Source organism: Coriobacteriia bacterium (assembly GCA_031292615.1).
In the GTDB taxonomy this organism is placed as follows: Bacteria; Actinomycetota; Coriobacteriia; order Anaerosomatales; family JAAXUF01; genus JARLGT01.
The window spans coordinates 1-43,446 of record JARLGT010000029.1; the positions used below are offsets into that span (position 1 = coordinate 1).

Here is a 43,446-nt window from a genome sequence, read left to right on the forward strand (position 1 = left end):
AGAGCCACACGTGGCGCCAGGCGAGCAGCCAGAAGCCATCGTAGTTCCGGTATTCGATCGCAATCGAAGTGCAGTTCAGCCCGCCAAAGAACCCAACGCCGAGCAGCAACGCCACAGCGGCGAACGCCGCGCCTACGCTCGCGCGGTGCGAGCCCGCCGCGCGCGCGCCCTGGAACCATGCGATGCCCACTCCGGCGAGCACGAGCCAGGCGCCCGCTCCCACCGAGACGCGCGCCGCCGTGTCGCCCGATGGTGTGAGACGAACCGCTGCGGCGCCGGACGCAAAGAGCAGCGCGCCGAACGCCGCGATCGCTGCGACCAGCACGGCGAGGCCGCGCCAGCGCTGTGGAGCGAACGCAGCTGCGAGCGTGAGGAGTAACGTCGCGAGAAGTGCGCCGCCCCAGGCCCAGCCGGCCGAGGCGAACAGCGAAAGGCTCTGGCCGTTGACGATACGGTTAGCGCTGAACTCGACGAACGGCAGCAACGAACAGCCCACCAAGGCGATGACCGAGCCGCTGAGAGCGACTCGGTCAACCGCCTCGGCGGGCGATTCGGTAGAGCTGTGGGGGCCGGCGGCTATAGCCCGCGCTCCGTCACTACTTCACGAACCCGTTGGACTTGAGCCAGTCCGCCGCGACCGTCTTGGGGTCCTGGCCGTCAACGGCAACGGTCTTGTTCAGGCCCTGCAGCGTCGCCAAATCCAGCTTGGCGAAGACCGGGTCCAGCAGGCTCGGAATCTCGGGGTACTTGGTGATGACGCTTGTGAGGAAGATCGGAGCCGGCTGGTAGATCGGCTGGGCGCCCTTCGGGTCGGTCAGCACGACGAGGTTCAGCGCGCTGATCGTGCCGTCGGTGCCGTACGCCATCGCGCCGTTGACGCCACTCGTGCCTTGGGCTGCGGTCTTCTCGGGAAGCGCGGTGTCGCCCGTACCCACCTGAACCTTGTCGGCAGGCTTGACGGTGAAGCCGTAGGCCTTCTCGAACGCCGGAAACGCCACTGCGCTCGTGAAGAACTCCTGCGACCCAGCGATCTTGAACTTGCCGCCTCCGTTGATGTACTTCGCCAGGTCCTCGAGGCTGACAAGTTTGTTCGCATCGGCGAACGCCTTGGGAACCGCAACGGCCCACGTATTGTTTGCCGGTGCGGCGGCGAGCCATGTGATCGGAGTCGGCGACGCCGTGGCGTCCAGAGCCTTAGCTGTGTCGTACGTGAGCGTGGCGCTCTTGAGCACGGCCGGGTCGACTTGGACGTCGCTGTGCAGAGTGGTCGCTCCGTTGCCTGTGTACTCGGGATACACGTCGATCTGCTTGTCGATGAGCGCTTGGCGAACGACCTTGGTGGCACCCGTGCGCGTCTTGTCCACGACCGTGAAGCCGTTGGCCTTCAGCGTTTGCAGGATGATCTGACCCAGCAAGGCGCCCTCACCGTCGAGCTTGGAGCCCACGACGATCGGGCCCTTCTGGGCAGGAGCGGTCGAGGTCGATCCGGTTGTGCTGGCTGGCGGCGTGCTTGACGAGCACGCGGCGAGCAGCAGAGACAAAGTGGCGAGCGCGGCGAACACCGCGGCTGCGCCCTTCCAGTTCTTACGCATGAGAACCTCCATTGCGTATCTGGGCGACCGTGCGGTGTCCCCCCGGTCGCCGATGGCATGCAGGCAGTGTTCCCCACTGTCCCGTGCTGGTAATCCTATCCACTACTAGGTGCCCCAATTCGCACCGAGAGCATCGCATTAGGGGGCAAGTGGCACGGCGGCGCGCTGCGACATATCCTAGGGAGGTTGTGCCGCCTCGACCCGTGAATGGGAGTGCCACCTTGACCTCCTTCAACCTGATCGACCCCGCGCTCGCCCCCATCGCCGACAAGGTGCTCGCCGGCGAGCGCCTGTCCCGCGAAGACGGCGTGGCGCTCTACGCCAGCCACGACCTGCTCGGCATCGGGCAGATGGCCGACTCCGCTCGCAGGCGCATCAACGGCGAGCGCGTCTACTTCATGGTGAACCGCCACATCAATCCCACCAACATCTGCCGCAACCGCTGCAAGTTCTGTGCGTTCGCACGCAACGCCGATGAAGAGGGCGCCTACGAGATGACGCTCGACCAGGTCGCCAACGCGGCGGCCGAAGGTGCTGCCGACGGCGCCTACGAGATCCACATCGTCAGCGGCCTGCACCCTGACTGGAGCTATGAGTTCTACATCGACATGGTCGCTCGCACGCGTGCGGCCGTGCCCGACCACGTGATCGTGCAAGCGTTTACGGCAGTCGAGATCGAGCACATGGCGATCATCAGCGGCAAGACGACGCGCGAGGTGCTCTCCGACCTCAAGGCCGCCGGTCTCGACGCGCTGCCCGGCGGCGGCGCCGAGATCTTCAGCGAGCGCACGCGTGTTGCGGCGTGGGACAAGAAGACGAAGGGCGATGTTTGGCTTCGCATCCACGGCGAGGCCCACGAACTAGGCATCGCCACTAACTGCACGATGCTCTACGGCCACATCGAGACAGCCGAGGAAAGGGTCGACCACCTGATCCTCCTGCGCGAGCAGCAGGACCTGACCGGCGGCTTCCTCGCCTTCATCCCGCTCGCATTCCATCCTGCTAACACCGAGATGGCAGATCTGCCGTCCACGACGGGCTTCGACGATTTGAAGACGCTCGCCATCGCTCGCCTCATGCTCGACAACATCCCGCACGTCAAGGCGTTCTGGATCATGCTCGGCCTGAAGGTCGCACAGATCTCGACGGCGTTTGGCGTCGACGACCTGGACGGCACCGTGGTCGAGGAGCGCATCACGCACATGGCCGGCGCCACCACGCCCGAGGCGCTCTCGAAGGACGACCTCGTCGGCATGATCGAGGAGACCGGACACACCGCTGTGGAGCGCGACACGCTGTACCGCATCGTGAAGTTCTACAGCGACGAAGCCGAGGTGCCCGCGTGGAACGCCGGCCCGATCGGGGCCGCGCCACTCGTAGGCGTCTTCCCGAAGGCCGAGGCGTAGGGGCGAGACGACATGCAGAAGCCCCGGCTCGGTCACATCCAGTTCATCAACTGCCTGCCGCTCTACTATGGGCTGGTCAAGAACGACGTGCTTCTCGACGTCGACCTGATCAAGGCCAACCCGGCCGACCTTGCGGTCGACCTCGTCGCCGGCGAACTCGACATCGCGCCGATCCCGGCCATCGAGTACGCGCGCCACGCCGACGACCTGATGCTGCTTCCCGATATAGCGATCTCATCCGATGGCGAAGTCCAGTCGATCCTCCTCCTCTCCAAGCGCCCTGCCGAGCAACTCGGCGGGGCCACGGTGGCGCTCACGAACAGCTCGCGCACGAGTCAGGTGCTCGCGCGCATCCTGCTCGCGAAGCGCTGGGGCGTGGACGCCAGCTACATCGAGATGCCGCCGGACCTGCCCGCTATGCTGCGCGAGGCCGACGCCGCGCTCCTGATCGGTGACGACGCGCTCCGGGCGTACTGGGATAAGCCCGAAAAGCTGCTCGAGTACGACCTTGGCATCGAGTGGACGGCGTGGACGGGCCTCCCAATGGTCTACGCCGTTTGGGCCGTGCGCCGTTCCTTCGCCACCGAGCAGCCCAAAGCCACGGCCGCCGTGGTCGAGTCGCTCGGCCGTTCGCTCGATTACTGCCGAGGTCACCTCGACGACATCAGTGACTATGCGGCACGGTGGGAGCAGTTCCCCGCCGAGCACTTCCGCAGCTACTTCGATGCGCTACAGTTCCGTTTCGACCCACGGTACCGCGAGGGTCTGACACGCTACCTGACCGAGGCCGTCGCCATCGGTCAGCTCGATCGCGTGCCCGAGCTCCACGTCTTCGGAGAGGCCTGAGCCATGACCACTCCCGCACAAGCCGCATCCGCCTCGGCGCTCGCCTTCTCGGCGGCCAGCGGAGAGATCCGCCTCATGCGCGCACAGGCGCTGTTCCTGCTCGAGCACGGCGACCTGCTCACACTCGGGCAGGCGGCCAGCGCGATGCGGCGTCGGCTCGTGCCCGAGCCCGAGGTCACCTTCATCGTCGACCGCAACGTCAACTACACCAACGTGTGCGTGAGCGGCTGCAGCTTCTGCGCGTTTTACCGCGACGAGTCAGACGCCGACGCCTACGTCCTGACCCGTGAGGAACTCGCCGAGAAGGTAGCCGAGACCATCGCGCTGGACGGCACGGCCATCCTGCTGCAAGGCGGCATGCATCCACAGCTCGATATCGGCTGGTACGAGGGCATGCTGCGCGATATCAAGGCGGACAGCCCGAGTATCCACGTCCACGGCTTCGGCCCTCCAGAGATCGTGCATATCGCCCGCGTGAGCGGCATCAGCGTCGAGCAGACCCTGCGCCGTCTTCGCGACGCCGGCCTCGACTCGCTGCCCGGTGGTGGCGCCGAGATCCTCGTCGACCGCGTGCGCGACTACGTGAGCCCCAAGAAGGCCACGAGCGACGAGTGGCTCGACGTCATGCGCGAGGCACACAAACTCGAGATCTCGACCACGGCGACGATGATGTTCGGGGGCCTCGAGACGATCGAGGAGCGTGTCGAGCACTTCGCGCGCGTCCGCGACGTGCAAGACGAAGCCGTCGCCGCCGGTCACGTGGGCTTCCGTGCGTTCATCCCGTGGAGCTTCCAGCCCGGCAACACGGAGCTTGCCGAGGACGAGCTGGCGGCAAGCGGCATTCCAATGACCGCTGCTAGCGGCTACGAGTACCTGCGCACGCTGGCTGTCTCAAGGCTCTTTCTGGACAGCGTGCGCAACATCCAGGCGAGCTGGGTGACGCAGGGCGGCAAGATCGGCCAGGTCGCACTCGCATTCGGTGCCAACGACATGGGCTCCACGATGATCGAGGAGAACGTGGTCGCCGCTGCCGGCACGCGCTTCATGCTTGCCCGCGAGGAACTGGTGCGCCTCATTGACGATGCGGGTTACACTCCCGTCCAACGCGACACGCTCCACGGAGAAGTCCGGAGGTTTTAGGGTCGTGGACGAAGGCTTCCTCAGCTCACTTCTCAAGGCGGTCGAGGCCGTTGCCGCCGAGCTCGGCATCGAGGGTACGGGCGCGGGCGCGTCGACGCTCAGCCCCGCTTGGGCTCAGCTCGGCGCCCCTCCTGCGGTGCTTGCATCCGACCCGCACAAGGGCATCGGCGCGCTCCGCGATGCCGACCCGGCCTTCCAAATCGACGAGTTCCTCGTACACGTTGGCGAGATGTTCTCGGCGTATCACGAGGCACTCGACAAAGGCGATCTGGCGCCGGTGCGCCGCTTCGTCGATGAGGCCGCCTACGCGAAGCTTGAGCCGGCGGCCAAGGCCAGTCGACGCGCCGACGGTCCCCGCGCGCTGCGCGTGCAGGCGATCCGCCCCATCACCGCCAAGCACGAAGATGGGCTCGACCTCGTGCGCATCTTCATCACCGCCGAGCAGCCCGGGACAGACGAGTTGCTGTGCGAGTACTGGGAGCTCGTGCGGAATCGCGGCGTCTTGACCAAGCCGGGGCTCTCGATCACCAAGTGCCCCAACTGCGGGGGACCGGTCGACGGGCTCGACCCCACACGCTGCGCCTACTGCGGCACGAGGCTGGCAGATCCGGCGCTGGACTGGGTCGTCCGAAAGATCACCGCCCAGTAGAAGCTCAGCAGCCGGCTGCACGGTCTCGGCTCCGTGGAAGTTTTCTCCAGTTCCCCCGAAAGTGCGGCGATCAACTCGCCGATACATGGGACGGACCATCTTACTGTCCGACTCAGGGGGAACCATGCCCGCACGGCTGACGTCACAGGCTCCTACGCCGCTTCCACTCGCAACCGCCGAAGAGCACGCGCTCGGCGCGATTCTCACCGCCGAGGTGGAGACCGCGCGCCCCGACGAGCTGCTCTCGAAGATCTTGAGCCGCATGGAGACTCGGCGGATCAGCTGCATCATCATCGTCGACGACGAGTTCAGGCCTGTGGGCATCTTTACCGAGCGCGATGCGGTCAGACACCTCGCGACGTGTATCCCGACCGAGGGTGTGCCCGTGAGCGATGCGATGAGCAGGCCGCCGCTCACCTCCACGCCGGAGGTCGACTACCGCGACGCGTACCAGCTCATCGCGCGGCACAACTTCCGCCACCTCGTCGTCGTCGATGAGAACCACCGCGTCGCCGGGCTTGTGACCGAGTCCGACTTCATCAACCACATGGGACTCCAGTACCTGGTCGAACGCACCGCAGTGGGCGCGGCGATGAATCCACGGATCCCATCGCTGGACGGCGACTCAACGCTGGCCGACGCCGCATCGCTGATGGAGTCGAACAAGGCGAGCTGCCTCGTCGTCACCGACGGGCCACTACCCCTAGGCATGCTGACCGAGCGCGACGTGGTTCGCATCGCGAACACCGGCGTTGCCACCGGCACCACGCTTGTCGAGGACGTCATGAAAGGCCCAGTCATCTCGATCGACGGTGAAGCCAACGTCCGCCAGGCGATGGACAAGATGGACGCGCGTGGAATCCGGCGGCTCGTCGTGGTCGACGACGCGGGCGGGCTTCTCGGCGTACTGACGCGTCACGACATCGTGAAGGCCATGCTCGGGCGCTACGTGGAGCTGCTCAACGACACCGACGAGCTACAGCGCGAGGCGTACCTGATCTCCATCATCGAGAACCAGCCCGGCCTGGTGTGGCTCAAAGACATCGACGGTCGCGTGCTCGCCGCCAATCGCGCTTTCGCCGAAGCCCACGGGCATCAGCGACCTGCCGACGTGATCGGGCTGACCGACGAAGACCTGTGGCCTGCCGACATCGCTCAAGAGCGCCGCGAGATCAACTCGCGCGTGCTCGCAACGAGCGAGCCTGAGACGTTCGAGGAGTGCGCCGACATCGACGGGGTCGCCACTTGGACCGAAACCACCATCACACCCGTGCACGACGTGCAGGGCGACGCGATCGGTATCGTGGGCTTCGCGCACGACAGCACCGACCGTCGCTTGGGCGAGCTACTCGCGCAGGCGCGCCTCGACCTGATGGCTTTGGCACTCTCGGGTACCCCCGAGGACGTCATGCGGGCCACCGTCGACGCTGCCGAGCGCCTCACCGGCAGCGCGATTGGCTTCTTCCACCTGGTCGAGGTCGGCCGAGCATCGGCACCCATCACCGTCTTCTCGACTAGTGCTTCCGCGCAATGGGGCCCGGGCGTCGCCGACGCCGGCGAGCTCAGGTTGGACCGCGGGCTTTGGGCACGTTGCTTCGACTCGCAAGAACCGATCGTGTGCAACGACGTTGCCGCCGAGGGCGTTCACCCTGCAATCGACGGCCACATCCCTCTCGAGCGGCTTCTCGTTGTGCCGGTCATGGCGGGCAACGACGTGAGCGCGCTTGTGGGTCTCGGCAACAAGGCCGCGCCTTACACCGATGCCGACATCCAGCTCGTCACGGGCTTCTTGGGAATCGCGATCGAGATCACGCGTCGGACACTGGACGGCCAGAGGCTTCGCCAGGCGGCTGCCGTACTCGAGAACTCGCAGGAGGGCATGTTCGTTGTCGACTCCGGCGGACTGACGGTCATGATCAATCGCGCGTTCAGCGATCTCACCGGCTACTCCGAAGAGCGCATCATCGGCAAGCGGATCGAAGGTCTCTTCGATGACACCCACGAGGCGTGGACTTCGGCGGACCTGCCTTCCATGCTGTCGGCCACGGGAAAGTGGCGCGGTGAGATGACGCTCATGCGCGAGGGCGGCGGGAGCATCACCGTTCTCACCTCGATCTCGGCGGTCAGCTCGCCTAGCGGAACGATTACGCACTACGCGGGCACGTTCACGGACATCAGCGAGTCTAAGCTGGCCGAGGAGGAGATGCGGCGCCTGGCGCTGTTCGATCCGCTGACAGGCCTCGCCAACCGCCGACTGCTCGGCGACCGGCTGGAGCAGGCACTGATCGCCGGGACGCGCACGTCTCGGCATGGGGCGCTGCTCATGGTCGATCTCGACGAGTTCAAGCGCGTCAACGACACGTGCGGGCATCACGTAGGCGACTTGGTGCTGCGAGAGGTGGGCACGCGTATCTCGTCGCTGGTTCGCGAGGGCGACACGGTCGCGCGCATCGGCGGAGACGAGTTCGTGGTGATCCTGACGGATCTGGACCGAGACGCAGAGCGCGCAATCCGCCAAGCCGAGAAGATCGCCCACAAGATGCGAAAGCGCCTGCGTGCCCCGTACGCCGACGACCCAAGTGGCATGTCCAACACGGCGAGCATCGGCGTGGCCCTGTTCTGGGGCAAGGATGTCTCGGCGGCCGACCTGACGCGCTGCGCAGACGTCGCGATGTATCAGGCCAAGACGTCCGGTCGCGACGCAGTCAGGTCGTTCGACACGACGAGGCAATCGGCCTAGGCCTTCGGTACGTCGCCGCTTCCAACTGCAGCCGGGTTAGCGACTGAGAGCCGAGGGCGGCGTCCTTGGCATGCCGCGGCGCGAGTCCGAGACTCGACTCCGGCTAATTGTGGCCGCTCGCGGGAAACACGTTTGACCGCCGGGTGCGACGCGCCGAATACTGGTCATCTCGGGGAAGAACTTCAGATGACTCAACCTGAGAACGGGCGCGAACGACGGGGGCACACGACCGAAAGGCGAATCCATGGGACTCTTCGACGGCATCAAAGGCGAGACTCAGCAGCAGTTCCTCGCCAGACCCGACTCCAGCAAGGACCTCGTGATCTACAAGTGGCCCGAGACGAACATCCGCATGATGTCCGTCGTTACGGTCCAGCCTGACGAGTGGGCGTACTTCATCAAGCAAGGCACGGTCGTGGGTTATCTGGAGGGCGGGCAGCACAAGCTTGACGGTGCCCAGATCCCGTTCCTCGGCGGGTTGATCGACAGCTTCACCGGCGGCAACGTGCTGATGGCCGAGTTGTACTTTGTCTCGAGCCGCGAGTTCGCGAACAACAAGTTCGGCGGCTCCATGGGCGAGGTCGAGGACCCAGCGACCGGCGAAGCGATCAGGTGCGGCGTCTACGGCGAGTTCGTCTTCAAGGTCGTTGATCCGGCCAAGCTGATCTTGAACCTGGTCGGCACGCAGCCTATCAGCAGCAACGACATGATCATCGACGCGATCAAGGACCAGCTCACCAAGATCCTGCGCGCCACGGTCAACCGCAAGATGAAGGACGAGCAGTGGTCGCTACTCGACGTAACGTCGGGAGCCTACACGCTCGACTTCGAGCAGGCGATCGTCGGCACCGCGACTCAATACACCGAGCCGTTCGGCCTGCAGATCACACGAATCGAGGACTTCCTCGTCAACATGGACGACGCCGACCGTCAGCGTCTCCTCGACCTGAAGGACCGCATGGCCAAGATGCGCTTGGCCGGCGACCCCCGCTACATGGCGGCAGCGCAGTCCGAGGCGATGTTCGGCGCGGCCGAGGGCATGGCGCAAGGCGGTGGCGGTGCGAATATGGCCGGCCTCTTCGTGGGCGCGGGTCTCGGCCAAGCGGTTGGCGGAGGGCTGCAGTCCGGACAGGTGCAGGCGGCCGCCACACAGGCTGCTGCTGCCGAGCAGGCTGCCGCAGCTCCCGCTCCTGCCGCACCAGCCCCCGCACCAGCCGCCGCACCTGCCCCAGCCGCAGCACCGGCGGCGGCTGCTGGTGCGGTTGTGGCGGGCGCAGAAGCGCCGGCAACAGTGACGTGCTCCAACTGCGGCACGGTGAACCCCGCCGGCGCGAAGTTCTGCTCCAACTGCGGAAACGCGCTCGGCCCGAAGACCTGCACCAACTGTGGAGCTGAGGTTCCGCAGGGCGCCAAGTTCTGTCCCGAGTGCGGCACGGCACAGGGCTAGGTGGCGACGATGCTGCGCAGCAGGTACGCCAAGCTCTTTGCGATCGCTCTCATCGTGCTGATGGCGGTCGCGCTCGTTGTTCCAGCCGTCGGGCTCGCACGAGCCGGCGGCGGTCACACCTCCAACCCGGGTCACAGCAGCAGCGGCGGCTTCTCGGGGGGTTCAAGCCATAGTAGCGGCGGAGGCTTCTCGGGCGGTTCAAGCCAAGGTAGTGGCGGCAGCGGAGGAAGCCTGCTCGGCGGGGCAGTGGTTGGGTCCGCGCTCAGCGGCGGAGGCTGCTGCACGTTCATCGTAATCATAATCATCATCGTGATCGCCTACTTCGTGATCACGCGCTTCTTCAAGAGCAACGGCGCGCCACCCACACCAGGCGCGATGCCCGACCTTGGCGCCATGAACCAGGCGATGCAGGGTGGCGGACCGGTCGGCTTCGACGCCGTCAAGGCCGACGATCCCGACTTCTCCGAGCAAGCGTTCTATGGCCGAGTGAACGAGATGTTCCTTGCGATCCAGAAGGCATGGGAAGCTCGCAATATGGAGCCAGCTCGCCGCTTCTTGGCCGAGCAGCAGTTCCAGGTCCTGGCCGACGGTGTGGGCGAGTACGTGCGCAACGGTCAGATCAACAAGCTCGATAGCATCCACATCGACCATGTCGAGCCGGTCTCGGTCACGCGCGAAGGTGACTCGGACTACGTGAAGGTCATGATCACGGCCTCCGTCATCGACTACACGATCGACGAGCGTACCGGCCAGATCGTCAATCCGGGCGTGCTCGGCGACGGCAAGACCGTCAAGACGTTCGACGAGTACTGGACGCTTGTGCGCAAGGTGGGCGCCGTGACCAAGACCGACGCCACCATCAAGAAGTGCCCGAACTGTGGCGGCCCCGTCACGGACGGTAACTACGTCAAGTGCGCCTACTGCGGCACGATGATGAACGACCCGGCGCTTGACTGGGTGCTGCTGCGCATCGAGCAGCCCTAGCGGACAACGCCGAGCAAGCGCGGCAACACAGATGGCCCCGCCGATGCGTGTCGGCGGGGCCATCGTCATGTCGGAAGGCACAGCGCGCGATCGACAAGCGCGTCGGCGCAGCCGCCTCACGCGCCCGAGGGACTACTTCGCAGCGGCGTTGCACGCCTCGGAGAGATCGAGCGCGACGCGTGTTGGCTCGGCGAAGACCGCGTCGGTCTCGTCGGGAGAGAGCGCCACCGACCACTGACCGCCGTAGGCAACCAGCAGCCAACCACGAACCAGGACATCGATCTGGATGGCGCGCGGCACGACGTCGGCATCGATGCCCTCGCCGTACTCGGCGGCCTGAGCCTCGCTGGTAAAGAGGGTCAGCGACGGGCGATCGTCGATCACGAGGCCCACTATCGCGTCCTCCGAGGGGTCGTCGAGGAGCCACAGCGCGTCAGTAGCGGCGGCCGCGGCCAGGGCGTCGGCGTAGCGATCGCCCGAAGGTGCAGGCACTTCGTCGTTAGGCGCCCATCCTTCGGCCGGTTCCTCTTCGACGCCGGGCGACTCCAGCAGCGCCCACTCGTCGTAGGCCGCGACGAGTGGCTCGGCGACGAGCTCGGCGGCCAGGTCAGACGGCTCGGCGAGCAGGTCGGTCAGATCCTCGGCGACCGCCGTCGGCTCGACCAGCATGTCATCTTCGAAGTTCGGAAAGAGCGAGACGTTTGCGTCGCCCTCGATCAGGAACGGCAGCAAACGGTTGAGCCACTCGTCCACGGCGAGTGGAGCGGCCTCGGCTTCACCCTCGGCGACGTTGGCAGCCAGCGCCTTGGTCGGCCAGTCGGGCAGCACGGCTCCGCCGTCGGTGTCCCACAGCGCAATGTCTTCGCCGGACGCTACCACCCAAGTCTCGCCCGTTCGGGCGGCCTCGGAGAGCGTGAGCATGTAGCGCAGCCAAGGCGGAGCGAAGTCCTCGAGCCGACCGATCAGTCTCGTATCCATGGTCTCGTCCTTGTCTGCCGAGAAGCCCGGCGTTCGTAAACCGTCCTTGGGCGCGGGCGTTCTTTCAGGAGTATGCCCCCCGCGCAAGCGCCTCGGCGCTGTATGCGAAGGCGAGCTTGCGACTCTAGAGCCACCAGGCGTTGCGGTCAATCCACCGGATCGCCTTGGTGCGATCCATGAACGTGCCGACGCTCTTTCCACTCTCGTCGACAACGTTGGAGCGCAGCGAGGTCGAAGCCTCGTAGGCGATGTTGAGCTTGTTGTTGATGGCGCGCGCCTGGCCCTGCGTAAGGTTCTCGCGCTTGGCCGTCTGGTAGAGCGCCTCGGCTGCAGTCTGCGCGACGTCGCGCGCGTGCACGATTCGCGCTATCTGATCGGCGGCGCCGTAGCGCTTCGTCCCCGATCCTATGGGGACGAGAATCGGCTCGGAGGCCAGCTTCATGCCCCCGGCGTACGAGGAGGGCACGTCCGTCACGTAGCACGGAGCCGTCGTCTCGAGGAAGAGCAGCCCGCTCTCCCCGTACGTGGCGCCCGGACCCGATACCCCCACGGCCATATGCTTCTCAGGCTCGAAGTCCAGCAAGGTCGCCGAGTAACCCTCATGCGACAGCAGGTCGGCGAGCAGGACGGACTTGTCGCCGCACAGACCCTTGCCGTCGACCAGTGTCTCGACGGGGAAGCGCTGCTTGCCGGTCCCAGACTCGAACATCTTCCAGTCGTAGGGGATCGTCTGGACGTACTTGGCCATGAGCTCTAGGTACTGGTCGGAGTCCAAGCCGGCTCGGCTGCGAATCGCTTCGAGCTGCCGGCAGACGTCGTCGATCGCGGGCTTCTGGGCGGGGTCGTCGGCAAAGTCGCGGTAGTAGGTGCGAGTCCAGTCCGCGTCGCTCTGGCCCGGTATCTGGACCAGCAAACGCGTGGAGTTCTTCGCTCCGTGGTAGACATCGCTCGCGACGTGCGGGGTGATGCTGTACTTCACGCCATCGAACAGGAACGTGATGGTCTTGGCGGACACAGCCTTGCCGGCGGTCGGAACGATGTGAGGATGCGGCCCTCTAGCCTCGACGCTCTGCGTCGCCGCATCGCCCAGGGGCAGGACAGAGCGGGCCGACGTGGCGATTTCGCTGCCAAAATCCAGCGCCGCCTGTCGGACCTGCGGAGGAATCGGAACGCTGTGCCCCAGCCCGAGCGGCAGGCCGAGCACGGCCACAAGCCAGCCCAGCACGCCGAGCAGCATGATGCCGAGCAACCAGCCCAGAGCCGTGAGGCAGCCGCAGCCGCTCCGTCTCGGTTCGTACTCCTCGTCGGTCATCCGTTCACTCTCCGTTGAGCCACATGCGTCGCTACACGATAGCTCAGCCAAGTGCACAAGCGATGCCACATGCGGCGGACCGTAGGAATCCCACAGTATCTCCCCGAATGGGCGCAGCTCGCTTGCGCCGATACCCCCGGCGTCTGCGTTCGGGTAGTCTCTTGGTAAAGGAGGTCCACACCATGCCTGACCAGCACGTGCCAGCAGCACAGTTCGGGATCTGCGGCGGATCGGGATCCCTGTCGTTCGACTTCCCGGCAGCCCTAGGAGACGAGCGAGTCGATGTACTGGGCACAGACCTCGTCTTCGAGACGCCGTTCGGAACCTCTCCCGCGTTCACCCACTTTCGAGTCACCGGACCCACCGGGCCGCGCGAAGCACTCGCCGTCAAGATGCACGGCTGGCGTCGCGGCGTGAAGCGTGCCGACGCGTCGCTGCAAGTTTTCTGGGTGTTCTCGGAGGCCGGCGTACGCAAGGTGCTCGCCGACGGCGGTGTTGGCAGCCTGAACCACCTGCTCGACCCGCGCGACGTGGTCATCCCCAACGATTTCGTCGACCTCTCGATCAAGCAGGACATTTACGTGCGGGGCGATCACCTCCTGATCATGCGCGAGCCCATCTGTCGAGAGCTCTCAGGTCACCTGTACGCGGGCGCGAGTTCGGCGTTTCAGCGCGTCTTTGGGCGCGGCACCTACCTCGTCACCGACGGTCCCCGATTCGAGTCGGTCGCCGAGGTCGACTACATGAAACGCCTTGGGTCTGACATCATCGGCCAGTCGTTGTGTCCCGAGGTCTTCCTCGCCCGCGACATCGGCGCGTGCTACGCCGGCATCTACATAGTCGTGAACTACGGCGAGGGCGTCGTGCGCGAGTGGGAGCACGCCGAGATGAAGGCGATCTTCTTCGACGAGTCCGAGACCATCGCTCGAATCGTGCTCGACACGATCGCCGATGCGTCGCTTGCCCGGGACGCTTGCAGCTGCATGGATCACCGCAAGCCGAGCATGCTCGGCATACCTGACGTCCGGAAGTCGTAGGCTCGTGCAGCTGATCTCGGCCGATTGGGTGCTGCCCGTCGGCAGCCCGCCGATCCCCGGTGGTGCCGTCGCGGTTCAGGGCGGCCGCATCGCAGGCGTCGGCGTTCGAGGCGAACTTGCAACTCGCTACCCGGAGGCCGTCGCCGAGCACTTCGGCGGCTGTGTCATCACGCCTGGTCTCGTCAACGCACACACGCATCTGACGCTCACAGACCTCGCGGGCAAGGTGCCCCCGATGCCGTTCGTCGACTGGCTTCCCGCGCTAGTCTCGGCGATGAAGCCGTGGACCGTCGCCGATCACGAGGCCTCCGGCGCGCACGGGGCGCGGCAGTGCCTGCTCGCGGGGTGACCGCCGTGGGCGACATCGCCTACGGCGCCGCCGAGGTGGTAGCCGCCGCGTCGATGGGATTGGCAGGCGTCTACTACTGGGAGCTGCTCGGCATGCGCGGCGACGCCGTCCCGAGCGCGCTGGAGGCGCTTCGCTATCCGAGCCACCCAGAGGCGTTTGCCCCGCGCGTCAGGTGCGGCCTCTCGCCGCACTCCCCCTACACATCCGGCCCCGAGTTGCTCCAAGCCGTCCACTCCACCGCTGCCGAGAAGGGCGTGCCAATCGCCATCCACGTTGCGGAGTCGGCCGCCGAGGTCGAGCTGCTTGCGGTGGGGACTGGAGCGCTCTCGGCAGTCGCTGGCCGCACGGCGTTCGGGTTCCATGCCCCCGGCACGTCCACCGTCCGCTACCTGCACGATCTGGGCGTCCTCTCAGGCGCCACCGCCGTCCACTGCTGCCACGTGGACGCGGCTGACGTCGCTCTTCTCGCCGCCGAGGCGCGTGGCGTTGTGACCTGCCCGCGCTCGAACCGCTACCTCGGCAACCCGGTTCCCGACGTACCTGCGTTGTTGAAGGCCGGCATCCCGGTTGGAATCGGCACGGACTCTGCCGCGAGCAACTCGGACCTCGATCTGATGGCCGAGATCCGTGCGCTGCGCGACATCCACCCCACGATCCCGGCACGGACGCTGATCGAGATTGCGACGTGCCAAGGCGCAGTGGCAATCGGCATCGCCGAGAACTTCGGCACGCTGGAGCGCGACAAGCAAGCCGATATCGCGGTGTTCGCGCTAGGCGGTGTGGACGATCCCGAGGAGGCCATAGTTAACGGCGCAGGCGGGGCCACCCTGCGAGCACTCGCCGTCGAAGGCTCTTGGCGCGTGTTCGACGGCGCGTGGCAGGACGCCTGATTGATGCATCGGTTCCAGCGCCAAGCGCGGGTCGCCAGAAACAGGGAGCGGGCGCCCTTTCGGGCGCCCGCGGGAGAACCTCACGCAGGTGATGAGTCTACTGGCCGGGGATGAGCGCAGCGATCCACTTGCCGGCTTCGACCTTGTAGACCGTGATGGCCTTGTTTGTCGTGTCGCCGTTCTTGTCGAACGCAATCTTGCCGGTGACGCCATCGACACTGGTCGCGGCAACGTTGGCGATGATCTCTTCGCGGGCGGCCGGGCCGGTGACCGCCGCGGCACCCTTGTCCTTGGCCGCCTTGACGATGGCGCCAATCAGTACGTTAGCGGCATCGTAGGAGTAGGCGTCGTACGCGCCGATCTCCTTGCCGGGGAACATCTTGGTGTAGGCCGCCTGGAACTCCTGGGCCTTCGGCAGCTTGTCGGTCGGCAAACCGACCGAGGTGCACAGGTCTCCGTCAGCGTTGCCAGCCAAGGCGATGTACTGAGGGTCGAACAGACCGTCGCCGCCCATCATCGGGGCCTTGACCGAGCCGTTCTTCAGCTGCTTGGAGAGCAGCGCGCCGGCGTTGTAGACGCCGCCGTAGTAGACCAGATCGGGGTTGGCATCCTTGATCTTGCTGACCAGCGCGTTGAAGTCGCTGTCCTTGTCGGAGGTCTTCTCGGTGAGGACGACCTGGCCACCGTCAGCGACGAACTGCTTGGCGAACGCGGCAGCAAGACCGGCACCGTAGGGGGTCGAGTCGTCGATGACGACCGCCTTCTTGAAGCCGAACTTGTTGAAGGCGGCGTCGGCACCGGTCGGCCCTTGGACCGAGTCGATGGTGCAGACACGGAACACGTTATTCAGACCCTGCAGCGTAAGCGCCGGGTTGGTCGCGGCCGGGGAGATCATCGCGATCTTGGCCTCGTTGTAGACCTTGGACGCCGGGATTGTGACGCCGGAGTTCAGGTGGCCGACAACGCCGATGAGCTGGCGGTCGGAGGCGAAGGTGTTGGCGATCGTGACACCCGTCTTGGGGTCGCCCTGGTCGTCGCCGGGAATGCCGACGAACTTCAGGCCGGCGGCCTTGACGTCCGCGCTATCGTTGGCCTGCGCAAGCGCGAGTTCTACACCGCGCTGGATGCCCTGACCCTGGGCGACCGAGCCCGCGGTCAACGGGGCGCCGATACCGATGTGGACCTCGGTGGACGAACCGCCACCGGACGAGTTTGAAGCCGAGCCACCACTCGAGCACCCACCAAGCATGAGCGCCGCCAGGGCCAACGCAACGACTGCGCTGCCCGCAAGCATCTTCCCTACACGCATAGCTCCTCCTGTCACAACTTCGTTTGCATGAACTGTGTCACGGGCGGCAGATGTCCCATGACACAACGCATGGGAGCGTACGGTAGCGCGGAGATTGCATACAGTGGCAAGGGTGGTGTGCGTGGCGGCTCTTTCGCATGAATCGAAATGCGCCATTGGCGAGTGACTTCCGATTCGTCGGCGTGTGGCTTTGCCCACCTGGTACGCGAACGGAGCGCCCCGAAAGGCGCCCCGCAGATGCCGTGCAGACGATGCTTGGACTACTCGCCGAGGTACGCCTTGCGCACGTCTTCGTTGTTGAGAAGATCCGTGCCGCTGCCCTGAAGCTTGATCTCGCCGGTCTCCAGAACGTAGCCGCGGTCGGCAATCGACAGCGCCATGTGAGCGTTCTGCTCGACCAACAGAATCGGGATACCAGCGGCGTGCAGTTTGCCGATCGTCTCGAAGATGAGTTCGACGACGACTGGCGCCAAGCCCATGGATGGCTCGTCGAGCATGAGTAGCTTCGGGCTGGACATGATGCCGCGGCCCATGGCCAGCATCTGCTGCTCTCCGCCTGAAAGCGTGCCGCCCTTCTGGGCGATGCGCTCCTTCATGCGGGGAAAGAGCTCGAAGACGCGTTCCAAGTCCTCCGCTATCGCGTCCTTGTCCTTGCGCAGAAACGCGCCCATCTCGAGGTTTTCCTTGACCGTCATGCGCGGGAAGATGCGCCGACCCTCGGGAACCTGGATGACGCCCTTGGCGGTGACTACGTGCGTCGGCTTGCCCTGGATGGCCTCGCCGTTGTAGACGATCGTGCCTTCTTTGGGTGAAAGCTGGCCCGAGATGGTCTTCAGCGTCGTGGACTTGCCGGCCCCGTTGGCACCGATCAGTGTGACGATCTCGCCCTCGCTGACCTCAAGCGAGATTCCTTTGAGCGCGTGAATCTTGCCGTAGTAAGTGTTGAGGTTGTCGATCTTCAGAAGCGGCTCAGCCATTTGCGGGCTCCTCCTCGGCGGCGACGTCGGCTGCGACGGCCGTTGCAACGGGGGCGGCTGAGGCAGCTGTGGCCGCAACCTTGGCGTCCTCGGCGGCCTTGACCAGCGCTTCGGCGCCGGCGCCCAGATACGCCTCGATGACCTTGGGGTCGCGCTGGATCTCGGCGGGCAATCCTTGGGCGATCAGCTCGCCGAAGTCCAGAACGTAGATGCGGTCCGCGAGGTCCATGACGACCTTCATGTCGTGCTCGATCAGCAGAATCGTCACGCCTAGGGCGCGTACCTTGCGCACGAGGCCGTTGAGCGCCTGAGACTCCTGTGGGTTCATGCCGGCCGCTGGCTCGTCGAGCAGAAGCAGGGTGGGCTCGGCGGCAAGCGCGCGCGCGATCTCCAGACGGCGCTGGTCGCCGTACGGGAGGTTCTTCGCGAGCTCGTTGGCGACCTTGCCCAGACCGACGAACTTCAGCCGCGCGTAGGCCTCTTCGACCGTCTTCTCTTCTTCGGCCTTGAAGGCCGGGGTGCGGAAGATGGCTCCGAGCGTCGAGGCCTTGGTTTGCGTGTGCCGACCGACCATGACGTTCTCGAGCGCCGTCATGTTCTGGAACAACCGAATGTTCTGGAAAGTTCGAGTGATTCCGAGCCTTGCGATCAGATGCGGCTTCTTGCCGCCGACAGGCTCACCCTTAAACGTCAGGGTGCCCTGTGTAGGCGTGTAGATTCCGGTCAGCATGTTGAAGAACGTCGTCTTGCCGGCGCCGTTTGGGCCGATGAGCGCGACGATCTCACCTTCATCGATATGCAGCGTCACGTCGTTGACGGCCTTGAGGCCGCCAAACTGCATCGTGGCGTTCTGTGCGTCTACCAGGCGTGCCATGTAAGTAACCTCTCTCGCGCCCGAGTGGTCTCGAGCTAGAACTGGCCGCTATCGTGCTGGGCGTCGTAGAGCGTCTCGCTCTCTTCGTCACCCATCTCGGCCGTGTCAGGTTTGAGCTCGGCCGCACGCCGTTTCGATGGAATCAATCCTTGTGGTCGCCACGCCATCATGATGACCACGAAAAGACCGAACACGAGGAAGCGGTAGTTGGCGATAACCGTTGCGGTCGAAGGATCGACGCCAGGGATCTTGCCCGCGGCAGCCATGCCTTGGATGAAGGCGGGGATGCCTTGAATGATGATCGCGCCGACGATAGCTCCAGGAATCGAACCCATACCGCCGATGACAATTGTGCAGACGATGAACACCGACTCCATGAACGTGAAGGACTCGGGGCTAACGAACTGCTGGAAGTTCGCGAACGTCAGGCCGGCGATGCCGCCCCACAGCGCGCCCAGCGAGAACGCCCAGAGCTTTGCGGCGGTGATGCTGACGCCCACCGACGACGCGGCAACCTCGTCCTCGCGCATCGCGGCCCACGAACGACCGAGACGGGACTGGTCCAGACGGCGCACGACGAAGATCGTGAGCAGACACAGCAACACGATCATGTAGTACCAGTACACGTTGCCGTCGATCGTGAAGATGAAGTTCTTCCCGAGCGCCGGAATGTTGAAGTAGACGTTGTTGATCAGCCAATCCAAGCCAAACGGCTTGGGGATGAACTGGCCAGCTGCCGGCAGGCCGGCTGCGCCGTTGGTGATACCAAACGCGTTGTTCGTGATGACGATTCGGACGATCTCTCCGAAACCAAGCGTCACGATCGCGAGGTAGTCACCGCGAAGACGCAGGACCGGTGTGCCCAGCGCGAGTCCCGTGAGCGCGGCAGCCGCGGCGGCCACCGGAATCATGAGGAAGTAGATGTACGGTCCGAGCGCCGGTGCACCCTTGAACGCCCAAGCGCCAACGATGACGCCCGCGTAAGCGCCGATTGCGTAGAACGCAACGTATCCGAGATCGAGTAGTCCGGCGAATCCGACGACGATGTTCAGTCCTAGCGCTAGCATCACGTACAGGCCAATCAGGGCCATGATGTGCGGCACGAACAGCCAGCCGTAGCCTTCAAAGATCAGCGGCGTAATGATCAAGGCAAGCGCCAACAGCGTGTACAGAGCGATCTTGATCGGTGTCACGCGGCCAGTTCCGGCCTTCGTGTTTGTCTTCGCTTTTGATTCCGCCATGGTTACACCTTCTCCACAACGGACTCGCCGAGCAGACCACCGGGTCGGAAGATCAGCACGAGGATCAAGATCGCGAATGCGATGACGTCCTTGTAGCCGGTCGATATGAATCCCGACGCCAGTGACTCGGCGATACCCAGAACGAACCCGCCCAGCATTGCGCCACGCAGGTTACCAATGCCGCCGAGAACGGCGGCGGTGAACGCCTTCAGACCGGGCAGGAAGCCCATATTGAAGACGATCGAGCCGTAGTACATTCCGTTGAAGATACCGGCGACGGCGCCTAGCGCCGGTCCGATGAAGAACGCGAGCATAATCGAGAAGTTGATATCGATGCCCATTAGGCCTGCAGCCTCACGGTCTTGCGAGGTTGCTCGCATCGCCTTACCGAAACGGCTGTGGCTAATGAACGTGTCCAGAGCCACAAGAAGCACGATCGCCGTCACAAAGATGATTACCTTGAGCACGCTCACATCGACCGTTCCAATCGTGAAGGCAATCCCGTTGCCGATTGGATTCGGGAAGGGTATCTGCTGTGCGCTGACCCACAGCAGAACCGCGTTCTGGAGGAAGAGCGAGACGCCGACTGCCGAGATAAGTGGCGCAAGTCGCGGCGCATGCCTCAGCGGTCTATAGGCGAATCGTTCGATGATTACGCCCATGATGCCGACCACGAGCATCGACACCAAGAACACGATCATCAGCATGAAGAACACTCCAACATTGCTGCCGGTGAAGAAGGCTTGCGCAGGCGCGAGCACCGGGAACTTCTGGGCGATGCTCGAACTGGTTAGCAGCGTCATCACGCCAAGACCGACGAAGGCGCCGCTCATGAACAGCTCGGAGTGGGCGAAGTTGATCATAAGCAAGATGCCGTAGACCAGCGTGTATCCGAGGGCGATGAGAGCGTAAAGGCTGCCCAAGGTGATCCCATTGATGAGCTGCGCGAGGATTAGGTTTGCTAGCTGCACGACTGTCGTTCCTGTCTATCCGAAAGGGACCGCCCCTTATGCAGGCAATAAACGCAGTCCGGGCGGGCACCCCTTTTGGATGCCCGCCCGGAGAGTCGTTAGCTTGGGACGGTTGTGTGCGGATCGCCTACTGAGGCAGAGCCTTTGTGATCCACTTGCCGCCGGAAACCGTGTACAGGGTGATGGCCTTGTTGGTAGTGTCGCCGTTCTTGTCGAAGGCGATCGGGCCGGTAACACCCACCATGTTGGTTGCAGCAACGTCCTTGATGATCTCATCGCGACCAGCAGGGCTGACGACCTTGTCGGCGCCAACGGACTTGGCGGCCTCGACAACGGCTGCGATGATCACGTTTGCAGCGTCATACGAATAGGCGTCGTACGCCGCAGGAGCCTGACCGGGGTACTTCTTGTTGTACGCCGTGAGGAAGTCCTGGCCGGCCGGGAGCTTGTCGATCGGGAGACCGACGGAAGTCGCGAAGTCGCCTTCGGCCTCAGCGGCGCCAGCGAGTGCGATGAACTGCGGGTCGTAGAGACCGTCGCCGCCCATCAGCGGGCCCTTGATGCCGCCGTCCTTGGCCTGCTTGGCCAAGAGCGCGCCAGCGTTGTACACGCCACCGTAGTAGATGAAGTCAGGGTTGGTCGACTTCATCTTGGTCACGAGGGCGTTGAAGTCGGAGTCCTTGTCCGAAGTCTTCGCGGTGCCCACGACCTTGCCGCCGTTGGCGGTGAACTGGTCGGCAAACGCCTTGGCCAGACCCTCACCATACGGGGTGGAGTCATCGACGACATAGACGCTCTTGAAGCCCAGGAGCTTGGTCGCAAAGTCAGCGGCCGCGGGGCCCTGAACGGCGTCAGTCGTGCAGACGCGGAACACGTTGCTCAGACCCTGCTGGGTCAGAGCGGGGTTGGTCGAAGCCGGGGAGATCATGACGATCTTCTTGTCGGCGTAGACCTTCGAGGCCGGAATCGAGACACCCGAGTTCAGGTGGCCCATGACGCCAACGAGGGCCGGGTCAGACGCGAACGTGTTCGCGACGGTGACGCCGGTCTTCGGGTCGCCCTGGTCGTCGCCGGAGACCGGCGTGAACTTCAGACCAGCGGCGGTAACGGTCGAAGAAGCGTTGGCCTGCTCGATGGCAAGCTCAGCGCCACGAACCATGCCCTGGCCGAGCGCGGTTGCGCCGGCGGTAAGCGGGGCACCGATACCGATCTTGACCTCAGTCGGGCCGCTGCTCGTGCTGCTGGAACCCGAACTACTGCCACCACAACCGGTGCTGATCATCGCTACTGCGACGAGCAGGCTGGCCGCGGCGAGCATACGCTTGGTGCTCACCTTCATAGTTCCTCCCTTGCTCCCTGGACGATACTGCCTTGCGATTGACGCCCGTGACCGCCATCCCCAGGTGGCACGGAGCTCCACGGTCATCCCACCGCGAAACGCCTCGGAGTGTATCAGAACCGTTACGCGTGCAACAGGAGTTCGTCCGCACGCCGACGGGGCGGTTCACTACGCAAGACGGCCCCTATTTGGGGGCCGTCCGATGCATAAAAACGAAGAAAGTCGTCGTGCTGAACTAGATCCAGTACATCGTAGCTGCGGCGCCATCGATATCGCGCTGGTTCTCGGCGAGCTGGGCCAGCGTAACCGTGCTCAGAAAACCCGACAGCTGATTGGCAGCCTGACTCCACAGTTCCGAGGCGGCCGAACCTGTCACGTGCGGCACGTCGAGGATCTCTCCCTGAACGGCTTCGACCACGTCGAAGACGGTCACGTCCCGAGAACCCCGAGCCAGGGCGCACCCGCCTGCGGCCCCGCGTCGACATCGGACGATACCCGCTCGCGCAAGCGCCGTGATCTGCTGCTCGACAAAACGTCGCGGCAGGCTTAGGTGGTCGGCGAGATCACCGGCGGCGATGTACTCCCCTTCTGGCTGCTGCGCCAGGAGCACCAGAGCCCGGAGTGCGTAGTCGAGTCGTTGCGGGACGCGCATGCGTTAGCCCAGCTCTTCCCACAGTTTGGTGGACAGGTAGCGCTCGCCAGTGGACGGGGCGACGGTGATGACGACCTTGCCCGCGTGCTCGGGCTTGGCTGCGAGGCGAAGCGCGGCGGCGATGTTGGCGCCACTCGAGATGCCCACGAGCAGGCCCTCCTCGTCGGCGGCCTTGCGGGCGGTCGCGATTGCTTCGTCACCGGTGACGTGCTCGACGCTGTCGATAACCGTTAGATCGAGCACCGTCGGGATGAAGTTGGCGCCGATGCCCTGGATCAGGTGCGGTCCCGGCGTGAGCTCCTCGCCCGCGAGCTTCTGAGAGATGATGGGCGACTCGGCGGGCTCGACCGCAACGGCCAGGACGCCCGGGAACTTCTCTTTGAGGTAGCGACCCGCACCGGAGATCGTCCCGCCCGTACCCACGCCGGCGACGAAGGCCGCGATCCGGTGTCCGCCCAGCGCCTCGGCGATTTCGGGTCCAGTGGTTTCGTAGTGCGCGGCCGGGTTGGCCGGATTGTCGAACTGGCCGGCGATCCAACCGTTAGGTGTGGAGGCGGCGAGTTCGTTGGCGGCATCGACGGCGCCCTTCATGCCCTTTGCCTTGTCGGTGAGCACGAGCTCGGCGCCAAATGCGCGCAATAGCTTGCGACGCTCGATCGACATCGACTCCGGCATCGTCAGAATCACGCGATAGCCCCGCGACGCGCCGATGAGTGCAAGCGCGATACCGGTGTTGCCGCTCGTCGGCTCGATGATGACCGACTCGCCTGGCGTGATGACACCGCGTGCCTCGGCATCGTCGATGATGCTCTTGCCAATGCGATCCTTGACCGAGCCGCCAGGGTTGCGGGACTCAAGCTTTACGCCCACAAGCGCGGGAAGGCCCGCAGACAACCGACGCAGAAACACGATCGGTGTGTCGCCGATTGTGTCGTCCACACGCTTTGCGATCTGGGACATGACTTCCTCCTCGGATAACGTCTTAGGTGCTCTGATGCGCATCCTAGAGGGTGGATTCCCCGCCGAGAAGGGATTATACCGCACCTTAATCATGCGTTTACTGCGTTTAGCGTCGCTTCGGTGCGACTGGAGGCCGGGAGAGCGAATGGCTACTGTGAAACCGTCGAAAGCGATCGCAAGTCTGAGGGGAGTCGCGCTGTGAGCACGGTGTTCTGGGCATGGTTCGCCGTCACGGTGCTCCTCGCCCTAGGCGAGGCCGTCACAGGCGGGCTGCTCGTGATGCCGTGGGCGATCGGTGCGGCGGTGGCGACGCTCCTCGAGGCGCTCCACGCCCCCTCTGGGTGGCAGTGGATCGGGTTCTTGACGGTATCGCTCGTTGCGTTCGTCGCGGCTCAGAGGTTGATCATCCGCCGCAGATAGCACGAAGGGCGGCCTCCCGACCGAAAGACCGCCCTTCGCCATTCGGTTACGCAGCGCCGCTACGTGGTGAGCGGAATCGCCGGCTCCGTGGAATCCGCCGCTGCCACGGGGGGCGCAGAAGCCGTCGTTGCAGTTGGCACTGCGGAAGCCGCGACGAGTTTGACGTGCGCGAGCTCGGCCAGGACGGGCCACTCGGCGAACGCGAGGTAGAGCATCACGCCGAGGTTGACCACCGGGATGACTGCGAGAAGCCCGATCGCACCCGACATGCCCGCCTTCTGGTAGAGCTTGTAGAACGCGAACGCCATGACGATGAGCGTCACCGCGAAGATCGCCAGCAGGACGTAGGTCGTGACCGGGCCGCCGGGCAAGATTCCGCCTCGGCCGCCGGGAAAGCCGCCCGCAGCGCCGCGTCCCATCGCGCCCGCCGCACCGCCTGCGCCGTTCGCACCCTGCGGCGCGCCCTGTGGAACTTGATTCGGATCCATCTGTGACTCCAATCTGTTGAGCCGCCCGCAGTCCTCAGGACCTGCGAGCTAGCCGGACTTCACTGGTAACGGAGCGCCTCGATCGGGTCGAGCTTGGCAGCGCGGCGCGCCGGGTAGTAGCCGAACACGATGCCGATTCCGGTCGACACGCCGACCGCAAGGACAACGGAGTAGAGGCTTACCGTTGTGGAGTAGCTCGAGAACGTGGTGATGCCCCACGAGATGGCCCAGCCCAGCGCGATGCCGATCAGGCCGCCGAGCATCGTCAGGGCAATTGCCTCGGATAGGAACTGCGACGTGAGGTCGCTGCGCGTGGCACCAAGCGCCTTGCGCAGGCCGATCTCCCGGATGCGCTCGGTGACCGTGGTCAGCATCATGTTCATGATGCCGATGCCGCCGACCACCAGAGAGATGCCGGCGATCGAGCCCAGCAACAGGGTGAGCGTGTTGGTGATGGTGGACAGCGTCGATGCGATATCGGCCTGGTTGGCGATCTGGAAGTCGGCATTGGACGAGTCCGCAATGCCATGGCGCGCCAACAGGAGCGTCGTGATGTCCGCCTCCACCTGGGTCATCGAGTCCTGCGATGCAGCTTCGACGTACACGCTACTGACGCCGGTCGACTTGGACAGATGCGCTTGGAAGGTCTCGAACGGCACGTAGACGGCTGCATCCTGGTTGTCTCGGCCACTCGAGCCCTTGGATGTCGTCACCCCAATAACCGTGAACGGCTGACCGGAGATCCGAATCCTCTGCCCGATTGCACTGGCCGCATCGCCGAACAACGTCGAGGCGGTATCCGGACCCAAGACCGCGACACGCGCCGAGTTTCCCTCTTGGCTGTCCGTGAACCACACGCCGTACTGAACGGTGTAGTTGCGAATCGTCGGGAAGTCGGACGTCGTGCCGGTGATGTCGACGTTCGTATTGCTTGCCTCGGCAGACACCTGCAGGCTTGTCGATGTGATCGGCGCCACGGCTTTGACGTTCTTCACCTGCGTCCGAACGGCGTCGACGTCCTTGAGCGTGATGGAGTTAGTGCTCGCTCCCTGCCCGAAACCGCCGCCAATACGGCTGCTCGAGGCGCTGCCAGGGCTGATCGTCAGCAGGTTGGCGCCCATGGAGGAGACGCTCGACTCGATCGAGGCCTTGGTGCCCTGTCCGAAAGCGACCATGACTATGACCGACGTAATGCCGACGACGATGCCGAGGATGGTCAGGAACGAGCGGGCCTTGTTCGCCGTGAGCGACAGGAACGTCTCTGTGAGCAGGTCCTTCAAGTTCACAGCGCGACACCTCCCCCGACAGCGACTCGCTCTGGGATGGCGTCCTCGGTCAGCACGCCGTCGCGGATGTGAACCGTGCGGTCGGCGTGCGCCGCAACCTCCGGCTCGTGCGTGATGAGCACGATGGTGCGACCTTGGTCGCGCAGTTTCTCGAACGTCGCAAGGATGAAGTCTCCTGTCACTGTGTCGAGGTTGCCTGTCGGCTCGTCTGCCAGGATCAACGCGGGGTTGTTCACCAAAGCACGGGCGATTGCGACGCGTTGCATCTGGCCGCCTGAGATCTGGTTCGAGAGCTTGTAGAACAGCTCGGGCGTCAATCCGGCGGCGGTCATAGCCGCCACCGCACGGTCGTGGCGTTCACGATCTGGTGTGTGCGAGTAGATCATTGGGAGCGAGACGTTGCGCATGATGCTCGTGCGAGGCAACAGGTTGAACGACTGGAATACGAAGCCGATCTCCCGGGAGCGTGCCTCGGCGAGTTCTGCTTGGTTCAGCGAGCTGACGTCGACGCCACGGATGCGGTAGCTGCCCGAGGTCGGCGTGTCGAGCAGACCCAGCAGGTTCATAAGCGTCGACTTGCCCGAACCGGACGGGCCCATGATCGCGACGAACTCGCCTTCCTGGACGGTGAGCGATACGCCCTTGAGAGCCTGCGTGTATGTGTCACCGGTCAGGTACGTTTTGACCATGTCGCGGACTTCGATGATCGCGGGCATTAGTTGCCACCAGGTCCGCCACCGGGAGGTCCACCGGTACCGCCGAGCAGGCTTCGCGTGTTGGTGCTCTTGGTCGACGAGGAGGATGTGGTCGACGAGGCGGTAGAGTTGCTCCCCGTCGAGACGGTCGTTCCCTCCGTGATGCCACTCACGATCTGGGTGTAGTTGTCGTCCGCGAGGCCGACCTTGACGGTCTTCTGCGTGGTCTGGCCGCTCGGGTCAACGACCAGCACGTACTTGGAGCCGTTGTCGGTCTTGACCGCTGCGTTGGGGACGGAGATCGCGTCGGCCGCGCTTTGGGTCTCGATGTCCACCGAGGCGGTCATTCCGGTGCGAACGCGCTCATCAAGCTGGTTGAGCTTCACGTACACGGTGTAGTTGACGACGCCCGAACTGGTTGTGGCGTTGGGCAGAATCGAGCTGACCGAACCCGTGAACGTCTTGCCTGAGATCGCGTCGAACGTGATCGTCGCAGGCTGGCTGACAGCGACGCTGGGGATGTCGACCTCACTTACCGTCAGCTCGACCTGGAGTGACTTCATGTCTGTGATGGTGATCGAGCTACCCGAGCTGTTGCTCGACGAGCTCGTCGACGAGCCGGAGCTTGAGCTGCTGCTCGCGGCCGCTGTGCCACCGCTCGACGAGGAGCTGGAGCTGGTACCGGACGACACGGCGGTGCCCACAGAAAGAGGAAGCGCCGTGATGACGCCGTCGATCGGAGCGGTGACGACCGTCTCCTTCGTATTGGTAAGCGCCGTCGCGTAGCTGCCCTTCGAAGTGGTCAAGCTGGCCTTGGCCGCCTGCAAGCCAAGATCTGCGGAAGTCACACCGAGCTCGGCGGCGTCAACGGACTCCTCGGCCGTTGTCACCGATCGCTTGGCCATCTTGAGGTTGTAGGCGTGATCGGGAGCCGTAGTGGCCTCGGCCTGCACTTTCCAGAGCGCCTTCTTGGCCTGCAGCACCTTTGTGTTGGCGTCGTAGAGCTGGCTTTCGGCCTGCTCGTAGGAGGACTCCGCCTGCGTGACCCCCTGCTTGGCCTGAAGTAGCGATGCCTTGGCCTGGAGCAGTGACGTTTGCACGCTGTCGCTCGTGATCGTGTAGAGCGTGTCGCCCGCCGTCACCGTCTCGCCGAGGCTGACGTAGAGCTTCTTCACGGTGCCGCTGATCTGCGGGTTGACCGTGACTGAGTCGGCAGCAACCGAGCTGCCGGTGCCGGATACCGCAACGCTGATGGCGCGCTTGGTGGCTGTTGCGGTCGACAAGGTCGATGTAGTGGAACTCTTCGACTGCGACAGCACGATGGCCGCCACAATCCCGACGATGACGACGAGCGCGATAACGGCTCCGATCGCCCACCGGCCCTTCTGCTTGCGCGCCGCCGTCAACGGCGCCGCGGTGAGCGGCACAGCCTCGGCGTTCACGACTGCCACCTCGTGGCAGTTGAGACGCGCGACGTGCGCGCTGCGGGGCGGGACTTTCCGATCATGGCGGCCTCCTCGGCGACAAGTAATACTCTTCGCCTTTGAAGCTACCGAGGACGTGCGCCCCGCGCGTCACCCGAGGGAGTGAAAGCTGCGTACCACGTTGGGAGTACGTGGCCGAGCCAAACTGCACCGGCAGAGACGTCGGCCGCCGCAGCGGCGGCCGAGGGTGGCTGCTACTCGCCTGGCTCGCCGGGGGTCACGAAGCCGCTCTCATAGGCCAGCGTGACGAGCTGGGCGCGGTCGCGCGCTCCGAGCTTCATCATGACGCGGCTCACGTGCGTCTTGGCTGTTGCGGGGCTGATAAACAGCTCGGTGGCGATCTCGGCGTTGGACAAGCCGTGCGCCACTAGCGTAAACACCTCGCGCTCGCGCTCGGTCAGGTGCTCCAGTTCGGAGAGCGAGGCGCGCACCTGCGCGGGCCTGCGCGCGAACTCGGCGATAAGGCGACGCGTGACGCTGGGCGCCAGGAGCGCCTCGCCGCCAGCGACGACGCGGATCGCCTCGAGCAGTGCCTCGGGATCGGTGTCCTTGAGAAGGAAGCCGCTCGCGCCCGCACGAAGCGCCTCGTAGACATACTCGTCGAGGTCGAACGTGGTCAGGATGATGATGCGGGCATCGGCCGTCTTGGGATCGGCGATAATCGCGCGAGTCGCCTCGATGCCGTCCATGAGCGGCATGCGGATGTCCATGAGAACGACGTCGGGCACCGTGTCGCGAGCCAGTGAGACAGCCTCGACACCGTTGGAGGCCTCGCCAACGGCCTCGAGATCGGGCGCCGAGTCGACCAGCATGTGAAAGCCGCCGCGCACCAGGGCTTGATCGTCGGCGACAAGTACGCGAATGGGCGCGGTTCCGGTCATGTGGTGCTCCTCACGATGGGGAGGCGCGCGGCAACGTGGAAACCGCCACCCGGCATGGGCGCAGCCTCAAACGTGCCGCGCAGCGCTGTGACGCGCTCGCGCATGCCGGCCAGACCGTGACCTCCCGCGGGCACCGGCGTGGGTGGAGTGTTGCCGTCGTCGTCGATGGTGATGCTCAGCGCGCCCTCTTCTCGGCGGATGCAAAGCATCACGTTGCAGATGCCAGCGTGGCGGACGACGTTGGTCAGCGACTCCTGGACGATGCGGTACGCCGAGCCCTCGACCACCGCCGGAATCTCGCCGAGATCGGCGTCGACGTGGGACTCCACCTTGTAGCCGGCCTCTGTGAGCGGCGCGATCAGGTCGGCGAGCCGAGCCAGCCCGGGAGCGGGCGCCAGCGGTGCGTCGCCCTCCTCCCCCGCTCGCAGCACGCCGAGCATGGCGCGGAGCTCGTCGAGGGCGTCTCGGCTGGTACGGCGGATCGCGTCGAGCGCTTTGCGGGCCTCGGCGGGGTTGGAGTCGATGACGTGCGCGGCTGCGCCGGACTGGACCGCGATGATCGACAGCGAGTGCGCGGTGATGTCGTGCAGCTCGCGAGCGATGTGCAGCCGCTCCTCGTCGACGCGCCGCCGGGCCTCCTCGTCGCGTGTGCGCTCCGCATCGGCGGCTCGCTGCTCGACCTCTGCGACGTAGGCTCGGCGGTTGCGAGTCGCATCGCCCATCGCCCCGGCCACGCCGAGCAGCGCGATGATGCGCACCGACTCGGCGAGCAGGCCGGTGCTGCCCACGGCGAACCATGCCGCGCCGAGCTGTGCGGCGGCGGAGAGCACGCCGGCGACGATCACGACGCGCCGATCGCGCAGGGATGCAACGGTGTAGAGCGCTACAAGCGGCGCGAGCCAAGCGATGTTGGGTGGGAAGTGGCCCACTTCGTAGACGACTGCTGCAAGAGTGGTCACGCCCAGGATCGTCAGCGGATAGCGCCGACGCCACACCAGGGGCAGGAAAGCGAGCGCAGTGACCACGTACGCCCAGGGCGAGGGAGTCCCGCCCGGACCGAACGGGGTGGCCGTCGGCGGTTGCGCCGAGAGCCTCGTGAGGGCGGCGTGGTCGAGTTGCCGGGGGCCATGCCCGCCATCGCCAAAGGAGAGCGAGCGCGGAATCAGTAGGCCCATGCAACCCACGACCGTCAGCGCGAGCGCGAACGCCGCGTCCTGCACGATCTGGGGAAGCCGCTTGAGGGTATGTGTCATGTTCTCGACCATGACGTGATGGTAGCCGCTCGCCGAGATGAGCGCATGAGCTTTGTGGAGTACCTGTGAATACTCCGTGTGCGGTAGCGGCTAGGAGCGGGGTCGCACTGGCTAGCGCGCGCGGCCGAGAGCAACCGTCACCAGCACCTCGCCATCGCGGACGAAAGCCGGGAACGTCGAGACGTGTGCGTCCGGATGATCCGTCGTTCCGGTGCGCACGTCGTAGCGCCACCCATGCCACGGGCACGTCAGGTAGTAGCCGTCCGTGAAGCCGTCGGAGAGCGGCCCGAACGCGTGGCGGCACAGATTCGAGAGCGCGAAAACCTCGTCGTCGACCCGCGCGACCACTATGTCGCGCTTGCCGATCTTGACGTGGCGCACCCCTCCCGGCGCGAGGTCCTCAAGACGCGCGACCGGCACGTCGACCAGCGAGCCGGCATGCGGCTCCTCAATCACGCCGATCAGCTCGGCGCCGTCCTCGACATCGGTGCGGATGAACAGACCGCACCAGCACTTCTGCATCGCCGCGAACTGGTCGGAGTAGAACGCGATGCACGGACAGACGATCTTCAGGTCTTCCTTGGGATCGCCCGTGCGCATGCGGCAGGGGCAGTAGACGTCGCCATCGCGATCGAGGACGACAAGCTCGCTCTCGAGCACGTCGTCGACAAACTCGGTCTCGGTGTTGAACTTGTAGCCGAGATGAGCCGCGAACGGCTCCATGTAGGCTTTCAGGTCGTTGATGGTGGTTCCCGCCGGCAGGACACGGCGGACCGGTTTGGTTTCGTCGGGCGTCATCGGCCTGAGCCTACAGCCCGAGGACTTCGGAGATGCGGCTCTTGTTGAAACCGACAACTACCTCGTCGTCGACGACCAGCACGGGGAAGGACGTTCCGCCCGAAAGGCGCTTGACCTCGGCGGCAGCGACACCCTTGGGAGTCTCGGGATCGCCCGGAGTTCCTTCGAGCAGATCGACCTCGGTCAACTCGTACGCGACCTCGTGCTCGTCGAGAAACTTCTTGGTCATGCGGCAGTATGGGCACGTAGAGAGTGCGTACAGGTGAACGGTCATTGTGGACTCCTTTTGGTGAGTCGCGCGATCGCGGCATCGCGCCACGAGTGATGCGAAGGGTACATCTGGAGACGTATGTTCCCGAAACTGCGAACGACCGACTTGGAGCCATACCATGCCCGATGAACGCACAGGATGCCCACCCACCGATGCCGAGCGCCGAATCATCATCATCGGCGGCGGCTACGCGGGCACGACGCTTGCCGTGCGGCTCGGCCGAGCACTGAAGCGTCGACCCCGGCCGGGGGTCGAGGTGCTGCTCGTCGAGAACAACCCGTGCCAGCAAGCGCTCTCCGAGTTGGACCTGGTCGCGGCGGGACCAGAGCGACCCGAGTTCTGCGAGCTATGGCTGCCGGCCGTACTCAAGAACCTCCCAGTGCGCACGTGCTTCAACCGCGCCGAGAAGATCGACTGCGCTCGGCGGGTTGTGACCATCCGAGGCGGGCAAGAGGTCAGCTACTGGCGTCTTGTCATCGCGACGGGCGCCGTACCGTCGCTCCCACCGATTCCCGGGCTTGCCGAGCACAGCATGACGATGTGGTCGGTCGCCGACGCCCAGATGCTGCAAGCCCGCGTTCACAACCAGATGAGGCTCGCCGCCGCGATGCCCTACGCCGAGGATCGGCGCCGAGCACTGTCGGTCACGGTCTGCGGTGGTGGTGCTACGGGCGTCGAGATCGTCGGCACGCTCGGCCAGCTGCTCCCCAAGCGAGCGGCCGATCTGGGGCTCGACCCCAACGACCTCAACATCCACCTGATCGAGGGCCGCCCTAGCATCCTCTACGACCTGCCCGAGGCGCAGCGCACCATGGCGGCTCGGCGCCTGACTCGGCTCGGCGTGGAGGTCGTGACCGGCTCTATGGTCGCGAGCATCGACGCTGAGGCCGTCACGCTGGCCGATGGGCGGCGCGTTCCAAGCGCCGTGCTAGTCTGGTGTGGTGGGGCGAAGTCCGACCCGCACGCATCGGAGTGGGGCTTTACGCTGGACAACGGCGGGCGCATCGTGACCGGTCCGGACGGCAAGGCGCACGGCCTAGACGACGTCTACGCCCTGGGCGACGTGGCCTCGTTCCACAACCCGCGGACCAAGGGCGTGCTTCCCATGCTCGCCCAGTTCGCGATCACCTCGGCCGAGCACGCCAGCGGCAACCTCCTCGCCGAGATAGACGGCGCCCCGACGACCCCCTTCATGCCGAGCATGCACGGCGAGTTCGTAAGCGTTGGCCCGAGCTGGGGCGTGGGCTGGATGTTTGGGCTCAAGCTCTCGGGCTTTCCCGCCATCTTCATGAAGCGGCTCACGTACGTCCTGTACTGGTGGCAAGTGGGTGGGATTCCGCTGGCGTGGAAACGCGGGCGCGAGTTGCTCTCGATGCAGCGCTAGGCTCGAAGTGTCGGAGCCGCAGTGTACACTGCCCAGCATGCCAACAGCCTCTCAATTGCGCGTCGTCTTTCTCGGTTCCGGCTCGGCGGGTAATGCCGTTGCGGTCACGGACGGCGTGACGACGCTGTTGGTCGACTGCGGGTTCTCGGCAAGGGAGACGGTTCGCCGGCTGAAGCTTGCGGGACTGGCCGCCGAGGACGTCAGCACGATCCTGGTCACGCACGAGCACTCCGACCACATCCGTGGCGTCGACGTCTTCCAGCGCCGGCACGGGATGGCCACTGTCGCCTGCACGCTCGGGACGCGACGAGCCGCCGGCTTTGACGGGCTGGAGGGCGAGGCGGTCGCGCTGGTCCCCGGAGAGATCACCCGGTTCGGGACGCTGTCGGTGCTGCCGTTCCGCACGTCACACGACGCAGCGCAGCCGGTGGGCTACGTGATTGAGACCGAGAGCGGTCAGCGGCTCGGGCTCGCGACCGACACCGGCGTGCTGACCCCGGAAGCCGCCGAGGCGCTAGCCGACGTCGACTTGCTGGGCTTGGAGAGCAACCACGATCTCGGGATGCTCGAGAACGGGCCGTACCCGTCCTACCTGAAGCGCCGCATCCGCTCCGAGCAGGGCCACCTCTCCAACCCCGACGCGTGCGACGCGATCGAGCGGCTGGCAAGCAACCGGCTGCGCCACGTCTTCGCGCTACATCGCTCGAACACCAACAACAGCGCCACGATCGTGCGGCGCGAACTGGCTGCGCGTATGACGGCGATCGGGCTGCGCGTGCCGGTCGAAGTGGCGCCGCAAAACGACATACTGGACTCCGAGCCGCCGCAAGGCATCCTCTTTGGCAAAGAGGCCCGGTGATGCGCGATGACCATGCCAGATGAGCCCCGCCTGCGCGGGCATCACTTCGTCTGCCTGCAGTTCTTCCGCGGGGAGGGTTACTCGGCGAGTTTCGTCGAGAACCTGACGCGCGTGATCGAGCGCGCCGGCGAGACGTCAGCGCTGCTGGTCGAGGGCGCCGATGACGTATGCGCTGCATGCCCGGGGCTGGCCGCAGACGGCACGTGTGTCGACCCCAGCGCAGGCGAAGCCGAAGTACGGCGAATCGATCGGCTCGCGTTCAGCGTGCTGTGCGTGGAGCCGGGAGCCCGGTTGTCGCTCGCCGAAGCGCGCGAGCTGCTCTCGGCAGACGCGATCGCGGCGGGTCGCTGGCGCTCAGAGGCGTGCAGCGGCTGTGCCTGGGAGGCCGGCTGCGAGGCCGGCTGGGACGCGCTCCTCGGCGAGGCCGAGTAGGGCTACTTCGCGGGCCGGGGCGTTAGTACGACCGGGCCGTACACGGTAGCTGGCGGGTACGCCGTCGCGAGGCGCAGAGGCTTGCCCGCGATCGTCCAGTCCGCGTTGAGCGCCGGCGGGTTGTGAAGCGCGACGGCGTACTCCTGATTCTTCGCCGAGTTGCGAAACACTGCCCAGGTCAGGTAGAGCGCCGGGCGTCCGCCGAGGTCGAACGCCGTGTGAGTCACGTACGCTTGGTCGGCGACGAAACTCAGGTCGCGGCCAACCGCGTCGATGGCATTGCCCCAGTTCACGAGCTCGCCGTTGGGGTCGATCAGCCACTCGCCACGCTTGCTCCCCTTACGCAGCCCAAACGACGTTTCGCCCACGTCACCAGAGAGCAGCACCTGGTATGAAGCGGGCTCAGCCTTGAGGTCGGCCGCGAGCGACTTGGCTGAGGCGGATGGCTTTGCGACGTCGCGCACCGGGACGATCAGCGCGGTCGAGAAACCGGTCGAGGTCGAGAGGATGCTCGCTGCATCGGAGCCGAACACGATCGGCTGCGCGTGGTCGTTGGGAAGCTCGATCCAGAACTGGCCGTTGGCTGAGGCTGCCTTGGCAAGCTCGGCGATCTTCTTCTTGTCGGTGAGTTGGTGAAGGCCGGTCAGCTGTGTCGCAGCCGGAGGAAACCACGCGACGGTCACAGTGGTCTCGGCAACCTTGCGCGGGCGCCCCGCGAGCGAGGCAGCCATGTCTAAGGGAAGCGTCTGCTGACCGGCGGTCGACGAGGTGGCCACCGAGGAGCCTGCGCCACCCGTGCTCGCCGCGCCGCCCGTGCTGCTGCCGGTGGTCGGTGCCGAGCAGCCAGCCAGCGATGCCGCGATCGCGATTGCGACCAACGTTGTCAGAGCCAGGTGCGACACTCGGCGAGATGAGATGCGGTTGAGCACGGGCACTCCCTGGGTCTGCGCTTCACGGGTGGTTCGCTGAGTGCAGGGTAGTGGCTCGTGCGGACGCGCGCCAGCGTTACAGGCACTCGAGCCGGTGAAACGCGACATCGAGGTCGGTCGCAATCTGCGCGCCGCTGGCAACGGCGTTGTGCCACAGCGTAGCGGCTTCCCCGCCGGTGAAGTCCCGGCCGTCTACGCTACCGACGAGCACCAGCCGCCTACCGCTTTCGACGGCGGCGCGCAGGTTCGCGACGTTGCCGTGACCGAACGGCACCTCGGCGATCACGATGACGTCAGAACCGTCCGCGAGAGCTCGAACGCGGCTCTCCGCGTCGGCGTCCATCGGCGCGAACGGCGGCAGCTCGACGTGCTCGACGCGCAGCGCCTCGGCGACGAGTTGGTCGGCGTCGCCCGTGTTCAGCGCGCCCGCCGAGACGTGCCAGCCGCACAGCACGAGGCGCCGCATCAGCGAGGCGGCCACGCCCGAGCCGCCGACAACAAGCACTCGCCCACGCGGCTCGCCGGCGACGGACTCCTCGCGCAGCACCGGAGTGACGCTCACGGCGCCGGTGACGACGTCGGTTCCAACCACGGCTCGCACGCCGAACACGTCGCGCAACATCGCGGTGGTGATGACCTCGGCCGGCGACCCGACCGGGCCGAGACGGCCGTCGGCGACCACGGCGACTCGGTCGGCGTAGCGCGCCGCGAGATCGAGGTCGTGGAAGACGGCGAGCACGGCCATGCCCTCATCGGCGAGCGAACGCGTCAGGTCGAGGATCTGCATGCTGTGGTTCAGGTCCAGGTGGCTTACGGGCTCGTCGAGCAGAAGGACCGAGGGCTCCTGCGCGAGAGCTTGCGCGAGTGCAAGCCTCTGCAGATCGCCGCCGGAAAGAGCGTCCGTGGGCTTCTCGGCGAGGCGAAGCGTGTCGGTCAGGCGCATCACGCGTTCGACGATCGCGTCGTCCACGTCGCTGGGAGCAGCAAAACGCGTGAGGTGCGGGTGGCGCCCCATCGCGACGAACTCGCGGGCCGGGACCGAGAACGCGGCCGTGACCTGCTGCGGCACCACGCCGACGAGTCGCGCGCGCTCGATGGGCTGCATGCTGCGAGCATCGCGACCGGAGAGCAGCAGGGAGCCGCCGAGCAGCTCGGCGTCGCCGGTGACCGCCCGTAGCAGCGTGGACTTGCCCGCGCCGTTGGGGCCGACGAGTCCGACGACCTCGCCCGCCTCGACTGCAAGCGTCGCTGCGCACACGACGCGCTCGTGGGCGTAACCCACGTCTGCGCCGACGTACGCGATTGCGGCCGGGTCGGCGACGTGCGCCGCCGCGCTTCCCGGCGCTGCCGGAGCCGCCACACCCGCTGCCGGGTGCTCGCCGTCTGCGCGCTGCAAGCTCACGCGCGCCTCCCACGAATCAGCAGCCAGATGAAGAACGGCCCGCCGAGCACCGCGGTGACGATCCCCACGGGGATTTCGACCGGCGCCAGAATGGTCCGCGCGACAAGGTCGGCGAGGACCAACACGATTGCGCCGGCGAGGAGCGACGCTGGCAGCAGCCGTCGGTGATCGGGGCCGAGCACGAGTCGAACCATGTGCGGCGTCATCAACCCGACGAAGCCGATGAGTCCAGAGACTGCCACTGCCGCCGCCGTGAGGAGCGAGGCCGTCGCCAGTATCACAAGCTTGAAGCGCTCGACGGACAGGCCGAGGTGCCCCGCGCGCTCGTCGCCCAACAGCATGAGGTTGAGCTCTCGGGTCGAGAGCAGTGGCACGATGATGCCGATCACGAACATCGGCGCGATCATCCAGATGTACTCCCACGATGCCGCGCCGAGGCCTCCCATCATCCAGTAGACGATGGCGGCCATCTGCTGGTGTGCGAAGACCATCACGAACGAGGTGATCGCCGCCAACGTGTAGGAGAGCGCTACGCCCGCAAGCAGCAGCGACGTCGCCTCGAGTCGCCCGCCGAGCGACGCCAGCCTCACCACCAGCATCATCGTGAGCAGCGCGCCAGCGAATGCCGCGAGCGGCACGACACCGAAACGCATCGCGGTCGCGCCGGCGGTCGCGGTCAGCGCAATCATCGCGCCGAGCCCCGCTCCGCTCGAGACCCCGAGGATGTAGGGGTCGGCGAGCGGGTTGCGGAACAGCGCCTGGTACAGCGTGCCCGCTCCCGCGAGCGACGCGCCCACGAGCGCGGCGAGAAGCACTCGCGGCAGGCGCACCTGCACGATCAACGTGTCGGCCAGCCCTCCGCCACCGCCGTGCAGCGCGCGGCCCAGCGCGGCGAGCGCATCGGCTGGCGGGACGTACACCGCGCCCCACGCCACGCCGGCCACCATCGCAGCCATCAGCCCGACGACCAGCGAGGCCATCACGGCAGAGGGGGGAAGGTGTCGGCGGGCGGGCGTCATCCGTCGCTAGTGAAGCTGGATACCGGGGTGCAGTGCCAGCGCGATCGCCTTGAGGCCCTCCACGATGCGCGGACCACCACGCGACACGATGCTGTCGTCGAGAATCACCACTCGGTTGTTCTTGATCGCTGAGATCGCCGAGTAGCCCGGGCGCCTCTCGATTGACGAAGGGTCGCTCGAGGAGCCCTTTGTCGCGAGGTAGACGCTGGGGTTGGCCTTGATGAGTTGCTCGGAGGAGAAGCTGACGTAGCCCGGCTGCGTGACCACGTTCGTGCCACCGGCAAGCGTAATCAGCTCGTCCATCAGCGTGCCTTGGCCCGCCGTGAAGAGCGGGTTTTGGCCGATCTCGATGAAGGTGGAGACGGTGGGGCTGGCAGCAACGGCCGCTTCGATGCTCTGAATGTCGGCCTTCATGCCGTCGAGCAGCGTGGACGCCTTGTCGGAGGAGCCGGTCACCTTGCCGACTCGCTCGATGTCGGCATAGACGCCGGGCAGCGACTGGGGATCGAGCACGACGACGGTCGCGCCGAGCGCCTCGAGCTTCTTGACGACGTCGGCCTGCACGCCGCTCGTCGCCAAGATAAGGTCGGGCTTGGCAGCCGCGACGGCCTCGATGTTGGGGCCGGCGAAGTCGCCAACCTTGGTGATCGAGGCGACCTGGCTGGGATAGTCGTCGTAGCTCGTCACGCCCACGACCTCACTGCCGAGACCCAGCGCGAACAGTATCTCTGTGTTGGCCGGTGCGAGCGAGACGATGCGCTTCGGCTCGGCCTTGACGGTGATGCTACGGCTCGCGTCGTCGGTGATCGTCACGGGGAAGCCCGCGGCGTTGGCGGAAGTGGCTGCGGGCGTCGCGCTGCTCGAACCAGAGTTGCTGGCGCAACCTGTCAGGGCAATGGCGGCCAGTGCGGCGAAGATCGTCGCGATCAGTAGGGCCCGTGCGGTTCTGGTAGTGCGGGTCATGCGTCCTCCTTGTTGTCGGTACTACGCGGATTGACGCGTCCCGCCCAACGACAAAACCCGCCGCACGGCTTGAGAGTTCAAGCCAGGCGAGCGGGTCTTCGTGTAGGTGCGGAGCGGTTCGGGGAGTCGTGCCAGGACGGCACTCACCCGCGAGCCGGCCTCATTTCCTCGAAGGCCGCGTCGCGCATCACTCGGCAGGTCTCCTGACTTGCCCGGGCAAGATCGCACAGGCTTCACAGTGGCGGGTACCGTCCCGGATTTTCACCGGGTTCCCTATTCTCCCGCCAGCCGAGGAGGCTGCCGGGCACCGAGCGACGCCTATTCGGTTATGAATCGTTGCGAGTCTAGCCCAGCATCCCCAGACGCGCTAGCCGCGCTGGTCACGCCGTCGAGACCCGCGCACGGGGGCTGTGCATCACCTGGAGAGAGATTGCCTAGAAGAGACTGCCTATCGCATCTCGCATGGTACCTGCGCCGTGCTCGGCCAGGAAGTCGTTGACCGTCATGTAGATGGCCGGGTCGAGCGGGCTTCCCAGCAACTCCAGCGCTTCGAGGATCGCGTCAAGCAGGATCCCGTGGTCGACGAGCAGTGGTAGCAGTGACTCGTCGACTCGCGTCCCTCCCGCCGAGCAAAGCCGGCGACGACCCTGTGGCGTGTGAACGACGATGCCCTCGCAGTCGCGCACTTCGCCGAGGAACTCGATGCCGAAGACTCCCTGCGAGCTGTCGAACAAGCGCCGATACGACCGCCCAGTGAACTCGTAGCCGCCCGCGCGCTGCAGCATCTCGAGGCTCTCACCCGTGCGGAATGGTTTCACCGGCAGCTCGTTGAGCAGCTCTCGGAGGTTGGCGATCTCGATGAGCTCGCGATCCGTCAGCCCGTCGCGCAGGAGCGTGAGCGCAACAGTGGCCTCGGCGTCGGAGTTCGCCGAAAGAAGAGAGGAGACCAGCTCGAAGTCGACGTTTGCCGCGGCGAGGGTCTGCATGACACGCCGTGTCGTGGCCACTTGCGCTTCCCTTCCCGTAAGCACCGGCCGGCCCAGGGCGCGACACCAGTGGTTGGCACCCCTTCCCGGATGCCACCTCTTATGTCGGCAGTTGGACACACAAACTTGGTGACCGAACTCACACGGCCAACGAGCGTGCGGCTCCGGGCTACTGGGCGGGCAGCTCGGCGGTCGCGGCTGGGGTGACGGCCGGGCGCACGGTCGACGCCGCAAGCCACGAGAGCACCAGCATCACGCCAAAGATCGCGACCACCATCCCGAAGAACGGCGCTTTGATGTCCCATCCCGAGTTCAGTACGGGGCTGTCGGGATGCATCGCGCGCTTGACCGGGTCGAGGAAGAGGTCCGACATCAGCACGATCATCGCGGCGGTGAACACGACGTCTGCTACGGCCTTGTAGAGGCGATTCTCGAGTACGAGCCAGTCGAGCAAGAGCAGGACGGCAACGCCAAATAGCAGCAGAATCTGAGCGCGGAGGCGCGGATCGGCGCCGATGATGACGAGTTCGGAGGTCTTCGACCCAGAGAAGTCCCAGGTGGATGAGGCCGCGATGAAGCCGAGCACGCTGTTGACGAGCCAAAGCGGCGCCGCCACGGCGCGAAAGCCCACCTCCCAAGCGTACAGACGCTCGTTGCGCGTGAAGACGTAGACGAGCCCGAAGACACCCATGAGCGTGAAGATCATCAGGTTTACCCAGGTCGAGCCTCCGTGAAGCAGGGGCAGCTTGACCTTGTTGCCGAGCCCGACGACGGGCGGAATCGACATCACGAGCACGCCGACAACCACCACCAGGACCGCGACGACTGCAGCTCCCAATGCGAGCGATCTTCTCGAAAGTGACGAATACATCAAGCGTCTCCCGGATGGTGCTCGATTGTTGGGCGCGACTCAGCCGCGCTCACGCAGGTAGTCTAGCAGCCTGAAACGTGCCAACCCCGGCCCGCGCTGCAGGCGAAGCCCTCGGGGCCTAGGCCGCCTCTCCGGCCGCCGATGCCTCGATTGCGACGAGTGCCGCCGGCGCGACCGATGGGGCCGGAAGTGCATCGCCTGCAGTTCGCATGCCCGCGAGCGTGACTCCGGCGACGGTTACGGCACCGCCGAGCACGGTGAGCAACTGAGGCGCCTCGCCCAGCCAGACCCAAGCGACGAGGACGCCGACAACCGGCACGAGGTACAGGAAGCGCGCAGCTACGCCTGGCGGCATCGCGGAAACCGTGCGTGACCACAACGCGTACGCGACGCCGCCAGGAAGCGCCGCGAGGAATACGAGGGTGGCGATCTGTGCGGGAGTCGCGGTGACGACCGAGTGGACTGCACCCGGCGCGAAGACGAGGAACGGCAGCGATCCGGCGACCATGGCGTAGGTGGTGACCTCCATCGGCGAGTAGCGCGCGAAGAGCGGCTTGCTGACGATCGTATAGAGCGCGAAGGACAGGGCCGCCACAGCGATCAAAGCCATCCCCTCCCCGCTCCCGCTGAAGCTGCCTTTGGCGGCGCCCATGATGGCCAAGCCGGCCATGCACGCGACGAGCCCGATCCAGGTGTACCGACTGCTGCTCTCTCGACCGACCGCGACGGCAATCAGCGTTGTGAACACAGGATTGAGATTGACCAGGAAGCCAGCCATCGACGCCGAGACAGCCTGCTGACCGAAGACGAGCAGCAACTGGTAGACCCCGAACCCGAGCAGCCCAGCGAGTATCAGAGTGGGCAGATCGCGGCGCTCGGGCAGGCGCATCCCTGTCATGCGGCCGTAGATGACAAAGCCCAGCGAGGTCAGGCCCCATCGCAGAAACAGGAGGTTCCCGGGCGAGAAGTGCTGGAGGGCCGCTACCATCCCGGCGAACGACGTGCTCCAGATCAGCACCGTCGTCAACGCGGCAGCGATGGTGGCCGTTCCGTAGCGCTTGAGCATGAGCGTGTGAGCCTTCCGCAGACCTAGTATCCGTGAGCGGGAGACACCCGCGTGAGCCAAGGGCGAAGTCTAGAGGGTTGCTCCGTGGGATTACATGCGCAAACGAAGGCTTCAAGGTACTATCTACTTCGCTTCCACTGAGTTTGCCTACAACGACTTGCGAAAGGTATGCAGATGGACGATATCGACCGCGAACTCATTTCTGCGCTCCAGGACGACGCTCGCGCGACCTATGCGGAGTTGGGACGGCGCGTGGGGCTCTCGGCACCTGCGGTGGCCGAACGCGTACGTCGTCTTGAGGCCACTGGCATCATCAGCGGCTACCACGCGACCATCGACCTGAAGCGCGCGGGCTACGGCATCGTTGCCTTCGTACGGCTGACGTCCCCGGGCGACCTGGCTCACCAGCTCGAGAACATGGCGATCGCAACTCCCGAGGTTCTCGAGTCTCACCGCGTCACGGGCACCGAGAGCTTCGTACTGAAAGTGGGCGTGACGTCGATCGAGCATTTGGAGCGCATCGTCGTGAAGTTCCTGCCGTACGGGCAGACGACGACGTCGATCGTGCTCTCCTCGCCGGTGACGTGGCGCAAGGTCGAGATGACCGAGAAGTAGCGCGTCTGCGCGTATGCGTCCAGACGCGCGAACGGCGCGAAGCCCCGCGCTTCGCGCCGTTCGTGGGCCGCTGCCTGCGGCACCTTTTCCTGCCCCGAGCCAGCTGGGGAGCCGGCTTCTAGGGGCCTTCCCGGAAGCATCTGGGGATCAGCAGATGCGGTCCGGACCATTCGTGGGGCTGGGAGGGGGGTCCCGCCACAACTGAATCTTCGGCCCATCGGCGCGCCATGAAAAGGGGGTGCGGAAGCGTGCATGTGACCTGCGTCACGCCCGGGCCGCGATGGCTACTCCAGCAGTAGGCGAAACTGCTCTGCGGGACCGCCGCTAAGGCGTGAAAGTGATCGCTTGAACGTCCTCAATGGTTACCAAGCCGCTCGTAACCATGGCGTCGAGCCTTGGCAAGATGCGCTGGACCGCCTCGGCGGAGTCTACGAAGACGATCGCGATCGGTAGGTCGTCGGCGACGTCGAGCAGGTGCGCCGAGTGCGTCCGTCCCGTGCCGCCGTAGCCGAGAATCCCGCGCGTTGCCGTGGCTCCCGCGATGCCCTCGGCGTGCAGCATCGTGACGATCGCCTCGTAGAGCGTATGGCCGTCGTGGCGATCGGTCTCGCCGACGAGCACCGTGACGCGTTGAGCTGCATTGACTGCCTTCATCGCGTTTCCCCTCTAGACCGCTCGTCCAACGACGATGCCGATCCAGGCCGCGCCCAGACCGAGAATCGCGCTGCCAAACATGTTGACGAACCCGGCCGACCAAAGACCGCTTTGCATCAGTGCGATCGACTCGTACGACAGCGTCGAGAACGTGGTGAACCCGCCAAGAACTCCTGTGCCCAGGAACAGCCGCCAGTCGCCCGACACAACACCGCGCTCGACGGAGAGCGCCATCAGCACACCGATGAGGAAAGCGCCGACCACGTTGATGAGCATCGTGTGCCAGGGGAAACCCGCGCCAGTGCGCCCGACCATCCACGTGCCGATGCCCCACCGCAGTGTCGCGCCGATGGCGCCACCCACGGCCACAGCCGCCACCTCTCGCACGTCGCATCCCCTTCCGCCGCTCGGTCTGGCTGAAGTCTACCCCGTCGCTCTGACACCGGCACGCGTCTTGCGCCAAGGCGGCTGCTACGTCCTATAGGGAAAGAACGTCGCATGACGGCTACCGACAACACGCCAACGCCCGCGCCCCAGCGCCGCCTCAGCCGTCGCAAGCTCGTGCTGGGCTCACTGCTCGGGCTGCTCGCGGTGATCCTGGTCGCGGCGCTCGCAGTTCACCTGGCAGCCGGCAGCGCGTATCGGCGCAGCTTCTCGGCGAGTCTGCCGCTGACCCAACGCGCTACAGCAGCCGAGCAGGCCAGCGGGCTGGAGCCTTGGGACTCGCGCTACGCGACCCGCGCGGTCGTGATGCGCAAGTGGCTGCACGGCTCGATCCTGCTCTCGCAGGACGCCGCCCTGCCCGCGATGCTGGAGTTGGCCGACGCGTACCGCCTCGACGTAGGCGATGCGGAGCTGCTCGCCCTGTTCCAGAAGGCGCAGCAGCAGCTGAGCCTCGACACCAACCGCAAGGCGCACCTCCAGCACGCGCATGAAGGCCCGGGAGGCACGCTCAGACCGCAGGACGTGCTCAGGTAGCCGCGCCATCGTCGCCTGC

At 65.5% G+C, this 43,446-nt stretch carries 45 protein-coding genes and 1 riboswitch; of the genes, 16 read left to right on the top strand and 29 right to left on the bottom strand.

Annotated features, from left to right (window positions below; all coding sequences use genetic code 11):
- Both P4L93_02840 and P4L93_02845 read right to left on the bottom strand, forming a co-directional pair.
- Nucleotides 1–484 (bottom strand): hypothetical protein (locus P4L93_02840; protein ID MDR3685883.1); only part of this gene is annotated, 484 nt, incomplete at its 3' end.
- Nucleotides 485–596: 112 nt separating this feature from the next.
- Nucleotides 597–1,592: a glycine betaine ABC transporter substrate-binding protein gene (locus P4L93_02845; GenBank protein ID MDR3685884.1), complete on the bottom strand. Its 996-nt coding sequence runs from the start codon at nucleotides 1,590–1,592 to the stop codon at nucleotides 597–599.
- Nucleotides 1,593–1,813: 221 nt separating this feature from the next.
- Here P4L93_02845 and mqnE point away from each other — a divergent pair, with 221 nt between their 5' ends.
- The 7 genes from mqnE to P4L93_02880 all read left to right on the top strand — a co-directional run bounded on the left by mqnE (nucleotide 1,814) and on the right by P4L93_02880 (nucleotide 10,804).
- The gene (gene mqnE, locus P4L93_02850) at nucleotides 1,814–2,998 is read left to right on the top strand and encodes an aminofutalosine synthase MqnE (protein MDR3685885.1); all 1,185 of its coding nucleotides are present in this window, start codon (nucleotides 1,814–1,816) and stop codon (nucleotides 2,996–2,998) included.
- A gap of 12 nt (nucleotides 2,999–3,010) precedes the next feature.
- The gene (locus tag P4L93_02855) at nucleotides 3,011–3,844 is read left to right on the top strand and encodes a menaquinone biosynthesis protein (protein MDR3685886.1); all 834 of its coding nucleotides are present in this window, start codon (nucleotides 3,011–3,013) and stop codon (nucleotides 3,842–3,844) included.
- Between the two features lie 3 nt (nucleotides 3,845–3,847).
- A complete protein-coding gene (gene mqnC, locus P4L93_02860; protein MDR3685887.1) occupies nucleotides 3,848–4,984 on the top strand; it encodes a cyclic dehypoxanthinyl futalosine synthase in 1,137 nt (378 codons plus the stop codon).
- 4 nt (nucleotides 4,985–4,988) lie between these two features.
- A complete protein-coding gene (locus P4L93_02865; GenBank protein ID MDR3685888.1) occupies nucleotides 4,989–5,633 on the top strand; it encodes a zinc-ribbon domain-containing transport protein in 645 nt (214 codons plus the stop codon).
- Nucleotides 5,634–5,757: 124 nt separating this feature from the next.
- On the top strand, nucleotides 5,758–8,373 hold the full coding sequence (locus P4L93_02870; GenBank protein ID MDR3685889.1) for a diguanylate cyclase: 2,616 nt from the start codon (nucleotides 5,758–5,760) through the stop codon (nucleotides 8,371–8,373).
- Between the two features lie 244 nt (nucleotides 8,374–8,617).
- The gene (locus tag P4L93_02875) at nucleotides 8,618–9,820 is read left to right on the top strand and encodes an SPFH domain-containing protein (protein MDR3685890.1); all 1,203 of its coding nucleotides are present in this window, start codon (nucleotides 8,618–8,620) and stop codon (nucleotides 9,818–9,820) included.
- A gap of 9 nt (nucleotides 9,821–9,829) precedes the next feature.
- Nucleotides 9,830–10,804: a TIM44-like domain-containing protein gene (locus tag P4L93_02880; GenBank protein MDR3685891.1), complete on the top strand. Its 975-nt coding sequence runs from the start codon at nucleotides 9,830–9,832 to the stop codon at nucleotides 10,802–10,804.
- 132 nt (nucleotides 10,805–10,936) lie between these two features.
- On the opposite strand, the gene P4L93_02885 is transcribed toward P4L93_02880, so the two are convergent.
- On the bottom strand, nucleotides 10,937–11,782 hold the full coding sequence (locus tag P4L93_02885) for a DUF2750 domain-containing protein (GenBank protein ID MDR3685892.1): 846 nt from the start codon (nucleotides 11,780–11,782) through the stop codon (nucleotides 10,937–10,939).
- Nucleotides 11,783–11,906: 124 nt separating this feature from the next.
- Nucleotides 11,907–13,094 carry a hypothetical protein gene (locus P4L93_02890; protein MDR3685893.1) on the bottom strand — a complete coding sequence of 396 codons (1,188 nt, stop codon included), beginning with the start codon at nucleotides 13,092–13,094 and terminating at the stop codon, nucleotides 11,907–11,909.
- A 182-nt stretch (nucleotides 13,095–13,276) separates the two neighbouring features.
- Between P4L93_02890 and P4L93_02895 the strand changes: the two genes are divergently transcribed.
- The 3 genes from P4L93_02895 to P4L93_02905 are packed head-to-tail and all read left to right on the top strand — an operon-like array spanning nucleotide 13,277 to nucleotide 15,370.
- Complete coding sequence (locus P4L93_02895; GenBank protein ID MDR3685894.1) at nucleotides 13,277–14,131, top strand: MTAP family purine nucleoside phosphorylase; 855 nt, start codon at nucleotides 13,277–13,279, stop codon at nucleotides 14,129–14,131.
- Nucleotides 14,132–14,135: 4 nt separating this feature from the next.
- Nucleotides 14,136–14,480, top strand: a complete 345-nt coding sequence (locus tag P4L93_02900; protein MDR3685895.1) for a hypothetical protein — start codon at nucleotides 14,136–14,138, stop codon at nucleotides 14,478–14,480.
- The gene (locus P4L93_02905; protein MDR3685896.1) at nucleotides 14,462–15,370 is read left to right on the top strand and encodes an amidohydrolase family protein; all 909 of its coding nucleotides are present in this window, start codon (nucleotides 14,462–14,464) and stop codon (nucleotides 15,368–15,370) included. The genes P4L93_02900 and P4L93_02905 overlap by 19 nt, the downstream gene beginning before the upstream one ends.
- Before the next feature lie 97 nt (nucleotides 15,371–15,467).
- Here P4L93_02905 and P4L93_02910 read toward each other — a convergent pair whose 3' ends face one another.
- The 8 genes from P4L93_02910 to cysK form a co-directional block, all read right to left on the bottom strand.
- Nucleotides 15,468–16,679: a branched-chain amino acid ABC transporter substrate-binding protein gene (locus tag P4L93_02910; GenBank protein MDR3685897.1), complete on the bottom strand. Its 1,212-nt coding sequence runs from the start codon at nucleotides 16,677–16,679 to the stop codon at nucleotides 15,468–15,470.
- 260 nt (nucleotides 16,680–16,939) lie between these two features.
- Nucleotides 16,940–17,656 carry an ABC transporter ATP-binding protein gene (locus tag P4L93_02915; protein MDR3685898.1) on the bottom strand — a complete coding sequence of 239 codons (717 nt, stop codon included), beginning with the start codon at nucleotides 17,654–17,656 and terminating at the stop codon, nucleotides 16,940–16,942.
- Entirely contained in the window at nucleotides 17,649–18,530 is an 882-nt protein-coding gene (locus P4L93_02920) for an ABC transporter ATP-binding protein (GenBank protein ID MDR3685899.1), read from the bottom strand. The genes P4L93_02915 and P4L93_02920 overlap by 8 nt, the downstream gene beginning before the upstream one ends.
- Nucleotides 18,531–18,565: 35 nt before the next feature.
- Entirely contained in the window at nucleotides 18,566–19,771 is a 1,206-nt protein-coding gene (locus P4L93_02925; GenBank protein ID MDR3685900.1) for an ABC transporter ATP-binding protein, read from the bottom strand.
- A gap of 2 nt (nucleotides 19,772–19,773) precedes the next feature.
- Nucleotides 19,774–20,742: a branched-chain amino acid ABC transporter permease gene (locus tag P4L93_02930; GenBank protein MDR3685901.1), complete on the bottom strand. Its 969-nt coding sequence runs from the start codon at nucleotides 20,740–20,742 to the stop codon at nucleotides 19,774–19,776.
- 127 nt (nucleotides 20,743–20,869) lie between these two features.
- A complete protein-coding gene (locus tag P4L93_02935; protein MDR3685902.1) occupies nucleotides 20,870–22,075 on the bottom strand; it encodes a branched-chain amino acid ABC transporter substrate-binding protein in 1,206 nt (401 codons plus the stop codon).
- Between the two features lie 241 nt (nucleotides 22,076–22,316).
- Nucleotides 22,317–22,733, bottom strand: coding sequence for an Rrf2 family transcriptional regulator (locus tag P4L93_02940; protein MDR3685903.1), 417 nt, complete (start codon nucleotides 22,731–22,733; stop codon nucleotides 22,317–22,319).
- A gap of 3 nt (nucleotides 22,734–22,736) precedes the next feature.
- Nucleotides 22,737–23,693, bottom strand: coding sequence for a cysteine synthase A (cysK, locus tag P4L93_02945; GenBank protein MDR3685904.1), 957 nt, complete (start codon nucleotides 23,691–23,693; stop codon nucleotides 22,737–22,739).
- Nucleotides 23,694–23,891: 198 nt separating this feature from the next.
- Between cysK and P4L93_02950 the strand changes: the two genes are divergently transcribed.
- Entirely contained in the window at nucleotides 23,892–24,113 is a 222-nt protein-coding gene (locus P4L93_02950) for a hypothetical protein (GenBank protein ID MDR3685905.1), read from the top strand.
- Nucleotides 24,114–24,172: 59 nt separating this feature from the next.
- Here P4L93_02950 and P4L93_02955 read toward each other — a convergent pair whose 3' ends face one another.
- From P4L93_02955 to P4L93_02990, 8 genes are all read right to left on the bottom strand, one after another.
- Nucleotides 24,173–24,601, bottom strand: a complete 429-nt coding sequence (locus P4L93_02955; GenBank protein ID MDR3685906.1) for a hypothetical protein — start codon at nucleotides 24,599–24,601, stop codon at nucleotides 24,173–24,175.
- A gap of 59 nt (nucleotides 24,602–24,660) precedes the next feature.
- Nucleotides 24,661–25,887 (bottom strand): ABC transporter permease, encoded by a 1,227-nt coding sequence (locus tag P4L93_02960; protein ID MDR3685907.1) that lies wholly within the window; start codon nucleotides 25,885–25,887, stop codon nucleotides 24,661–24,663.
- Complete coding sequence (locus P4L93_02965; GenBank protein ID MDR3685908.1) at nucleotides 25,884–26,603, bottom strand: ABC transporter ATP-binding protein; 720 nt, start codon at nucleotides 26,601–26,603, stop codon at nucleotides 25,884–25,886. The genes P4L93_02960 and P4L93_02965 overlap by 4 nt, the downstream gene beginning before the upstream one ends.
- The gene (locus P4L93_02970) at nucleotides 26,603–28,024 is read right to left on the bottom strand and encodes an efflux RND transporter periplasmic adaptor subunit (protein MDR3685909.1); all 1,422 of its coding nucleotides are present in this window, start codon (nucleotides 28,022–28,024) and stop codon (nucleotides 26,603–26,605) included. Before P4L93_02970 ends, P4L93_02965 begins: the two co-directional genes overlap by 1 nt.
- A gap of 236 nt (nucleotides 28,025–28,260) precedes the next feature.
- Nucleotides 28,261–28,947, bottom strand: a complete 687-nt coding sequence (locus P4L93_02975; protein ID MDR3685910.1) for a response regulator transcription factor — start codon at nucleotides 28,945–28,947, stop codon at nucleotides 28,261–28,263.
- A complete protein-coding gene (locus P4L93_02980) occupies nucleotides 28,944–30,200 on the bottom strand; it encodes a sensor histidine kinase (GenBank protein MDR3685911.1) in 1,257 nt (418 codons plus the stop codon). The genes P4L93_02975 and P4L93_02980 overlap by 4 nt, the downstream gene beginning before the upstream one ends.
- A 111-nt stretch (nucleotides 30,201–30,311) precedes the next feature.
- The gene (locus tag P4L93_02985; protein MDR3685912.1) at nucleotides 30,312–30,998 is read right to left on the bottom strand and encodes a ferredoxin-thioredoxin reductase catalytic domain-containing protein; all 687 of its coding nucleotides are present in this window, start codon (nucleotides 30,996–30,998) and stop codon (nucleotides 30,312–30,314) included.
- Nucleotides 30,999–31,008: 10 nt separating this feature from the next.
- Nucleotides 31,009–31,272, bottom strand: coding sequence for a glutaredoxin family protein (locus P4L93_02990; GenBank protein ID MDR3685913.1), 264 nt, complete (start codon nucleotides 31,270–31,272; stop codon nucleotides 31,009–31,011).
- 115 nt (nucleotides 31,273–31,387) lie between these two features.
- Here P4L93_02990 and P4L93_02995 point away from each other — a divergent pair, with 115 nt between their 5' ends.
- From P4L93_02995 to P4L93_03005, 3 genes are read left to right on the top strand one after another with little or no spacing between them, the layout of a single operon-like run.
- Complete coding sequence (locus P4L93_02995) at nucleotides 31,388–32,653, top strand: FAD-dependent oxidoreductase (GenBank protein ID MDR3685914.1); 1,266 nt, start codon at nucleotides 31,388–31,390, stop codon at nucleotides 32,651–32,653.
- 37 nt (nucleotides 32,654–32,690) lie between these two features.
- Nucleotides 32,691–33,512: an MBL fold metallo-hydrolase gene (locus P4L93_03000; GenBank protein MDR3685915.1), complete on the top strand. Its 822-nt coding sequence runs from the start codon at nucleotides 32,691–32,693 to the stop codon at nucleotides 33,510–33,512.
- A 6-nt stretch (nucleotides 33,513–33,518) separates the two neighbouring features.
- Entirely contained in the window at nucleotides 33,519–33,944 is a 426-nt protein-coding gene (locus P4L93_03005; GenBank protein MDR3685916.1) for a DUF1284 domain-containing protein, read from the top strand.
- Between the two features lie 2 nt (nucleotides 33,945–33,946).
- Here the strand turns inward: P4L93_03005 and P4L93_03010 are convergent, their stop codons facing one another.
- The 7 genes from P4L93_03010 to P4L93_03040 form a co-directional block, all read right to left on the bottom strand.
- The gene (locus tag P4L93_03010) at nucleotides 33,947–34,873 is read right to left on the bottom strand and encodes a hypothetical protein (GenBank protein ID MDR3685917.1); all 927 of its coding nucleotides are present in this window, start codon (nucleotides 34,871–34,873) and stop codon (nucleotides 33,947–33,949) included.
- Nucleotides 34,874–34,949: 76 nt separating this feature from the next.
- Nucleotides 34,950–36,275, bottom strand: a complete 1,326-nt coding sequence (locus P4L93_03015) for an ATP-binding cassette domain-containing protein (GenBank protein ID MDR3685918.1) — start codon at nucleotides 36,273–36,275, stop codon at nucleotides 34,950–34,952.
- Entirely contained in the window at nucleotides 36,272–37,255 is a 984-nt protein-coding gene (locus tag P4L93_03020) for an iron ABC transporter permease (GenBank protein ID MDR3685919.1), read from the bottom strand. The genes P4L93_03015 and P4L93_03020 overlap by 4 nt, the downstream gene beginning before the upstream one ends.
- Before the next feature lie 45 nt (nucleotides 37,256–37,300).
- Nucleotides 37,301–38,257, bottom strand: a complete 957-nt coding sequence (locus P4L93_03025; GenBank protein MDR3685920.1) for an ABC transporter substrate-binding protein — start codon at nucleotides 38,255–38,257, stop codon at nucleotides 37,301–37,303.
- A 175-nt stretch (nucleotides 38,258–38,432) separates the two neighbouring features.
- Nucleotides 38,433–38,584: riboswitch (cobalamin riboswitch) on the bottom strand.
- A 107-nt stretch (nucleotides 38,585–38,691) separates the two neighbouring features.
- The gene (locus P4L93_03030; GenBank protein ID MDR3685921.1) at nucleotides 38,692–39,264 is read right to left on the bottom strand and encodes a hypothetical protein; all 573 of its coding nucleotides are present in this window, start codon (nucleotides 39,262–39,264) and stop codon (nucleotides 38,692–38,694) included.
- 148 nt (nucleotides 39,265–39,412) lie between these two features.
- Nucleotides 39,413–40,081: a hypothetical protein gene (locus P4L93_03035; GenBank protein MDR3685922.1), complete on the bottom strand. Its 669-nt coding sequence runs from the start codon at nucleotides 40,079–40,081 to the stop codon at nucleotides 39,413–39,415.
- Between the two features lie 151 nt (nucleotides 40,082–40,232).
- Entirely contained in the window at nucleotides 40,233–41,180 is a 948-nt protein-coding gene (locus tag P4L93_03040) for an EamA family transporter (GenBank protein ID MDR3685923.1), read from the bottom strand.
- A 174-nt stretch (nucleotides 41,181–41,354) separates the two neighbouring features.
- Between P4L93_03040 and P4L93_03045 the strand changes: the two genes are divergently transcribed.
- A complete protein-coding gene (locus P4L93_03045; GenBank protein MDR3685924.1) occupies nucleotides 41,355–41,795 on the top strand; it encodes an Lrp/AsnC family transcriptional regulator in 441 nt (146 codons plus the stop codon).
- 324 nt (nucleotides 41,796–42,119) lie between these two features.
- Here P4L93_03045 and P4L93_03050 read toward each other — a convergent pair whose 3' ends face one another.
- Together P4L93_03050 and crcB are read right to left on the bottom strand one after the other, a co-directional pair.
- A complete protein-coding gene (locus P4L93_03050) occupies nucleotides 42,120–42,449 on the bottom strand; it encodes a DUF190 domain-containing protein (protein ID MDR3685925.1) in 330 nt (109 codons plus the stop codon).
- A 12-nt stretch (nucleotides 42,450–42,461) separates the two neighbouring features.
- Nucleotides 42,462–42,836, bottom strand: coding sequence for a fluoride efflux transporter CrcB (crcB, locus tag P4L93_03055; protein ID MDR3685926.1), 375 nt, complete (start codon nucleotides 42,834–42,836; stop codon nucleotides 42,462–42,464).
- Between the two features lie 111 nt (nucleotides 42,837–42,947).
- On the opposite strand from crcB, the gene P4L93_03060 reads away from it, so the two are divergent.
- Nucleotides 42,948–43,427 (top strand): hypothetical protein, encoded by a 480-nt coding sequence (locus P4L93_03060; protein ID MDR3685927.1) that lies wholly within the window; start codon nucleotides 42,948–42,950, stop codon nucleotides 43,425–43,427.
- Nucleotides 43,428–43,446 lie beyond the last annotated feature (19 nt).

Coding starts and splice junctions, on each gene's coding strand:
- P4L93_02845 (MDR3685884.1), bottom strand. CDS start 1,592: ATGCGTAAGAACTGGAAGGGCGCAGCCGCGGTGTTCGCCGCGCTCGCC.
- P4L93_02855 (MDR3685886.1), top strand. CDS start 3,011: ATGCAGAAGCCCCGGCTCGGTCACATCCAGTTCATCAACTGCCTGCCG.
- mqnC (MDR3685887.1), top strand. CDS start 3,848: ATGACCACTCCCGCACAAGCCGCATCCGCCTCGGCGCTCGCCTTCTCG.
- P4L93_02870 (MDR3685889.1), top strand. CDS start 5,758: ATGCCCGCACGGCTGACGTCACAGGCTCCTACGCCGCTTCCACTCGCA.
- P4L93_02875 (MDR3685890.1), top strand. CDS start 8,618: ATGGGACTCTTCGACGGCATCAAAGGCGAGACTCAGCAGCAGTTCCTC.
- P4L93_02880 (MDR3685891.1), top strand. CDS start 9,830: ATGCTGCGCAGCAGGTACGCCAAGCTCTTTGCGATCGCTCTCATCGTG.
- P4L93_02885 (MDR3685892.1), bottom strand. CDS start 11,782: ATGGATACGAGACTGATCGGTCGGCTCGAGGACTTCGCTCCGCCTTGG.
- P4L93_02890 (MDR3685893.1), bottom strand. CDS start 13,094: ATGACCGACGAGGAGTACGAACCGAGACGGAGCGGCTGCGGCTGCCTC.
- P4L93_02895 (MDR3685894.1), top strand. CDS start 13,277: ATGCCTGACCAGCACGTGCCAGCAGCACAGTTCGGGATCTGCGGCGGA.
- P4L93_02910 (MDR3685897.1), bottom strand. CDS start 16,679: ATGCGTGTAGGGAAGATGCTTGCGGGCAGCGCAGTCGTTGCGTTGGCC.
- P4L93_02915 (MDR3685898.1), bottom strand. CDS start 17,656: ATGGCTGAGCCGCTTCTGAAGATCGACAACCTCAACACTTACTACGGC.
- P4L93_02920 (MDR3685899.1), bottom strand. CDS start 18,530: ATGGCACGCCTGGTAGACGCACAGAACGCCACGATGCAGTTTGGCGGC.
- P4L93_02925 (MDR3685900.1), bottom strand. CDS start 19,771: ATGGCGGAATCAAAAGCGAAGACAAACACGAAGGCCGGAACTGGCCGC.
- P4L93_02940 (MDR3685903.1), bottom strand. CDS start 22,733: ATGCGCGTCCCGCAACGACTCGACTACGCACTCCGGGCTCTGGTGCTC.
- cysK (MDR3685904.1), bottom strand. CDS start 23,693: ATGTCCCAGATCGCAAAGCGTGTGGACGACACAATCGGCGACACACCG.
- P4L93_02955 (MDR3685906.1), bottom strand. CDS start 24,601: ATGGATCCGAATCAAGTTCCACAGGGCGCGCCGCAGGGTGCGAACGGC.
- P4L93_02965 (MDR3685908.1), bottom strand. CDS start 26,603: ATGCCCGCGATCATCGAAGTCCGCGACATGGTCAAAACGTACCTGACC.
- P4L93_02975 (MDR3685910.1), bottom strand. CDS start 28,947: ATGACCGGAACCGCGCCCATTCGCGTACTTGTCGCCGACGATCAAGCC.
- P4L93_02980 (MDR3685911.1), bottom strand. CDS start 30,200: ATGACACATACCCTCAAGCGGCTTCCCCAGATCGTGCAGGACGCGGCG.
- P4L93_02985 (MDR3685912.1), bottom strand. CDS start 30,998: ATGACGCCCGACGAAACCAAACCGGTCCGCCGTGTCCTGCCGGCGGGA.
- P4L93_02990 (MDR3685913.1), bottom strand. CDS start 31,272: ATGACCGTTCACCTGTACGCACTCTCTACGTGCCCATACTGCCGCATG.
- P4L93_02995 (MDR3685914.1), top strand. CDS start 31,388: ATGCCCGATGAACGCACAGGATGCCCACCCACCGATGCCGAGCGCCGA.
- P4L93_03000 (MDR3685915.1), top strand. CDS start 32,691: ATGCCAACAGCCTCTCAATTGCGCGTCGTCTTTCTCGGTTCCGGCTCG.
- P4L93_03005 (MDR3685916.1), top strand. CDS start 33,519: ATGACCATGCCAGATGAGCCCCGCCTGCGCGGGCATCACTTCGTCTGC.
- P4L93_03020 (MDR3685919.1), bottom strand. CDS start 37,255: ATGGCCTCGCTGGTCGTCGGGCTGATGGCTGCGATGGTGGCCGGCGTG.
- P4L93_03025 (MDR3685920.1), bottom strand. CDS start 38,257: ATGACCCGCACTACCAGAACCGCACGGGCCCTACTGATCGCGACGATC.
- P4L93_03040 (MDR3685923.1), bottom strand. CDS start 41,180: ATGCTCAAGCGCTACGGAACGGCCACCATCGCTGCCGCGTTGACGACG.
- P4L93_03045 (MDR3685924.1), top strand. CDS start 41,355: ATGGACGATATCGACCGCGAACTCATTTCTGCGCTCCAGGACGACGCT.
- P4L93_03050 (MDR3685925.1), bottom strand. CDS start 42,449: ATGAAGGCAGTCAATGCAGCTCAACGCGTCACGGTGCTCGTCGGCGAG.
- P4L93_03060 (MDR3685927.1), top strand. CDS start 42,948: ATGACGGCTACCGACAACACGCCAACGCCCGCGCCCCAGCGCCGCCTC.